The sequence below is a fragment of the Streptomyces sp. NPDC006326 genome, from assembly GCF_040612915.1.
In the GTDB taxonomy this organism is placed as follows: Bacteria; Actinomycetota; Actinomycetes; order Streptomycetales; family Streptomycetaceae; genus Streptomyces.
In genome coordinates this window covers 1-52757 of record NZ_JBEXRC010000049.1, presented here as the reverse complement: position 1 = coordinate 52757, position 52757 = coordinate 1, and the positions used below count along the sequence as shown (strand labels likewise).

Annotated in this window: 47 protein-coding genes, 2 tRNA genes and 1 pseudogene; 8 read left to right on the top strand and 42 right to left on the bottom strand. The window is 72.1% G+C overall.

Translation table 11 applies throughout. From position 1 onward, the window contains the following. The 12 genes from ABZ128_RS29570 to hrcA all read right to left on the bottom strand — a co-directional run. On the bottom strand, nt 1-214 hold a 214-nt coding region (locus tag ABZ128_RS29570; protein WP_356852216.1), incomplete at its 3' end, for a hypothetical protein. Nucleotides 215-352: 138 nt separating this feature from the next. After that, nucleotides 353-706, bottom strand: coding sequence for an MmcQ/YjbR family DNA-binding protein (locus tag ABZ128_RS29565; RefSeq protein ID WP_356852211.1), 354 nt, complete (start codon nt 704-706; stop codon nt 353-355). Further along, nucleotides 703-2007: a hemolysin family protein gene (locus ABZ128_RS29560; protein ID WP_356852210.1), complete on the bottom strand. Its 1305-nt coding sequence runs from the start codon at nt 2005-2007 to the stop codon at nt 703-705. The genes ABZ128_RS29565 and ABZ128_RS29560 overlap by 4 nt, the downstream gene beginning before the upstream one ends. Beyond that, nucleotides 2004-2501, bottom strand: coding sequence for an rRNA maturation RNase YbeY (gene ybeY / locus ABZ128_RS29555; RefSeq protein WP_356852208.1), 498 nt, complete (start codon nt 2499-2501; stop codon nt 2004-2006). The genes ABZ128_RS29560 and ybeY overlap by 4 nt, the downstream gene beginning before the upstream one ends. Before the next feature lie 13 nt (nt 2502-2514). Beyond that, the gene (locus ABZ128_RS29550; RefSeq protein ID WP_356852206.1) at nt 2515-3561 is read right to left on the bottom strand and encodes a PhoH family protein; all 1047 of its coding nucleotides are present in this window, start codon (nt 3559-3561) and stop codon (nt 2515-2517) included. Nucleotides 3562-3794: 233 nt separating this feature from the next. Beyond that, complete coding sequence (locus ABZ128_RS29545) at nt 3795-4892, bottom strand: PfkB family carbohydrate kinase (RefSeq protein WP_356852204.1); 1098 nt, start codon at nt 4890-4892, stop codon at nt 3795-3797. A 146-nt stretch (nt 4893-5038) separates the two neighbouring features. Next, nucleotides 5039-5944: a ribonuclease Z gene (locus ABZ128_RS29540; RefSeq protein ID WP_356852202.1), complete on the bottom strand. Its 906-nt coding sequence runs from the start codon at nt 5942-5944 to the stop codon at nt 5039-5041. Nucleotides 5945-5947: 3 nt separating this feature from the next. Further along, nucleotides 5948-6307, bottom strand: a complete 360-nt coding sequence (locus ABZ128_RS29535) for a histidine triad nucleotide-binding protein (RefSeq protein WP_356852200.1) — start codon at nt 6305-6307, stop codon at nt 5948-5950. A gap of 83 nt (nt 6308-6390) precedes the next feature. Beyond that, nucleotides 6391-7134: a 16S rRNA (uracil(1498)-N(3))-methyltransferase gene (locus ABZ128_RS29530; RefSeq protein WP_356852198.1), complete on the bottom strand. Its 744-nt coding sequence runs from the start codon at nt 7132-7134 to the stop codon at nt 6391-6393. After that, nucleotides 7131-8222 carry a nitronate monooxygenase gene (locus ABZ128_RS29525; RefSeq protein ID WP_356852197.1) on the bottom strand — a complete coding sequence of 364 codons (1092 nt, stop codon included), beginning with the start codon at nt 8220-8222 and terminating at the stop codon, nt 7131-7133. Before ABZ128_RS29525 ends, ABZ128_RS29530 begins: the two co-directional genes overlap by 4 nt. 168 nt (nt 8223-8390) lie before the next feature. Beyond that, complete coding sequence (dnaJ, locus tag ABZ128_RS29520; protein ID WP_356852195.1) at nt 8391-9527, bottom strand: molecular chaperone DnaJ; 1137 nt, start codon at nt 9525-9527, stop codon at nt 8391-8393. After that, nucleotides 9528-10544 carry a heat-inducible transcriptional repressor HrcA gene (gene hrcA / locus ABZ128_RS29515; RefSeq protein ID WP_356852193.1) on the bottom strand — a complete coding sequence of 339 codons (1017 nt, stop codon included), beginning with the start codon at nt 10542-10544 and terminating at the stop codon, nt 9528-9530. It abuts the gene before it with no gap. Nucleotides 10545-10681: 137 nt separating this feature from the next. On the opposite strand from hrcA, the gene ABZ128_RS29510 reads away from it, so the two are divergent. The 3 genes from ABZ128_RS29510 to ABZ128_RS29500 all read left to right on the top strand — a co-directional run bounded on the left by ABZ128_RS29510 (nt 10682) and on the right by ABZ128_RS29500 (nt 12943). Beyond that, the gene (locus ABZ128_RS29510) at nt 10682-11407 is read left to right on the top strand and encodes an MBL fold metallo-hydrolase (protein ID WP_356852191.1); all 726 of its coding nucleotides are present in this window, start codon (nt 10682-10684) and stop codon (nt 11405-11407) included. 28 nt (nt 11408-11435) lie between these two features. After that, nucleotides 11436-12236, top strand: a complete 801-nt coding sequence (locus ABZ128_RS29505; RefSeq protein WP_356852189.1) for a DUF3097 domain-containing protein — start codon at nt 11436-11438, stop codon at nt 12234-12236. Nucleotides 12237-12328: 92 nt separating this feature from the next. Continuing rightward, complete coding sequence (locus tag ABZ128_RS29500) at nt 12329-12943, top strand: ADP-ribosyltransferase (RefSeq protein ID WP_356852187.1); 615 nt, start codon at nt 12329-12331, stop codon at nt 12941-12943. A gap of 25 nt (nt 12944-12968) precedes the next feature. Here the strand turns inward: ABZ128_RS29500 and hemW are convergent, their stop codons facing one another. From hemW to lepA, 3 genes are all read right to left on the bottom strand, one after another. After that, nucleotides 12969-14201: a radical SAM family heme chaperone HemW gene (gene hemW, locus ABZ128_RS29495; RefSeq protein WP_356852186.1), complete on the bottom strand. Its 1233-nt coding sequence runs from the start codon at nt 14199-14201 to the stop codon at nt 12969-12971. Between the two features lie 115 nt (nt 14202-14316). After that, nucleotides 14317-16209, bottom strand: a complete 1893-nt coding sequence (locus ABZ128_RS29490) for a long-chain fatty acid--CoA ligase (protein WP_356852185.1) — start codon at nt 16207-16209, stop codon at nt 14317-14319. A 263-nt stretch (nt 16210-16472) separates the two neighbouring features. Then, entirely contained in the window at nt 16473-18338 is a 1866-nt protein-coding gene (gene lepA, locus ABZ128_RS29485; RefSeq protein WP_356852184.1) for a translation elongation factor 4, read from the bottom strand. 226 nt (nt 18339-18564) lie between these two features. On the opposite strand from lepA, the gene rpsT reads away from it, so the two are divergent. Further along, nucleotides 18565-18831, top strand: coding sequence for a 30S ribosomal protein S20 (rpsT, locus tag ABZ128_RS29480; protein WP_356852183.1), 267 nt, complete (start codon nt 18565-18567; stop codon nt 18829-18831). Between the two features lie 633 nt (nt 18832-19464). Here rpsT and holA read toward each other — a convergent pair. Then, entirely contained in the window at nt 19465-20463 is a 999-nt protein-coding gene (gene holA, locus ABZ128_RS29475) for a DNA polymerase III subunit delta (protein WP_356852181.1), read from the bottom strand. Between the two features lie 76 nt (nt 20464-20539). On the opposite strand from holA, the gene ABZ128_RS29470 reads away from it, so the two are divergent. After that, entirely contained in the window at nt 20540-20782 is a 243-nt protein-coding gene (locus tag ABZ128_RS29470) for a hypothetical protein (RefSeq protein WP_356852179.1), read from the top strand. Between the two features lie 30 nt (nt 20783-20812). Here the strand turns inward: ABZ128_RS29470 and ABZ128_RS29465 are convergent, their stop codons facing one another. The 14 genes and pseudogenes from ABZ128_RS29465 to ABZ128_RS29400 all read right to left on the bottom strand — a co-directional run bounded on the left by ABZ128_RS29465 (nt 20813) and on the right by ABZ128_RS29400 (nt 35227). After that, nucleotides 20813-21694: a YceI family protein gene (locus ABZ128_RS29465; RefSeq protein ID WP_356852178.1), complete on the bottom strand. Its 882-nt coding sequence runs from the start codon at nt 21692-21694 to the stop codon at nt 20813-20815. Between the two features lie 136 nt (nt 21695-21830). Then, nucleotides 21831-24203 (bottom strand): annotated as a pseudogene (locus tag ABZ128_RS29460) (ComEC/Rec2 family competence protein); the annotation flags it as partial. Then, the gene (locus ABZ128_RS29455) at nt 24200-25159 is read right to left on the bottom strand and encodes a ComEA family DNA-binding protein (RefSeq protein ID WP_356852176.1); all 960 of its coding nucleotides are present in this window, start codon (nt 25157-25159) and stop codon (nt 24200-24202) included. The gene ABZ128_RS29455 and the pseudogene ABZ128_RS29460, both read right to left, overlap by 4 nt. A 205-nt stretch (nt 25160-25364) precedes the next feature. Beyond that, on the bottom strand, nt 25365-26210 hold the full coding sequence (locus tag ABZ128_RS29450; protein ID WP_356852175.1) for a DegV family protein: 846 nt from the start codon (nt 26208-26210) through the stop codon (nt 25365-25367). Between the two features lie 376 nt (nt 26211-26586). Beyond that, nucleotides 26587-27330 (bottom strand): hypothetical protein, encoded by a 744-nt coding sequence (locus ABZ128_RS29445; protein ID WP_356852173.1) that lies wholly within the window; start codon nt 27328-27330, stop codon nt 26587-26589. A gap of 129 nt (nt 27331-27459) precedes the next feature. Next, entirely contained in the window at nt 27460-30333 is a 2874-nt protein-coding gene (leuS, locus tag ABZ128_RS29440; protein WP_356852172.1) for a leucine--tRNA ligase, read from the bottom strand. A 248-nt stretch (nt 30334-30581) separates the two neighbouring features. Continuing rightward, a tRNA-Ala gene (locus ABZ128_RS29435) sits at nt 30582-30654 on the bottom strand. A gap of 141 nt (nt 30655-30795) precedes the next feature. Further along, a complete protein-coding gene (locus tag ABZ128_RS29430) occupies nt 30796-31029 on the bottom strand; it encodes a hypothetical protein (RefSeq protein WP_007264019.1) in 234 nt (77 codons plus the stop codon). 150 nt (nt 31030-31179) lie between these two features. Beyond that, nucleotides 31180-31252: transfer RNA gene (locus ABZ128_RS29425), tRNA-Ala, on the bottom strand. Nucleotides 31253-31375: 123 nt separating this feature from the next. Continuing rightward, nucleotides 31376-31996 carry a histidine phosphatase family protein gene (locus tag ABZ128_RS29420; RefSeq protein ID WP_356852215.1) on the bottom strand — a complete coding sequence of 207 codons (621 nt, stop codon included), beginning with the start codon at nt 31994-31996 and terminating at the stop codon, nt 31376-31378. Nucleotides 31997-32064: 68 nt separating this feature from the next. Next, nucleotides 32065-32511, bottom strand: coding sequence for a ribosome silencing factor (gene rsfS / locus ABZ128_RS29415; RefSeq protein WP_356852170.1), 447 nt, complete (start codon nt 32509-32511; stop codon nt 32065-32067). A gap of 108 nt (nt 32512-32619) precedes the next feature. Then, nucleotides 32620-34329, bottom strand: coding sequence for a LytR C-terminal domain-containing protein (locus ABZ128_RS29410; RefSeq protein ID WP_356852168.1), 1710 nt, complete (start codon nt 34327-34329; stop codon nt 32620-32622). A gap of 23 nt (nt 34330-34352) precedes the next feature. Further along, nucleotides 34353-34970 (bottom strand): nicotinate-nucleotide adenylyltransferase, encoded by a 618-nt coding sequence (nadD, locus tag ABZ128_RS29405; RefSeq protein WP_356852167.1) that lies wholly within the window; start codon nt 34968-34970, stop codon nt 34353-34355. Between the two features lie 89 nt (nt 34971-35059). Next, the gene (locus ABZ128_RS29400) at nt 35060-35227 is read right to left on the bottom strand and encodes a hypothetical protein (RefSeq protein WP_356852165.1); all 168 of its coding nucleotides are present in this window, start codon (nt 35225-35227) and stop codon (nt 35060-35062) included. A 141-nt stretch (nt 35228-35368) separates the two neighbouring features. Between ABZ128_RS29400 and ABZ128_RS29395 the strand changes: the two genes are divergently transcribed. Continuing rightward, the gene (locus tag ABZ128_RS29395; protein ID WP_356852163.1) at nt 35369-36463 is read left to right on the top strand and encodes a M48 family metallopeptidase; all 1095 of its coding nucleotides are present in this window, start codon (nt 35369-35371) and stop codon (nt 36461-36463) included. Here ABZ128_RS29395 and ABZ128_RS29390 read toward each other — a convergent pair. From ABZ128_RS29390 to ABZ128_RS29360, 7 genes are all read right to left on the bottom strand, one after another. Beyond that, on the bottom strand, nt 36447-37598 hold the full coding sequence (locus ABZ128_RS29390; RefSeq protein WP_356852161.1) for a hypothetical protein: 1152 nt from the start codon (nt 37596-37598) through the stop codon (nt 36447-36449). The genes ABZ128_RS29395 and ABZ128_RS29390 overlap by 17 nt on opposite strands. Before the next feature lie 70 nt (nt 37599-37668). Next, nucleotides 37669-38217 carry a hypothetical protein gene (locus tag ABZ128_RS29385; RefSeq protein WP_356852159.1) on the bottom strand — a complete coding sequence of 183 codons (549 nt, stop codon included), beginning with the start codon at nt 38215-38217 and terminating at the stop codon, nt 37669-37671. Nucleotides 38218-38293: 76 nt separating this feature from the next. After that, nucleotides 38294-39571, bottom strand: coding sequence for a glutamate-5-semialdehyde dehydrogenase (locus ABZ128_RS29380; RefSeq protein WP_356852157.1), 1278 nt, complete (start codon nt 39569-39571; stop codon nt 38294-38296). A 497-nt stretch (nt 39572-40068) separates the two neighbouring features. Continuing rightward, nucleotides 40069-40464 (bottom strand): hypothetical protein, encoded by a 396-nt coding sequence (locus ABZ128_RS29375; RefSeq protein WP_356852213.1) that lies wholly within the window; start codon nt 40462-40464, stop codon nt 40069-40071. 82 nt (nt 40465-40546) lie between these two features. Then, entirely contained in the window at nt 40547-41674 is a 1128-nt protein-coding gene (gene proB / locus ABZ128_RS29370; protein ID WP_356852155.1) for a glutamate 5-kinase, read from the bottom strand. A gap of 95 nt (nt 41675-41769) precedes the next feature. Continuing rightward, the gene (locus ABZ128_RS29365; RefSeq protein WP_356852153.1) at nt 41770-42201 is read right to left on the bottom strand and encodes a GtrA family protein; all 432 of its coding nucleotides are present in this window, start codon (nt 42199-42201) and stop codon (nt 41770-41772) included. A 3-nt stretch (nt 42202-42204) separates the two neighbouring features. Further along, nucleotides 42205-43233 carry a glycosyltransferase family 2 protein gene (locus ABZ128_RS29360; protein WP_356852151.1) on the bottom strand — a complete coding sequence of 343 codons (1029 nt, stop codon included), beginning with the start codon at nt 43231-43233 and terminating at the stop codon, nt 42205-42207. Nucleotides 43234-43391: 158 nt separating this feature from the next. Here ABZ128_RS29360 and ABZ128_RS29355 point away from each other — a divergent pair, with 158 nt between their 5' ends. Together ABZ128_RS29355 and ABZ128_RS29350 are read left to right on the top strand one after the other, a co-directional pair. After that, nucleotides 43392-46271 (top strand): bifunctional glycosyltransferase family 2 protein/CDP-glycerol:glycerophosphate glycerophosphotransferase, encoded by a 2880-nt coding sequence (locus tag ABZ128_RS29355; protein WP_356852149.1) that lies wholly within the window; start codon nt 43392-43394, stop codon nt 46269-46271. Further along, on the top strand, nt 46268-47461 hold the full coding sequence (locus tag ABZ128_RS29350) for a glycosyltransferase (RefSeq protein WP_356852148.1): 1194 nt from the start codon (nt 46268-46270) through the stop codon (nt 47459-47461). The genes ABZ128_RS29355 and ABZ128_RS29350 overlap by 4 nt, the downstream gene beginning before the upstream one ends. An 85-nt stretch (nt 47462-47546) precedes the next feature. On the opposite strand, the gene galE is transcribed toward ABZ128_RS29350, so the two are convergent. From galE to rplU, 5 genes are all read right to left on the bottom strand, one after another. Then, on the bottom strand, nt 47547-48548 hold the full coding sequence (gene galE / locus ABZ128_RS29345; protein ID WP_356852146.1) for a UDP-glucose 4-epimerase GalE: 1002 nt from the start codon (nt 48546-48548) through the stop codon (nt 47547-47549). Nucleotides 48549-48603: 55 nt separating this feature from the next. Next, nucleotides 48604-50223 (bottom strand): glycosyltransferase family 2 protein, encoded by a 1620-nt coding sequence (locus ABZ128_RS29340; protein WP_356852144.1) that lies wholly within the window; start codon nt 50221-50223, stop codon nt 48604-48606. 76 nt (nt 50224-50299) lie between these two features. After that, a complete protein-coding gene (gene obgE / locus ABZ128_RS29335; protein ID WP_356852142.1) occupies nt 50300-51745 on the bottom strand; it encodes a GTPase ObgE in 1446 nt (481 codons plus the stop codon). Nucleotides 51746-51909: 164 nt separating this feature from the next. Then, nucleotides 51910-52164, bottom strand: coding sequence for a 50S ribosomal protein L27 (rpmA, locus tag ABZ128_RS29330; RefSeq protein WP_030027134.1), 255 nt, complete (start codon nt 52162-52164; stop codon nt 51910-51912). Between the two features lie 13 nt (nt 52165-52177). Beyond that, complete coding sequence (rplU, locus tag ABZ128_RS29325) at nt 52178-52498, bottom strand: 50S ribosomal protein L21 (protein ID WP_045947825.1); 321 nt, start codon at nt 52496-52498, stop codon at nt 52178-52180. Nucleotides 52499-52757: the final 259 nt, after the last annotated feature.

Here is a 52757-nt window from a genome sequence, read left to right as displayed (position 1 = left end):
CCAGCAGGTGCTCGGTGTCGGCCTTCTTGTACTCGTTGTACTTGGGCAGGCCGGCCTTGTACTCGGCCATCCAGGTGGTGGCGCCGACGCGTACGACCTCCTCACCTCCCAGATCAACGACCTGCGCGCCCCCCTCGCCCTCGCCAGGGGGCCGTTGAACGGCCCCGCCGAGGCGCTCTCCCCTCCATCCCCCGTGTCCCCCGGGTCCACGCACTGTGGGGGACTAAACCTACGGCTTACATAAGGAAATCCCGCGCCCGGAAGGTCGCCCGCGCACGTGACCTTCGTCCCACGACAATCCGGGCGGACCTCCGGGCGGGCCTCGCCGGCGGACATGTCGGGCGCAGCCCGCTCACGGCCGGTCGAGCCGCAGCCGCTCCGCCCTCGGCAGACCCGCGACCACCAGGTCGTACGAGTCCTCGACGAGCTCCCGGACCATCGCCTCCGGCAGCCCGCCCACGGTCACCGTGTTCCAGTGCCGCTTGTTCATGTGCCAGCCCGGGACGATCGCCTCGTACTCCGCGCGCAGCCGCACCGCGAGCTCCGGTTCGCACTTCAGGTTCACCTTCAGCGGGACCGCGTCCAGCGCCGACAGGGCGAACATCTTGCCCAGCACCTTGAAGACGGAGGTCTCGGCGTTGAAGGGGAACTCCTCCACCGCCGCGTTGAACCCCAGGCAGAGGGCGCGTAGTTCGGCCGGGGTCACTCCCCCGCCCCGCCCTCTTCCCCGGCCGCGGGGAGCGGCTCCACCAGAACCGTCACGATCTTGTTGCGGCGCCCCGCGGGGGACTCCGCCGTCAGCCGCAGCGGCCGCCCGTCCGGCAGTTCCACGACCGCGGAGGCGCCCGCGATCGGCACCCGCCCCAGGGCCTTGGCGAGCAGGCCGCCGACCGTCTCCACGTCCTCGTCGTCGAAGTCCTCGACCTTGAACAGCTCGCCGAGGTCGGTGATGTCCAGGCGCGCCGTGACCCGGTAGTGGTCCTCGCCCAGGTCCTCGACGGGGGCGAGCTCGCGGTCGTACTCGTCGGTGATCTCGCCGACGATCTCCTCCAGGATGTCCTCGATGGTGACGATGCCCGCCGTACCGCCGTACTCGTCGATGACGACGGCGACGTGGTTGCGCACCTGCTGCATCTCCCGCAGCAGGTCACCGGCGTTCTTGGTGTCCGGCACGAACACCGCGGACCGCATCGCCGTCGAGACCAGGTCGCTCTCCGCGTCCCGGCTGATGTGCGTCTTGCGGACCAGGTCCTTCAAGTACACGATCCCGACGATGTCGTCCTCGTTCTCGCCGGTCACGGGGATCCGGGAGAAGCCGGACCGCAGCGCCAGCGTGGTCGCCTGACGGATCGTCTTGTACCGCTCGATGCAGATCAGGTCCGTCCGCGGCACCATCACCTCGCGCACCAGGGTGTCCCCCAGCTCGAAGACCTGGTGCACCATCCGGCGCTCCTCGTCCTCGATCAGCGACTCCTTCTCCGCGAGGTCGACCAGCGCCCGCAGCTCGGCCTCGGAGGCGAACGGGCCCTTGCGGAAACCCTTCCCGGGAGTGAGCGCGTTGCCGACGAGGATCAGCAGCTGCGGGATCGGCCCCATCACCCGGGCGAGCGGGACGAGGACGTACGCGGCGGCCGTCGCCGTGTTGAGGGGGTGCTGGCGGCCGATGGTGCGCGGGGAGACGCCGACGGCCACGAAGGACACGAGCACCATCACCGCGATCGCGACGAGCAGCGCCTTCCAGTTCTCGCCGAGCTCGTCCAGGCAGACGTACGTGACGAGCACGCCCGCCGCCATCTCGCAGGTGACCCGGACCAGCAGCGCCACGTTCAGGTAGCGGGTCGGGTCGCCTGCGACCTGGGCGAGCTTCTCGCTGCCCCGCCGGCCCTCGCGCACGGCCTGCTCGGCGCGGAAGCTGGACACCCGCGCGATCCCGGCCTCGGCGCACGCCGCGAACCAGGCCACGACGACCAGCAGGACCGCGCCGGTGATCAGCTGGGGGGCGGTCACGAGACGGTCGGGGCCGGGGACGGACCGGTGATGCCGCGCTCGGAGCGCCAGCCGTCGACGATGGCCGCCTGGAGGCCGAACATCTCCGCCTTCTCGTCCGGCTCCTCGTGGTCGTACCCGAGCAGGTGCAGCACTCCGTGGACGGTCAGGAGCTGGAGCTCCTCGTCCATGGAGTGCTGCGTCGGAGCGTCCTGGCCCTGCTTCTTCGCGACCTCGGGGCAGAGCACGATGTCACCGAGGAGCCCCTGCGGGGGCTCCTCGTCGTCCTTCGCCGGCGGACGCAGCTCGTCCATCGGGAAGGACATGACGTCGGTGGGTCCGGGCAGGTCCATCCACTGGATGTGCAGCTGCTCCATCGCCGCCTCGTCGACGACGATGACGGAGAGCTCGGAGAGCGGGTGGATCCGCATCCGGGTGAGCGCGTAGCGGGCGATGTCGAGGATCGCCTGCTCGTCGACTTCGGTTCCGGACTCGTTGTTGACGTCGATCGACATGGTGCGCTGGGTTCTACTTCCGCTGGTAGCCGTTCCGGGACGGGTTGGCGTCCTGGCTGTCGTCGTACTTCTCGTACGCGTCGACGATACGGCCGACCAGCTTGTGCCGGACGACATCCTCGGACGTGAGCCGCGAGAAGTGGATGTCCGGAACGCCTTCCAGGATCGACTGGACCTGGCGCAGACCCGACTTGGTGCCGCCGGGGAGGTCGACCTGGGTGATGTCACCCGTGATGACGATCTTCGAATCGAAGCCGAGCCGGGTCAGGAACATCTTCATCTGCTCCGGGCTCGTGTTCTGCGCCTCGTCGAGGACGACGAAGGCCTCGTTGAGGGTGCGGCCGCGCATGTACGCGAGCGGAGCCACCTCGATGGTCCCGGCGGCCATGAGCCGGGGGATCCGGTCCGGGTCGATCATGTCGTGCAGGGCGTCGTACAGCGGCCGCAGGTACGGGTCGATCTTGTCGAAGAGCGTGCCCGGCAGGAAGCCGAGCCGCTCTCCCGCCTCGACGGCGGGGCGGGTCAGGATGATCCGGCTGACCTGCTTGGACTGCAGGGCCTGGACCGCCTTGGCCATGGCGAGGTAGGTCTTGCCGGTACCGGCGGGGCCGATGCCGAACACGATCGTGTTCTTGTCGATCGCGTCGACGTACCGCTTCTGGTTGAGGGTCTTGGGGCGGATGGTGCGGCCGCGGCTGGAGAGGATGTTCTGGGTGAGCACCTCGGCCGGCGTCTCGTCCGGCCCGTTGCCGTTGTCGCTCGCCTTGAGCATGGCGATCGAGCGTTCCACTGCGTCCTCCGTCATCGGCTGCCCGGTGCGGAGCACCAGCATCATCTCGTCGAACAGGCGCTGGATCAGTGCGACTTCCGCCGCTTCGCCGACCGCGCTGACCTGGTTGCCCCGGACGTGTATGTCGACGTCCGGGAAGGCCCTCTCGATCACGCGCAGCAGGGCGTCACCGGAGCCGAGCACGGCCACCATCGGGTGGCGGGCCGGAACGGTGAAGTGGGCGCGCGCCTGGCCCGGCGCCGGGGTCTGGGCTGTGGGTGTCTGAGTCATGGGCCGGCACTGTGGCCTGCACATACCTCCTGCTCAGGGGCCGCGCCGATCGACGACCTCCGGAGTACCAAGGGTACGTCGCCCCCGCCGCATCCCCGAGGCCTTTTCCGCGCCCCCTCGGGCCCCGCCACCGGGCGCGGCCCCGGTGCCCGCCTGATGCGGAGAGGATCCGCGAGCCGAGACGAACTTCCGCAGTGGCACCGACCCGCCCCGGAACGCTCCGCGACCGCCGGCTAGGCGGTGTGGCGGAAGCCGATCGTGGGGACCGCCCGGCGCCGCGGCGCCGCCTCCGCCCCCGGCGGGATCAGCTCGTCCAGGAAGCGGTAGCGCGCCCGCAGGGGCTCCGGTGCCGTGCGCCACCAGTGGGCCACCTCGGGCCATCCCGGGGCCGACAGGGAGCCCCCGAACTCCTGGACCGAGAGCGCGGCGGTCAGGCCCGCGAAGGCCAGCCGGTCGGCCAGCGGCCAGCCGGCCAGGGTGCCCGTGACGAAGCCCGCCACGTAGACGTCGCCCGCCCCCGTCGGGTCCAGCGCGTCCACCGTGATCCCCGGTACCTCCGCCGTCTCGCCCGTGCGCCCGTCCACCGCGTACGAGCCCTCCGCCCCCATCGTCACCACCGCCACCGGCACCCGCTCGGCCAGCGCCCGCGCCGCCGCTCTCGGGCAGTCGGTCCGGGTGTAGCGCATCGCCTCGCCCGCGTTCGGCAGGAAGGCCTCGCAGTGCTCCAGGTCGGCCAGTGCCCCGAGGTCCCACCGCCCGCTCTCGTCCCAGCCCACGTCCGCGAAGACCCGCGCCCCGCGCCGGGCGGCCTCGCCGATCCAGCCGTCGCGGCGGCCCGGCCCCAGCGAGGCCACCGCCGCCCGCGTGCGCACCGGGCACAGCGGGAACGGCCCGGTGCCGGCGGGGGGCGGGGCCTCGTGGCCGTGCGAGACCATCGTGCGCTCGCCCTCGTACGCCATCGAGACCGTGACCGGGCTGTGCCAGCCGGGGATGGTCCGCGACCTGGAGAGGTCGATGCCCTCGCCCTGCTCCAGGGCGTCCCAGCAGTACTCGCCGTAGTGGTCGTCGCCGAAGGCCGCGGCCAGTGACGTGCGCAGCCCGAGCCGGGCCAGGGCCGTGGCCATGTTGGCCACTCCGCCGGGGCTGGAGCCCATGCCGCGCGCCCAGGATTCCGTACCGCGCACGGGGGCCGAGTCGAGGCCGGTGAAGATGATGTCGAGGAAGACCGTGCCGGTCAGGAAGACGTCGCAGCCGGGTTCCTGCGGGTCGCGCACCGGACCGAGGGGATCCACGGCTGCGTCGCGGCTGGTGAGGCTGTCCCGACTGGTCACGGTGTACTCCCCGTTGGTGCGAAGGCTCGTTTCTGCGAGCGGGCATCGGTGGAAAGCTGCCAGCTCTGCCCGTCCCCGGCAGGACCAAACCCCAGTGTGGCGCACCTCACACCGCCCGCGCCCGCTCCGCGGCCCCCGGTCCGCCCTCAGGACCGCTTCGGCAGGGGAACCCGTACGAGGTCCGCGGCGATGGTGAGCTCGCCCTCGAAACCGGCCTCGCGGGCCCGGCGTTCGAACTCCGAGGGGTCGGAGTAGCGCTGCGAGAAGTGCGTCAGCACGAGGTGGCGTACCCCCGCGTCGCGCGCGACGCGGGCCGCCTGCCCGGCGGTCAGGTGCCCGTGCTCGACGGCCAGCGGCTCGTCCTCGTCGAGGAACGTCGACTCGATGACCAGCATGTCGCAGCCCTCGGCGAGCTCCTCCGCCCCGGAGCACAGCCGGGTGTCCATGACGAAGGCGAAGCTCTGTCCGGGCCGGTGCTCGCTGACCTCGTCGAGCGTGATCCCGTTCAGGCTCCCCTCGCGCTGGATCCGGCCCACGTCGGGTCCTTTGATCCCGTGCCGCGCGAGCAGTCCCGGCACCATCCGGCGTCCGTCGGGCTCGGTGAGCCGGTAGCCGAAGGACTCCACGGGGTGGGAGAGCCTGCGGGCCTCCAGCCGGTACGAGGCCCCTTCGGCCAGCGTCCCGTCCCGGGCCACGGCCTCCTCGCGCAGCTGCACGGTCTCCCGGTAGGCGGTGGCGTACCGCAGCCGGTCGAAGAACTCCTGCCCGGAGGCCGGGTAGTGCGCGGTGACGGGGTGCGGGACCCGGTCGAGGTTGATCCGCTGGATCACACCGGCGAGTCCGAGGCTGTGGTCACCGTGGAAGTGGGTGACGCAGATCCGGTGGATGTCGTGCGCGGCCACCCCGGCCCGGAGCATCTGGCGCTGGGTGCCCTCGCCCGGGTCGAAGAGGATGCCCTCGCCGTCCCAGCGCAGGAGGTAGCCGTTGTGGTTGCGGTGGCGGGTGGGCACCTGGCTGGCGGTGCCCAGCACCACGAACTCGCGTACGGACACGGCTTATCCCGGGGGCCACTGGAGGCCGCGGCCGCCGAGGAGGTGCGCATGCGTGTGGAACACCGTCTGGCCGGCTCCGACACCCGTGTTGAACACGATCCGGTAGCCGTGGTCGTCGATCTTCTCCTCGGCGGCGATCTCACCGGCCACCCGCAGCAGGTCGGCGGTGATCACCGGCTCCGCGGCGGCGAGCGCGGCGGCGTCCGCGTAGTGCACGCGGGGGATGACCAGCACGTGGGTGGGTGCCTGCGGGTTGATGTCGCGGAAGGCGACGGTCGTCTCGGTCTCCTTGACGAGGGTCGCCGGGACCTTCCCCGCGACGATCTTGCAGAACAGGCAGTCCGCCTGCGGTTCCCCGGCCATTGCTTCGCCTTCCGTGACGGTGACGCGTGAAAGTTGATCAGCTCGGGCATCGTATCCGGCGGCGCCCGCGCCCTCACGGTGTTTCAGGACCAGCGCCCCGAGCGGGCCAGCAGCACCGCCGCCGCCGCCGTGCCCGCGGTGGAGGTGCGCAGCACCGAGCGGCCCAGCCGGTACGGGTGCGCGCCGACCGCCGCGAAGGCCGCCAGCTCCTCCGGGGAGACGCCTCCCTCGGGGCCGACGACCAGGACCACGGAGCCCTCGGCCGGGAGCTCGGCCGCGGCCAGGGCCTGCGAGGGCGCGTCACGGTCCTCGTGCAGGACCATCGCCAGGTCCGCCTCCGCCAGCAGCGCCGCGACCTGCTTGGTGGACAGGGGCTGCGCCACCTCGGGGAAGCGGACCCGGCGGGACTGCTTGCCGGCCTCCCGGGCGGTGGCCCGCCACTTGGCCAGGGACTTGGCCCCGCGGTCGCCGCGCCACTGGGTGATGCAGCGCGAGGCCTGCCAGGGGACGATCGCGTCCACGCCGGTCTCGGTCATCGTCTCGACCGCCACCTCGCCCCGGTCCCCCTTGGGCAGGGCCTGGACGACGGTGATGCGCAGGGCCGGCTCCGCCTCCCGGCCCGTGGCGGACACCGAGACGACGAGCCGGTCCTTGCCCTCGGCCGCCTTGACGACGCCCTCCGCCCAGCCGCCGCGGCCGTCCGTGAGGACCACCGCCTCGCCCGGGCCCAGCCGCTTCACCGACACCGCGTGCCGGCCCTCCGGGCCGTCCAGCACGCACTCCGGCCCCGCGGGGACCTCCTCGACCACGAACACGGGGGCGGTCATGACGTACTCCTCTTCTGCATGTCGTTCAATGCGCTCTGGGCCTCGGCCAGTTCCGCCGCCAGCACCTCCACCAGCTCCCCGGCCGGCAGCGCCCGGGCCAGCCGGTGGCCCTGGCCCGCCCACAGCGCCATCCCCTGGGGGTCGCCGGCGTCGGCGGCCGCCTTGCGCAGCCCTGCCGTCATGTGGTGGATCTGCGGGTACGCCGCCGGGGCGTACGGCCCGTGCTCGCGCATGAAGCGGTTCACCAGGCCGCGGGCCGGCCGTCCGGAGAAGGCCCGGGTGAGCTCGGTGTGGGCGAACAGGGGGTCGGTGAGCGCCTTCTTGTGCAGCGGGTGCGCCCCGGACTCGGGGCACACCAGGAACGCCGTGCCGAGCTGCGCCGCGTCGGCGCCCGCCGCCAGCAGCGCCGCGATCTGCGAGCCGCGCATCAGACCGCCCGCCGCGATGATCGGCAGGGCGACGGCCTCCCGTACCTGCGCCACCAGCGCGAGCAGTCCCACGCCCGCCGTGCCGTCGGCCTGCGGGTCGTCGCGGTGGGTGCCCTGGTGACCGCCCGCCTCGATGCCCTGGACGCACAGGGCGTCGGCGCCGGCGGCCTGCGCGGCGCGCGCCTCGTCGACCGAGGTCACGGTGACGACGGTGTACGTGCCGGCCTTGCGCAGGGAGGCGAAGACCGCGGGGGTGGGGCAGCCGAGGGTGAAGGAGACCACGGGGACCGGGTCTTCGAGGAGGATCGCCAGTTTGGCGTCGTAGCCGTCGTCACTGGTGCCGATGATGTCCTCGGCCGCGAGGGAGACGCCGTACCAGTTGGCCTCGCCGGCCAGCTGCCCGCGGTAGGCCTCCACGGCGGCCGGGTCGACGTAGCCGGTCTGGGGCATGAGGAGGTTCACGCCGAACGGCCGCCGGGTGAGGGCGCGCAGCCGTTTGATCTCCTGGTACATGCCGTCGGCGGTCTTGTAGCCGCCGGCCAGGAAGCCCAGCGCGCCCGCCTCGCACACGGCGGCGGCGAGCGGCGGGCAGGAGGCGCCGCCCGCCATGGGAGCCTGCACGATCGGGTATGCGGAGAGACCGTTCGGTGCGGAGGACATGGACTGCATCGTGCCATGTCCCGCTCATGGGGCCGAATCATGGCATTCGCCTGGCATAGTCCGCTTCCCGCGGCTCGCCGCGCGGCCGCCCGGCGCATGCGCCGAGCCCGGTCCGGGGCGTCCCCGGACCGGGCTCGTACCTGCTCTGGCGCGTGGCGCAGCAGCCGGTCAGCGGCCGTTGAAGGCGTCCTTCAGGCGGCTGAACAGGCCCTGCTGGCCCGGCGCGAACTGGCCCATCGGCCGCTCCTCGCCGCGCAGCTTCGCGAGCTGGCGCAGCAGCTCCTCCTGCTGGGCGTCCAGCTTGCCCGGAGTCGTGACCTCGACGTGGACGATCAGGTCGCCGCGCCCGCCGCCGCGCAGGTGGGTGACCCCGCGACCGTGCAGCGGGATCGACTGGCCGGACTGGGTGCCGGGCCGGATGTCGATCTCCTCCATGCCGTCCAGGGTCTCCAGCGGACACTTCGTGCCCAGGGCCGCGGCCGTCATCGGGATCGTCACCGTGCAGTGCAGGTCGTCGCCGCGCCGCTGGAAGACCGGGTGCGGGAGCTCGTGGATCTCCACGTACAGGTCGCCGGCGGGACCGCCGCCGGGGCCGACCTCGCCCTCGCCCGCGAGCTGGATCCGGGTGCCGTTCTCGACGCCGGCCGGGATCTTGACCGTGAGGCTGCGGCGGGAGCGGACCCGGCCGTCGCCCGCGCACTCGGGGCACGGGGTCGGGACCACGGTGCCGAAGCCCTGGCACTGGGGGCAGGGGCGCGAGGTCATGACCTGGCCCAGGAAGGACCGGGTGACCTGCGACACCTCACCGCGACCACGGCACATGTCACACGTCTGCGCCGAGGTGCCGGGGGCCGCGCCCTCGCCGGAGCAGGTGGTGCACACGACGGCCGTGTCGACCTGGATGTCCTTGGTCGTGCCGAAGGCGGCCTCGTCCAGCTCCAGGTCGAGGCGGATCATGGCGTCCTGGCCGCGACGGGTCCGCGAGCGCGGGCCGCGCTGCGAGGCCTGGCCGAAGAAGGCGTCCATGATGTCGGAGAAGTTGCCGAAGCCTCCGGCGCCGAAGCCGCCCGCGCCGGCGCCGCCCGAGGAGGACAGCGGGTCGCCGCCGAGGTCGTAGACCTGCTTCTTCTGCGGGTCCGAGAGGACCTCGTAGGCCGCGTTGATCTCCTTGAAGCGCTCCTGCGTCTTCGGGTCCGGATTCACGTCCGGGTGGAGTTCGCGGGCAAGACGGCGGAAGGCCTTCTTGATCTCGTCCTGGGATGCGTCGCGGCGCACGCCGAGAACGGCGTAATAGTCCGTGGCCACTTACGACTCCGCCAGGATCTGTCCGACGTAACGTGCCACTGCGCGTACCGCTCCCATCGTTCCGGGGTAGTCCATGCGGGTCGGTCCGACCACGCCCATTTTGGCGACAGTCTCGCCGCCCGAACCGTAGCCGACGGAGACGACGGACGTGGAGTTCAGCCCCTCGTAGGCGTTCTCGTGCCCGATCCGTACGGCCATCCCCGACTCGTTGGCCTCGCCCAGCAGCTTGAGGAGCACGACCTGCTCCTCCAGCGCTTCGAGCACCGGCCTGATCGTCAGGGGAAAATCATGTCCGAAGCGGGTGAGATTGGCGGTCCCGCCGATCATCAGCCGCTCCTCGGCCTCCTCGACCAGGGTCTCCAGCAGGGTCGCGAGCACCGTCGAGACCGTGCCGCGGTCCTCGGGTTCGAACGACTCGGGGAGGTCCTGTACGAGCTGCGGCACGTCGGTGAACCGGCGGCCGACGACCCGGCTGTTCAGCCGCGCGCGCAGGTCCGCGAGCGAGGTCTCGCCGAAGGGGGCCTGGCAGTCGACGAGCCGCTGCTCGACCCGGCCGGTGTCCGTGATCAGCACCAGCATCAGCCGGGCCGGTGCCAGCGAGAGCAGTTCCACGTGCCGCACGGTGGACCGGGTCAGGCTGGGGTACTGGACGATGGCGACCTGCCGCGTGAGCTGCGCGAGCAGCCGTACGGTGCGCCCCACGACGTCGTCGAGGTCGACGGCCCCGTCGAGGAAGTTCTGGATGGCCCGGCGCTCCGGCGTCGACAGCGGCTTGACCCCCGCCAGCTTGTCGACGAAGAGGCGGTAGCCCTTGTCGGTGGGGATCCGTCCGGCGCTGGTGTGGGGCTGCGCGATGTAGCCCTCGTCCTCCAGCACGGCCATGTCGTTGCGCACGGTGGCGGGCGAGACGCCCAGCCGGTGCCGCTCGGTGAGCGCCTTGGAGCCGACCGGCTCCTCCGTCCCGACGTAGTCCTGGACGATGGCGCGCAGCACCTCAAGTCTGCGTTCGCTGAGCATGGCGCACACCTCCAGTGGTCGTCGTCGCTGCTGCCCGGTTGGCACTCGCATCGTTCGAGTGCCAGCGATCCCCCGGCCAGTGTACGGCCGGGCGGTACACCCCCGGCAAGGGCGGCCCGCCAGGGTAGCGTCGCGGCATGGAACTGCGATGGGAAGAGGCCGGCTGGGAGCGCTTGACCGGACGGACCGGGCGGCGGCGGCTTCCGGTGTGGGACTGCACGGCGGGGCTGGTGGTGGGCGACCAATCCGTGCTCCTGATCGACCCCGGTTCCTCCGTGCGCGAGGGCGCGCAGCTGCGGGCCGAGGCGGAGCGGCTGACGGGCCGGCGCGTGACCCATATCGCATTCACCCACGGACATTTCGATCACGTCCTGGGCGCCTCCTCCTTCGCCGGGGCCGAGGTCTACGGGGCCGTCGGGCTGGACTCCGCGCTGGCGACGGGCCGCGCGGAGCTGCGGGAGGACGCGGTCCGGCACGGGCTGGCGGAGGCCGACGCGACCGAGGCGGTGGACGTGCTGGTGCTGCCGAAGCACCTGGTGTCGGGCGAGTGGACGCTGGAACTGGGCGGCCTGCAGGTGCTGCTGGCCAACGTGGGGCCGGGTCACACCCGGTACGACCTGGCGGTGTGCGTGCCGGGCGAGCGCGAAGTGGTCTTCTGCGGGGACCTGGTCGAGGAGTCGGGCGCCCCGCAGGCGGGCCGCGACGCGGTGCCCGCGCAGTGGCCGGCGGCGATCGACCGGCTGCTGTCGCTGGGCGGGGAGGACGCACTGTACGTGCCGGGTCACGGAGCGGTGGTCTGCGCCGGCTTCGTCCGTGAGCAACGCGACACTCTCCGGGGGCTGTTCGGCGTGTCGGGCGGCTGAGCGCGAGGGTTCTTCTACTGTCGGCCGGATGCGTGAGTACTCCCCCGACCTGACCCCGCAGTGGAAGCGCGCCAAGCCCGTGCCCGAGGTGCCGGCCGAGCCCGGTCTGGTGGTCGAGCCGGCGGACACGGACTTCTGCGGCGCGGTGGTGGCCTGCGAGGCCGGCACGGTGACCCTGGAGGACCGCTTCGGCAAGCGGCGGGTGTTCCCGCTGGCGCCCCGCGGGTTCCTGCTGGAGGGCGCGGTGGTGACGCTGACCCGCCCGGTGCGGGCGCCGCAGGGCCCCGGGCGGACCGCCTCGGGGTCGGTGGCCGTGCCGGGGGCGCGGGCACGGGTGGCCCGGGCGGGGCGGATCTACGTGGAGGGGCGGCACGACGCCGAGCTCGTGGAGCGGGTCTGGGGCGACGACCTGCGGATCGAGGGCGTGGTGGTGGAGTACCTGGAGGGCGTCGACGACCTTCCCGCGGTCGTGGCGGAGTTCGGCCCGGCCCCCGACGCCCGCCTGGGCGTCCTGGTCGACCACCTGGTGCCGGGCTCGAAGGAGTCCCGTATCGCGGCGTCGCTCACCTCGCCCGACGTGCTGGTGGTCGGACACCCGTACGTGGACGTCTGGCAGGCCGTGAAACCGTCCGCGCTGGGCATCGCGGCCTGGCCGGTGGTCCCGCCGGGGCAGGACTGGAAGAAGGGCGTCTGCCGGGCCCTGGGCTGGCCGGAGAACACCGGCGCCGCCTGGCAGCACGTCCTGTCGCGCGTGCGCTCGTACAAGGATCTGGAACCGGCGCTGCTCGGCCGCGTCGAAGAGCTGATCGACTTCGTGACGGCGCCCTGACCGGCGGCCCTCTCGGGGCGCGCTCGACAGGACACGCCACCTTCGGGTGACAGTGCGTGTGCGGGGCACGACGGAGGGCAAGGCTGCCCTCCATGATCACCTTTGCCCTGCGGCAGCGCGCGGTGCTCGCCGTGACCCTGCTCGCCGCCGCCCTGCTCCCGCCCGCCTCCGCCTCGGCCACGGCCCCGGCGCACGCCGCTCCGGCGAACTCCTGTCCCCGGGTGGGCGACCACCTCTTCGCCGCCGCCGACAAGCGGGCCGACGTGAACCGCATCACGCCGTCCCCGGCCTGGCGGATCAACTGCAAGCAGCTGTACCGCTCCGACAGCCGTCCGCCGTCGGTGGTCTTCGAGGAGGGCTTCCTCCCCAGGGCCACGGTCGACGGGCAGTACGACATCGAGCAGTACGTGCTGGTCAACCAGCCTTCCCCGTACGTCTCGACCACCTACGACCACGACCTGTACAAGACGTGGTGGAAGAGCGGCTGGAACTACTACATCGACGCCCCCGGCGGGGTGGACGTCAACCTGACCATCGGCGACACCCACAAGTACGCCTCCCAGGTGGAGGTCGCCTTCCCCGGCGGCATCGAGCGGTCCTTCATCGTCGCGGTCTGCCCCGTCGACAAGGCCACGAAGACCGAGATCATGAACGAGTGCCAGGACAACCCGCACTACAAGCCGTGGCGCAGCATCTGGCCCGACTGACCCGCCCGGACCGTGCGGGGCCCGGTCAGTCGACCAGGTCCCGCACCACCGCATCGGCCAGCAGCCGCCCGCGCAGGGTCAGGACCGCGCGCCCGTCCTCGTACGGGCCGGGCTCCAGCAGTCCGTCGGCCAGCGCCTTCCCGGCCGCCCCGAGTCCCGCCGGGGCCAGCAGGGACAGCGGGACGCCGTCCACCAGCCGCAGCTCCAGCAGGATCCGCTCGACGCGGCGGTCCTCCTCCGTCAGGAGTTCGCGGCCCGCCCCGGGGGAGCGCCCTTCCGCCAGCGCGGCGGCATAGGCGCCGGGGTGCTTCACGTTCCACCAGCGCACGCCGCCGACGTGGCTGTGGGCGCCGGGACCGGCGCCCCACCAGTCGGCGCCGCGCCAGTACAGCTCGTTGTGCAGGCACCGGGCGGCCTGCGAGGTGGCCCAGTTCGAGACCTCGTACCAGGAGTACCCGGCCTCGGCCATGACCTGGTCGGCGATCAGGTACCGGTCGGCGTGCACGTCGTCGTCCGTCATCGGGACCTCGCCCCGGCGGATCCGCCGCGCCAGCTGCGTGCCCTCCTCGACGATCAGCGCGTACGCCGAGACGTGGTCCGGCCCGGCCGCGAGAGCGGCCTCCAGGGAGTCACGCCAGTCCTGGTCCGACTCCCCGGGCGTGCCGTAGATGAGGTCCAGGTTGACGTGCTCGAAGCCCGCCGCACGGGCCTCGGCCACGCAGGCCTGCGGGCGTCCGGGGGTGTGGGTGCGGTCCAGCACCTTCAGGACGTGCTGCTTGGCGCTCTGCATGCCGAAGGAGACCCGGTTGAAGCCGCCGGCCCGCAGCTCCGCGAGGTACGCCGGATCGACCGACTCCGGATTGGCCTCGGTGGTGATCTCGGCGTCCTCCGCGAGGCCGAACTCCTCGCGGATCGCCGCCAGCATCCGCACGAGGTCCCCGGCGGGCAGCAGCGTCGGCGTGCCGCCGCCCACGAACACCGTCCGCACGGCCCTCGGGTCGTCCCCGAGGACCTTCCGCGCGAGGCGGACCTCCTGGATCAGGGTGTCGGCGTAGTTCTCCCGGGAGGCGAGCACGCCGCCGGTGCCGCGCAGCTCGGAGGCGGTGTACGTGTTGAAGTCGCAGTACCCGCAGCGCGTGGCGCAGTACGGGACGTGCAGGTAGAACCCGAGCGGCCGGTCCCCGGCTCCCGCCAGGGCATGCGGCGGCAGCGAGCCGTCTTCGGGCACGGGGTCACCGTCGGGCAGGGCGGAAGGCATGCCCCCATTGTCCCGCACACCCGACCTGGCCCCGGACGCCCGCCCGGGGCCGGCCGGCCCGGCGGGGCGGGCGCGGAGCCGTCCGCGGCCCCGCCCTGCCCGGCCGCGGCAGGGGCTACGCCTCGCGCGAGCCCTCGTACATCTCCTCGATCAGGTGCTTGAACTCACGCTCGACCACGGGCCGCTTCAGCTTGAGGCTGGGGGTCAGGTCGCCGTGCTCCACGTCCAGGTCGCGGGGCAGGATCCGGAACTTCTTCACGGTCTGCCAGCGCTGCAGGCCCTCGTTCAGGGTCTGTACGTAGGTCTCCACCAGCCGGTTGGTCTCGGGCGCGGCCAGTACCTGTCCGTACGTCTTGCCCTCCAGCCCGTTCTCGGCGGCCCAGCCCAGGATGGCCGGCTCGTCGAGGGCGATCAGGGCGGTGCAGAAGTTCCGGTCGGCGCCGTGCACGACGATGCTCGACACGTAGGGGCAGATGGCCTTGAACTGGCCCTCGATCTCGGCCGGAGCGACGTACTTGCCGCCCGAGGTCTTGATCAGGTCCTTCTTGCGGTCGGTGATGCGCAGGTAGCCGTCGGGCGAGAGCTCGCCGATGTCGCCCGTGTGCAGCCAGCCGTCCTCCTCCAGCACCTCGGCGGTCTTCTCGGGCTGGCCGTGGTAGCCCTGCATGATGCCGGGGCCGCGCAGCAGGATCTCGCCGTCGTCGGCGATGCGGACCTCGGTGCCGGGGAGCGGCTTGCCGACGGTGCCCGTGCGGTAGGCCTCGCCCGGGTTGACGAAGGAGGCGGCGCTGGACTCGGTGAGCCCGTAGCCCTCCAGGATGTTGATGCCGGCGCCGGAGAAGAAGTAGCCGATCTCGGGGGCGAGGGCGGAGGCGCCGGAGACCGCGGCGCGCAGCCGGCCGCCGAAGGCCTCGCGCAGCTTGGAGTAGACGAGCGCGTCGGCGATCTTGTGCTTGGTGGCGAGGGCGAAGGGGACGGTGGCGTTGCCGGTGCGGCGGTGGTTGTCCTGCCTGGTCTTGGCGTACTCGCGGGCGACGCCGACCGACCACTGGAAGATCTTGTACTTGGCGCCGCCGCCGGCCCGGGCCTTGGCCGCGACCCCGTTGTAGACCTTTTCGAAGATGCGCGGGACGGCCGCCATGTACGTCGGCTGGACCACCGGGAGGTTCTCGATGATCTTGTCGATCCGGCCGTCGACGGCGGTGACGTGCCCGACCTCGATCTGCCCGGAGGTGAGCACCTTGCCGAAGACGTGGGCGAGCGGCAGCCACAGGTACTGGACGTCGTCGCTGGAGATCATGCCGGTGGCCACGGTCGCCTTGGCCATGTAGGACCAGTTGTCGTGGGGCAGCCGGACGCCCTTGGGGCGGCCGGTGGTGCCGGAGGTGTAGATGAGGGTGGCGAGCTGGTCGGCGGTGATGGCCGCGATCCGCTTCTCGACCGCGCCGGGGTGCTGGGCCAGGTACTCCCTGCCGCGCGCCTCCAGGTCCGCGAGGGAGAGCACCCAGCCCTCCGGGTCGCCCTCGGCCGGCACCGCGTCGGCGGCCTCCACGACCACGACGTGGGCGAGCGCGGGCAGGTCGGCGCGCCGCTCGCGGGCCTTGGCCAGCTGGGCGGCGTCTTCGGCGATCAGCACGTGGCTGTCCGAGTCGGCCAGGATGAACGCCGACTCCTCGGCGTTCGTGCTCGGGTAGATCGTCGTGACGGCGCCGCCGGCGCACATCACGCCGAGGTCGGCGAGGATCCACTCGACGCGGGTGTTGGAGGCGAGCGCGACCCGCTCCTCGGGCTGGAGGCCGAGGTCGATCAGGCCGGCGGCGATGGCGAAGACCCGCTCGGCCGCCTGGCCCCAGCTCAGCGACTTCCAGTCGTCGGGGCCGCCGTGGCCGTCCGCCGCAGGCACCGGGTACCGGTAGGCCTCGGCGTTCGGCGTGGCACCGACACGCTCAAGGAAGAGGGCCGCCACGGTGGGCGGGCGGTTCTCGATCAGGGTCTGTGTGTCGCTCACGGACGTCCTCCGGACCACGCGGCAGGGCCTGTCATTCAAGGCGGTGAATGAAGGCTTCCAACAGGGCTTGCAACAGGGCTGCGACCAAGGCTGCGACCAGGGTGTGCGGCCTCGGCTTGTAACTGGCGAGTAACCAACGGGTGTGATCAGACTAGGGGCCCTCCGCCTGGCGCGTAAGGGCCCCTGAGCCGCCGATTCATAACGAAACAGGCCCCTGCGGCAGCGCGCGGAGGCCTGTTTCGTTTGCCATGGGGCGGGTGGGGCTACTTCTTCTTGCCACCCGACTCGTCGCTGGAGAGGACGGCGATGAAGGCCTCCTGGGGGACCTCCACGGAGCCGACCATCTTCATGCGCTTCTTGCCTTCCTTCTGCTTCTCCAGCAGCTTCCGCTTACGGGAGATGTCACCGCCGTAGCACTTGGCGAGGACGTCCTTGCGGATGGCGCGGATGGTCTCGCGGGCGATGACGCGGGAGCCGATCGCGGCCTGCACGGGCACCTCGAAGGCCTGCCGCGGGATGAGCTCGCGCAGCTTGGCGACGAGGCGCACGCCGTAGGCGTAGGCGGCGTCCTTGTGGCAGACGGCGGAGAAGGCGTCGACCTTGTCGCCGTGCAGCAGGATGTCGACCTTGACCAGGCTGGAGGCCTGCTCGCCGGTGGGCTCGTAGTCGAGGGAGGCGTAACCGCGCGTCTTGGACTTCAGCTGGTCGAAGAAGTCGAAGACGATCTCCGCGAGCGGGAGCGTGTAGCGGATCTCGACCCGGTCCTCGGAGAGGTAGTCCATGCCGAGCAGGGTGCCGCGGCGCTGCTGGCAGAGCTCCATGATCGCGCCGATGAACTCGGTCGGCGCGAGCACGGTGGCCCGGACGACCGGCTCGTACACGTCCTTGATCTTGCCCTCGGGGAACTCGCTCGGGTTGGTGACGGTGACTTCCTTGCCGTCCTCCAGCACCACCCGGTAGACCACGTTGGGCGCGGTCGCGATCAGGTCGAGGCCGAACTCGCGCTCCAGGCGCTCGCGGACCACGTCGAGGTGGAGCAGGCCGAGGAAGCCGACGCGGAAGCCGAAGCCGAGCGCCGCCGAGGTCTCCGGCTCGTAGACGAGCGCGGCGTCGTTGAGCTGGAGCTTGTCCAGGGCCTCGCGCAGGTCGGGGTAGTCCGAGCCGTCGAGCGGGTACAGGCCCGAGAAGACCATCGGCTTCGGGTCCTTGTAGCCGCCGAGGGCCTCGGTCGCGCCGTTGTTCAGGCTGGTGATGGTGTCACCGACCTTGGACTGGCGGACGTCCTTCACGCCGGTGATGATGTAGCCCACCTCGCCGACGCCGATGCCGTCGGCCGGGGTCATCTCGGGGGACGAGACGCCGATCTCCAGCAGCTCGTGGGTGGCGCCGGTGGACATCATCCTGATGCGCTCGCGCTTGTTGAGCTGGCCGTCTACCACACGGACGTACGTCACGACGCCGCGGTACGAGTCGTAGACCGAGTCGAAGATCATCGCGCGGGCGGGGGCGTCCTTGACGCCGACCGGGGCCGGGACGGTGGCGACGACCTTGTCCAGCAGGGCGTCGACGCCGAGACCGGTCTTGGCGGAGACCCGCAGGACGTCCTCGGGCTGGCAGCCGACCAGGTTCGCGAGCTCCTCGGCGAACTTCTCCGGCTGCGCGGCCGGCAGGTCGATCTTGTTCAGGACGGGCACGATCGCCAGGTCGTTCTCCATCGCCAGGTACAGGTTGGCGAGGGTCTGCGCCTCGATGCCCTGAGCGGCGTCGACCAGGAGGATCGTGCCCTCGCACGCCGCGAGGGAGCGCGAGACCTCGTAGGTGAAGTCGACGTGCCCGGGGGTGTCGATCATGTTCAGGATGTGCGTCTTGCCCTGGTCGTCGCCCGTGGTGGGCGCCCAGGGCAGTCGGACCGCCTGGGACTTGATCGTGATGCCGCGCTCACGCTCGATGTCCATCCGGTCGAGGTACTGGGCGCGCATCTGCCGCTGGTCGACGACACCGGTGAGCTGGAGCATCCGGTCGGCAAGGGTCGACTTGCCGTGGTCGATGTGCGCGATGATGCAGAAATTGCGGATCAGCGCCGGGTCGGTACGGCTCGGCTCGGGCACGTGGCTGGGGATCGCGGGCACGCAGTGTCCTGATTCTCGGGTCGCAGTCGGAAGCGTTGTCTGAGCGTCTGTCTCCGCGACAGTTCGGGTCTGTACGCAGGTTCCCATGGTCCCATGAACGAGGCAGTGCGCTCGGTTTGGGCCGGTCGGAGCGCGCCTGGTAGCCTGGGCAGCTGTGTCTCGTATGCCCTCTCAGCTGTCGGGACACAATCCGAAGATCAAACTCTGAACCTGAAAAGGCTCTTTCGTGGCGAACATCAAGTCCCAGATCAAGCGGAACAAGACGAACGAGAAGGCCCGCCTTCGCAACAAGTCCGTCAAGTCCGAGCTCAAGACCTTCATCCGCAAGGCCACCGAGGCCGTTGCCGCCGGTGACGTCGAGAAGGCCACCGCGGCCGTTCGCGTTGCCTCGCGGAAGCTGGACAAGGCCGTCTCGAAGGGTGTCATCCACAAGAACGCCGCCGCCAACAAGAAGTCGGCGCTGGCCTCCAAGGTTGGCTCCCTCCAGGGCTGAGCTACCTGATGTGAAAGCCGGGCAGGGACCCAGCGGGCCCTCTCTTCCGCTCCCGACCGGCACTCCGCGCCGCACGCGGCCTGCGTTCGCCACGCGGGTGCGGCGCACACCAGCAGTAACCGAAGGCCCCGTTCCCCACCCTTCCCCAGGGCGGAGACCGGGGCCTTCGGCATGCGGCCGTACGCACGCCGCCGCACCCTGGGCATATGGGCGCACGTCATCGGCTGCGATGGCTGTGGTGGCTGCTCAGCGCTGTCGGCGTCACCGTCGCGGTCACTTTGGGGGTGCTGCTGCTGGTCCGGCCGGAGCCGGGGAGCTCGGCCAAGGTGTTCCAGCAGTCGGCTGCGGCTACTGGGCCGGACCCGTTCACCGCAAGCACTTCCGTGACGCCGGGCTGCACCGGCGCCTTCGCGATCAGTCCAGCCCAAACCGCCCCTGAGGACGTCAGTACCCAAGAAGCGCCGGATCAGGGGCCTCGGCCGGGCGGTGCGTCGGGGGGCGCCTCCACCGATCAGATGGCCGCCGCAGCCGCTCTGGTGGGGGCCGGGGTGGGCGTCAGCGGGCAGGTGCTGCTGTGGCGCGACCGACGGGGCCGCCGCAAGCGCCCCCGGGTCCTGGCGCCCGGTGCGGGGCTCAGTATGCGGAGCGGCGGGGGCGGGCGGCGCGGGCCACGGCCACGACCGCCTTCTCCAGCGCGTACTCGGGGTCGTCGCCCCCGCCCTTGACGCCCGCGTCGGCGTCCGCGACGGCGCGCAGGGCGTCCGCGACGCCGTCCGCCGACCAGCCGCGCATCTGCTGGCGCACCCGGTCGATCTTCCAGGGCGGCATGCCGAGGTCCCGGGCGAGATCGCCGGGCCGGGCCCCGCGCGGCGCCGAGGCCAGCTTTCCGATCGCCCGGACCGCCTGCGCCAGGGCGCTGGTGATCAGGACCGGCGCCACTCCCGTGGCCAGCGACCACCGCAGGGCTTCGAGCGCCTCCGCCGCCCGCCCCTCGACCGCCCGGTCGGCGACAGTGAAGCTGGAGGCCTCCGCCCGGCCGGTGTAGTAGCGGCCGACGACGGACTCGTCGATGGTCCCCTCGACGTCCGCGCACAGCTGCGCCACCGCGCTCGCCAGCTCCCGCAGGTCGCTGCCGATCGCGTCGACCAGCGTCTGGCAGGCCTCCGGGGTCGCCGACCGCCCCAGCGTGCGGAACTCGCCCCGCACGAAGGACAGCCGGTCCGCCGCCTTCGTCATCTTCGGGCAGGCGATCTCCCGTGCTCCCGCCTTGCGCGCCGCGTCGAGCAGGCCCTTGCCCTTGACGCCGCCCGCGTGGAGGAGCACGAGGATGATCTCCTCGAACGGCGCAGCCAGGTACGCCTTCACCTCCTTGACCGTGTCGGCGGACAGGTCCTGCGCATTGCGCACGACCAGCACCTTGCGCTCGGAGAAGAGCGAAGGGCTGGTCAGCTCGGCGAGCGTGCCGGGCTGGAGCTGCTCGGAGGCGAGATCGCGCACGTCCGTGTCGGCGTCGGCGGCACGGGCTGCCGCCACCACCTCCCGCACGGCGCGGTCGAGCAGCAGGTCCTCCTGCCCCACGGCGAGGGTGAGCGGGGCGAGCGGATCGTCGGTGGGGTTCTTCCTGGTGGCCATCGCGTCCAGCATCCCACGCCGCACTGACAGCCCCCCGCGCCGCGGCCCCTCTCACCGCATACTTGAGAATGGTCGCGTGAACGTGCGACATGTGCTGGTGCTGCCCGACCGCGACGCCGCCGAGGAGGTGGCCCAGGAGGTGGCCGACCGCTTCGGCCTCCCGGAGGAACCGCAGTTGGTGCGCGACGCCCTGGCCGGTGAGGACGACGCCGAGGACGCCCAGTGGCTGGTGGTCGTCGAGGACCCGCAGGAGCGGCTCGACGCGGCCCTCCTGGACGGCCTCGCCGCCGGCTACGAGGGCTGGCTGGAGGCCCCGTAGGCCCACCGCCGGAGCTCCCCCGGACCGCCCCTACGCCTTGTGGACGATCTGGACGTCCAACGCCACGTCCACGCTCGAACCGATCGCCGCGATCCCGTGGGCCAGCACCGACTGCCAGTTCAGGGCGAAGTCCTCGCGGTGCAGCTCGGCGGTGGCCCGGCAGGCGGCGCGCGGTTCGCCCTCCAGGCCCGTGCCGAGCCCGAGGTACTCGGTGTCCAGGGTCACGGAGCGGCTGACCCCGTGGAGGGTCAGGGCGCCGGCGACGGCCCAGCGGCTGCCGCTGCGGTGGATGAAGCGCTCGCTGTAGAACTCCACCGTCGGGTACCGGGCCGCGTCCAGGAAGTCGGCGGAGCGCAGGTGGTCGTCCCGCATCCGCAGACCCGTGTCGATGCTCGCCGCGTCGATGATCACGTGCATGGAGGAGTCCTCCATGCGGTCGGCGATCCGCACCGCGCCCGCGAAGGTGTTGAACCTCCCGCGGATCCGGGCGAAGCCGATGTGCCGGGCCGTGAACGCGACGCACGAGTGCGCCGGGTCGAGCTCCCAGTGGCCCGGCTGCGGCAGCAGCGGCGGTTCCACCGCGTCCAGGATGATCTCCGCGGTGCCCGCCTGCGCCGGGTCCCCGACGAGCGTCGCCCCGTGGAACGGCGCATAGCCCTCGGCGCTGACGGAGAGCCGGTACTCCCCCTCCGGCACGGCCGCCGTGAACCCGCCGTACGGGTCGGTCTCGCCGCTGACGATGCGCCGGCCTATCGGATCGGTGACCTCGAACCTCGCCTGCCGGACCGGCTGGTGGACCGTGTCGAGCACGCGGCAGCTGAGAAGGCGTGCCGCATGAGGCAGCGTCAGTGTGGCAGTGGAATTCGGGCCGGCACTTCCGGCCGTCTCCAACCCCCGTCGGCGACCGAACATGGTTGATGCACCCCCGTGCTGTGTGGACTTGTACCGCTCTGGCGAAAACGCATTCGATCATGCTGTCGGGTCGGGGGCAAACAGAACGGGGCCGCCCCCTCCGCCCGTGTCGCCTGCGCCGCCGGCCGGACGGGAACGCCCGCAGGGACGGGCCGCTCCCGCTCACCGCGATCGAGCCGTCGGTGTCCGTGCGCAGGACCGTCGCCCCCTTCGACCGCAGCCGTGCGAGCGTGCCCGCCGCGGGATGTCTGTAGCGGTTGCCCTCACCGACCGGGACGAGCGCCAGCCGGGGCCGGATCCGATCCTGCAGGCCCGGATCCTGGTGGGCGGAGCCGTGGTGGGCGACCTTCAGGACATCGACCGGCCCCAGGTCCGGACGACCCATCAACAGCGCCTGCTGCGAGGGGGGTTCGAGGTCACCGAGCAGCAGCAGGGTGAGGCCGGCGCTGCGCACCAGCAGGGCCACGCTCGCGTCGTTGGGCCCCTCGGGCGGCGGGCCTTCCGGCGGTGGCCACAGCACCTCCCACTCCAGGGCGGCGATCCTGCGCCGCTCGCCCGCCTTCGCCGGTACGACGGGCACCCGGGCGGCGGCCGCGGTCCGGCGGACGAACCCGGCCTGCCCGGCGGGTTCTTCCAGTGTGGTGGTCTGGATCACCCCCACCACCCTGCCCCGCAGCACCCCGGCCAGGCCGCCGACGTGATCGGCGTGGAAGTGCGTCAGCAACAGCAGCGGCACCCGGTGCACCCCCAGGGCGCGCAGGCACCCGTCCACCAGGCCCGGTTCCGGACCGGTGTCCACCACGACGGCCGCGCCCGCCCCCGCGGCGAGCACGGCGGCGTCCCCCTGGCCCACCGCGCACTGCACGTAACTCCAGTCGGGCGGGGGCCAGCCGGTGAGCGTACGGGTCAGCTGCGGCGGCCGCAGCAGGGCGAGGAGCAGCAGCACCGCCAGGCCCGAGCACACCCACGGCCGACGCACCAGGCGGGCCCCCAGCACCACGACGGCCAGGGTGGCCCCGGCCAGCAGCAGCCCCCCGGCCACACCGCCGGGCCAGGCGAACTCGGCTCCGGGCAGCCGGGCCCCGGTCCGGGCGACGCCCGCGATCCAGCCGGCGGGCACCCCCGCGCACCGCGCGAGCAGCTCGGCGGCGGGCATGCACAGCGGAGCGGCGGCCAGTGCCGCGAAGCCGAGCACGGTCGCGGGCCCCGCTGCGAGCTCGGCCAGCAGGTTGCATGGCACCGCCACGAGGCTCACCCGCGCCGACAGCACGACGACCACCGGTGCACACACCGCCTGCGCCGCGGCGGCGGCCCCCAGCGCCTCCGCGAAGCGCGGCCGCATCCCCCGCCGCCGCAGGGCTCCGCTCCACCGCGGACCGAGCGTCAGCAGGGCCCCCGTGGCCAGGACCGAGAGCAGGAAGCCGGGACTGCGGGCCATCCACGGGTCCCAGAGCACCAGCAGCAGCACGGCCGCGGCCAGGGCGGGCACCAGGGATCTACGCCGCCCGGTGGCGAGGGCCAGCAGGGTCACCGTCCCGCAGGCCGCGGCCCGCAGCACGCTCGGCTCCGCCCGGCACACCACCACGAACCCCAGCGTCAGCGCCGTCCCGCACAGGGCGGTCCCCCGCAGCGAGAGCCCGAGGCGGGGCGCGAGCCCGCTCCGCTCGGCCCGCTGGGCACGGGCCGGCGGGCCGATCAGCAGGAACAGGACCACCGTCAGGTTGGACCCGGACACCGCCAGCAGATGCAGCAGGTCGGTGGCCCGGAACGCCTCGTCCAGGTCGGGCGGCACCCGCGAGGTGTCCCCCACCACCAGCCCGGGCAGCAGGGCCCTGGCATCGGGCGCGAGTCCCCCGGTGGCTTCGCGCAGTCCGGCCCGCAGCCTCCCGGCGGCGCGCTGGAGGGCGTCGGGCCCGCCGGTCACCCGCGGCGGGGTGTCCGCGGCGGGGCGCAGCAGCGCCACGGCCCGCTCCCCCGCCCGGCCTGGAGCCAGCCGGCCGACCACCTCCACCCGCGTCGAGGGCAGCAGCCGAGCCCACTGCGGATGCCCGGCCACGACCCGTACGGGGGTCTCGACGCGGCTCTGCCGGCCGTCGGGCCCGGTCACCCGGGTCAGCACGGCGTCCAGCACCACCGCGGGCGGCCCGCTCCCGCTCCGGGCGGTCCGCGGATCGGAGCCGACGGTGAGCTCGGCCAGCACCCTGGCCCGCTCCCCGGCCAGCCCCACGACCGGCCCGGCCCGGGCCCCGGCCTGCTGGAGGGCCGCCACCCCGGCCCCGGCCGAGGCGGCGAGGAGGGCCAGGGCCGCGGCCGTACCGAGCCTCCACAGCCGCTCCGGGCGCCGGCACCCGGCCAGCACCAGCAGTCCGGCGCCGATGAGGCCGAGCCCCGCCCCGATGGCGGTCCGGCCGACCGGCGCACCGAGCGCGAGGGCGGCCCCCGCCCACGCGGCCAGCGCCGGCAGCGCGAGCCGCAGATCCACCGGGCCCGGCCCCTCGGGGCGGTTCACGGCCGCACCAGCTTGCGCAGGTCGGAGAACCGCCGCTCCCCGATGCCGTCCACCTGGCGGAGCTCCTCCACCGACCGGAAGCCGCCGCGGGCGGTCCGGAAGTCGACGATGTGCTGCGCCAGCACCGGCCCGACCCCGGGCAGGCCGTCCAACTGTTCGACGGTGGCCGTGCCCAGGCTCAGCGGGCCGGGAGCCGGGCCCGCAGCGGCCCCGCCCGGGAGGGGCTGCGCGGTGGCTCCCACCAGCACCTGTTCGCCGTCCACCAGCACCCGGGCCCGGTTGAGCCCGGTGGTGTCGGTGCCCGGCCGCACGCCCCCGGCGGCGGCCAGGGCGTCCTCCACCCGCGAACCGGCGGGCAGCCTGCGCACCCCTGGGTCACGCACCTTGCCGCTGACATCCACCACCACGCCCGCGCCCCCGGCACCGCCCGGCGGTCCCGCAGAACCCTCGGGTCCTGCCGCCGGGGCCGGCCCCGCCGCCGGCGCGACCACCGCCGGGGCGGTCACCGGCTCCGGCCGGCCCGACCAGTACTGCTGGACCCCGAACGCGACCGCGGCGGCCAGCACCACCGCCACCGCCGCCACGGCACGCGGCTCCACCCCGCACCGGGCCTGCACCCACATCGGCAGCCGCTCGCGCACGGCGAGCCATCGCAAGGCCGCCCCGGACCCCCCTCGCGGCGGCTCCGGCCCGGGCCCGGCCACCCTCTCCGGCTCGGGATCCGCCGCGACCGGGGCCGGGACCGGATCGGGCGGGGGCGCAGGCACGGGCACCTGCGGCGGGCCGCTGCCCCCGAGGAGGGCCTCCGCCCGGCGGCGTAGCGCCGCGGCCCCCGGGTCGTGGGGCGGGACCGGCCGACGACCACGGCGGTGTCGGAGCCGGCCGTCGGAGAGACGGGGGCGACCGGGGCCACTGGTGGCGCCGGAGGGATGCGAACGTCGTGTGCGAAGAGTCATGCCACGAAGGTAGGGGCCCCCTCCCCACCCCGCTCGGACCCCCTAATTCCGGTGGACAACCCCGCCGTTGTGGACAACTCCGCCACCCGTTCCGGTGCACGGGAACGGGAAGGGACGGGCACGGGCACCGGCACGGGCACGGGCACGGGCACGGGAAGAAACGGGGACAGAGACAGGAACGGGCACGGGACGGGAACGGGCGAACTCAGTGCGGCGAGACGACCGCCGCCAGCAGCCCCGGGCCGGTGTGCGCGCCGATCACCGCGCCGACCTCGCTGACGTGCAGTTCGACCAGGCCGGGAATGCGCTCGCGCAGCCGCTCGGCGAGCTTCTCGGCCCGCTCCGGCGCCGCCAGGTGGTGCACGGCCACGTCGACGCTGCCCGTTCCGGCCCGTTCGACCGCCAGCTCTTCCAGCCTCGCGATGGCCTTGGAGGCCGTACGCACCTTCTCCAGCATCTCGATGCGCCCGCCGTCCAGCGTGAGCAGCGGCTTGACCGCGAGGGCGGAGCCGAGGAGCGCCTGCGCGGCGCCGATGCGGCCGCCCCGGCGCAGGTAGTCCAGGGTGTCGACGTAGAAGTAGGCCGACATGTCGGCGGCCCGCTTCTCGGCGGCGGCCACGGCCTCGTCCAGGGTCCCCCCGGCGTCGGCCGTCTCCGCGGCGGCGAGGGCGCAGAAGCCGAGGGCCATCGCGACCATGCCGGTGTCGACCACGCGGACGGGGACCCGCGCGGTCTTGGCGGCGAGCACCGCGGCGTCGTAGGTGCCGGAGAACTCGGCGGACAGGTGCAGGCTGACGATCCCGGTCGCACCGGCCTCCGCGGCCGCCTCGTAGGCCCGGGCGAACTCCTCGGGGCTGGGCCGCGACGTCGTGACCGAGCGACGCTTCTGGAGCGCCTGGGCGAGGCTTCGGGCCGAGATTTCGGTGCCCTCTTCGAGGGCCTCCCCGCCGAGGACCACGGTCAGCGGGACGGAGGTGATTCCGTGCCGCGCCAGGGCCTGTGGGGGCAGGTAGGCCGTGGAATCGGTGACGATCGCGACATGGCGGGACATGAGCCGGAGGTTACCGCCAGTGGGGGCGGGACGGCACCCTGTGCCCGAGACCCGGAACATGCCTCACCGGCCCGCACCATCGGGACGGCGCCCCAACTCGGCGCGCCCACACGGCGACCCGGCCACCGCCACGGCCCGGCGGCCCGTTCCCCACAACCGAATCCAGCGGCCGATCCCGCACCCCGAACCCCGGCGGCCCGTTCCCCACAACCGAATCCAGCGGCCGATCCCGCACCGCGCCCCCGCCGACCGCCCACGCACCCCGACCCCGCCGACCGCCCGCGCGCACCCCGCGCACCCCGATCCCGACCCCGCCCGCCGACCGCGGCGGCCGGACCGGCACCGCCGACGCACCGGGCAAGAGGTCGGCAGCGGCTCAGGTCGTCGATTCCGGGCGCGGGGCCTTCTGCCACGGGTGGCGTGCGGGCGGCGCCGCGGGGTCCAGGGCCTGGGGCCGGTTCCCCGGGGCGGCCTGTCCCTGCCCCTCGGACGGCTGCCGGCCGCCCTGCCCCGGCGCCTGCGTCGCGTCCCAGGCCGCTGCTGCCGCCGCCAGGTCGTCCACCGGCTCACGGGACCAGTCCCGCAGTGCGCCGGACTCCATCTTGATCTGCTCCGACAGCGCCGACAGGTCGTCCTCCGCGAAACGGCGGGCGCGGTCCCTGGCGGCCCACCGCAGCGAGTCCGCCGCCTGCGTGATCTTCCCCACCCGTTCCCGCAGGTCAGGCAGGGCTTCGGCGGTGCGCTTGCGGTCCGGCTCCTGCTCCAGCCGCTTCAGCTCGTCGTCCAGCTCCTGCCCGTGCGCACTGAGCCGCTCGAACAGCCCGATCGACTCCTTAAGCGAGGCATCCGTCCGCACCCCCTGGTGCAAGGCCTGCTGCGTGGCCCGCATCGACGTCCGCAGGTCCAGCCGCAGCTGGGCCAGGGCGCCCGCGACGCCGACCTGGCCGAGGCTCCTCGCCTTCAAGGTGGTGTCCTCCACCGTCCGCCGGGCCTGGTGGATCGTGCGGTCCACGCCCCGCTTCGCCGCGCCGACCACCTTCACGGTGGCCCACACTCCCAGGCCCAGGAAGGCGAACAGCACCAACAGGGCCATGATGATGACCAACGCGCCCGCCTCCATGAGGTTCCCTTCCCCTGCTGCTTGCCGTCCCCTCCACCGTAAACGCCACGGGCAGGCCGGGGGTTCCAAACGAACCCCCAACCTGCCCGTACGGGAAGACCCCTAGCCCGGCCCGACCGGTCGGGCGCTTCAGACGACGATGTTCACCAGCTTCGGCGCCCGCACGATCACCTTGCGGATCTCTGCGCCGCCCAGCGCCGCCACGACCGCCTCGTCGGTCAGCGCCAGCTGCTCCAGGTCACCCTCGGAGATCGCCGGCGGAACCTCCAGCCGGGCCTTGACCTTGCCCTTGATCTGGACCACGCAGGTCACGCTCTCGTCCACGACGTACGCCGGGTCGGCGACCGGGAAGTCCTGGTGAACGACCGACTCGGTGTGCCCCAGGCGGTGCCACAGCTCCTCCGCGATGTGCGGGGCCAGCGGGGCGATCAGCAGGACCAGGCGCTCGGCGACCGAGCGCTCCAGCGGGCGCCCCGCCTTGGTCAGGAAGTTGTTCAGCTCGGTGATCTTGGCGATGGCGGTGTTGAACCGCAGGCCCGCCATGTCCGAGCCGGCTCCGTCGATCGCCTTGTGCAGCGCGCGCAGCGTCTCCTCGCCCGGCTCGGCGTCGACGACGGTGACCTGGCCGGTCTCCTCGTCGACGACGTTGCGCCACAGGCGCTGCAGCAGCCGGTACTGGCCCACCACGGCCCGGGTGTCCCACGGACGCGAGACGTCCAGCGGACCCATCGCCATCTCGTACAGGCGCAGGGTGTCCGCGCCGTACTCCTCGCAGATCTCGTCCGGCGTGACGGCGTTCTTCAGGGACTTGCCCATCTTGCCGTGCTCGCGCTTGACCGGCTTGTCCTGGTGGAAGTAGCCGCCGTCGCGCTCCTCGACCTCGGCCGCCGGGACGTACACACCGCGCTCGTCGGTGTAGGCGTACGCCTGGATCATGCCCTGGTTGAACAGCTTGTGGAACGGCTCGGCCGAGGAGACGTGGCCGAGGTCGAACAGCACCTTCGACCAGAAGCGCGCGTACAGCAGGTGCAGCACCGCGTGCTCGGCGCCGCCGACGTACAGGTCGACGCCGCCGTGCGGGGCGCCGTCCCGCGGCCCCATCCAGTACTGCTCGATCTGCGGGTCCACCAGCGCCGAGGAGTTGTTCGGGTCCAGGTAGCGCAGCTCGTACCAGCAGGAACCGGCCCAGTTCGGCATGGTGTTGGTCTCGCGGCGGTACGGGCGCACGCCGCGGCCGTCGCCCAGGTCCAGCTCGACGTTGACCCAGTCGGACTTCCGCGACAGCGGGGTCTCCGGCTGCGAGGTCGCGTCGTCCGGCTCGAAGGTGCGCGGCGAGTAGTCCTCGACCTCCGGCAGCTCCAGGGGCAGCATCGACTCGGGCAGCGGGTGGGCGACGCCGTCCTCGTCGTAGACGATCGGGAAGGGCTCGCCCCAGTACCGCTGGCGGCTGAACAGCCAGTCGCGCAGGCGGAAGTTGACGGTGCCCTCGCCGATGCCCCGCTCGGCCAGCCACGCCGTGATGGCGGACTTGGCCTCGACGACGCCCAGTCCGTCCAGGGAGATGCCCTCGCCGGTCGAGTTCACGATGGTGCCGTCGTAGGAGGTGAACGCGTCGTCCCACTCCGCCGGGTCGGCGTCGCGGTCGTCGGAGGGCTCCACGACGCAGCGCATCGGCAGCTCGAAGGCCTGCGCGAAGGCGAAGTCGCGGGAGTCGTGCGCCGGGACGGCCATGATCGCGCCGGTGCCGTAACCCATCAGCACGTAGTCGGCGATGAAGACCGGGACCAGGTCGCCGCTGACCGGGTTGGTGGCGTAGGCGCCGGTGAAGACACCGGTCTTGTCCTTGGCCTCGGCCTGGCGCTCCACGTCCGACTTCTGGGCGGCCTGCTTGCGGTACGCGTCCACGGCCTCGCCCGGGGTCGCGGCGCCGCCGGTCCACACCTGGTGCGTGCCCTCGGGCCACTCGGCCGGGACGATCTTCTCGACGAGCTCGTGCTCGGGCGCCAGCACCATGTACGTGGCGCCGAACAGGGTGTCGGGGCGGGTGGTGAAGACGGTGATCGCACCGGCGTCGCCGACCTGGAAGTCGACGCGGGCGCCCTCGCTGCGGCCGATCCAGTTGCGCTGCTGCAGCTTGATGGCCTCGGGCCAGTCCAGTGCGTCCAGGTCGTCCAGCAGGCGGTCGGCGTAGGCGGTGATCCGCATGTTCCACTGGCTCAGCTTGGCCTTGAAGACCGGGAAGTTGCCGCGCTCGGAGCGGCCGTCCGCGGTGACCTCCTCGTTGGCCAGGACCGTGCCCAGCCCGGGGCACCAGTTCACCGGCGCGTCCGAGGCGTACGCCAGCCGGTGCTCGTTCAGTACGTCGGCCCGCTCGCCCGCGGTCAGCTCGGCCCACGCGCGCCCGCCCGGCAGCTCGCGGGAGCCGTTCTCGAAGGCGGTGACCAGCTCGGCGATGGGACGGGCCTTGCGCGCGTCGGCGTCGTACCAGGAGTTGTAGATCTGCAGGAAGATCCACTGGGTCCACTTGTAGTAGTCCGGGTCGATCGTCGCGAACGACCGGCGCTTGTCGTGGCCCAGGCCCAGCCGGCGCAGCTGGACCTTCATGTTCTCGATGTTCGCCTCGGTGGAGACGCGCGGGTGCGTGCCGGTCTGGACGGCGTACTGCTCGGCCGGCAGGCCGAAGGCGTCGAAGCCCAGGGTGTGCAGGACGTTGTGGCCGGTCATCCGCTGGTGGCGGGCGAAGACGTCCGTGGCGATGTAGCCGAGCGGGTGGCCGACGTGCAGGCCCGCACCCGAGGGGTACGGGAACATGTCCATGATGAACTTCTTGGGGCGGGCGACGACCGCCGGGTCCCCGGCCAGGTCACCGGTCGGGTTCGGGGCCTCGTAGGTGCCCTGCGCGTCCCATACGTCCTGCCAGCGTGCCTCGATGTCGGCGGCCAGGGCAGCCGTGTAACGGTGCGCCTCGGCCGCCTCGGGGGCCGGGGTGTTCGTCTCGCTCATGATTCCTGAAGCTCCATCGATCGTCTCTGCCGTCTCTGCCTGCCCAAACGAAAAAACCCCTCGCACAGGAGGGGGCGCCGCGCCGATGCCGACCGTCTCGAAGGGTCGGCACTGATCAGCGCGGCTCGGTAAGCAGAAGGCGTACGGCACGCATGGCGTCAGGGTACCGCAGCGGTCCCCGCGGCTGCTCGACCGTTCCGCACAACGAGAAGCGGACCACCCGATCCGGGTGGCCCGCTTCTTCACTGTGGAGCTAAGGAGAATTGAACTCCTGACCTCCTGCATGCCATGCAGGCGCTCTACCAACTGAGCTATAGCCCCTTGCTTCTCTGCCGCCGGACTCCTGCTCGGTTTCCCTTGCCGGTTCCCCCTGGCGACATCGAGAACATTACACGGTCATGGCCCAGGTCCAAAAATCGGTTTCCGGTCGAGAGGTTTTGCCCGATTCGCCCCGGTTGCGGCCTAGGCCCTGGCGAACTGGTAGAACCGCTTGAGCGTGCAGTGCTCGTCGAGCAGCCGGCCGTAGATCGGCTCGCCCTCCAGCTCGCGGTACGTCTCGATGGGGTCGCCTTTTATGATCAACGCCCGTGCGCATTCCTCGCACCAGTACTGGTAGTCGGGGTTGACCGGTTCCATGTCCCGCACGATCGGCGTGCCGTTGTTGCACCAGTCGCACCGCCGCCGGTGTGCACCCATCCGTCAGCGACTCCCTCCCACGTCGGGCCGTCGACTCCCCCTTCGGCCGTCCGATTCTGCCACGCGGGCGCGGGGCAGGTCAGCAAGCGCGGAGGACAGAAGGGACAAAGGGAAGGATCCCGCCCCCTGTTGGGGACGGGATCCTGATTGTGGAGCTAAGGAGAATTGAACTCCTGACCTCCTGCATGCCATGCAGGCGCTCTACCAACTGAGCTATAGCCCCGCTCTCCGCCGCGCTCCCCCCGTTTCCGGTGTTCCGCGCTGCGAACAAGAAGAACTCTAGCCTGTGACCAGCCGGAAAGTGAAATCCGGGTGGAAGCCGCCCCCGGACGCGCGTCGGCGTCCGTCAGTCGTCGTCGCCGAGCACCGGTTCCGGCAGCGTGCCGGCGTTGTGCTCCAGCAGGCGCCAGCCGCGCGCGCCCTCGCCGAGGACGGACCAGCAGCAGTTGGAGAGCCCGCCCAGGCCCTCCCAGTAGTGCGCCTCCAGGCCGAGCAGCCGCCCGATGGTCGTGCGGATGGTGCCGCCGTGGCTGACCACGACGAGCGTGCCGCCCTGCGGCAGCCGGTCGGCGTGCTCCAGCACCACCGGAGCCGCCCGGTCGGCGACCTCGGTCTCCAGCTCGCCGCCGCCCCGGCGGACGGGCTCGCCGCGCTTCCACGCCGCGTACTGCTCGCCGTACTTCCCGAGGATCTCCTCGTGCGTCAGGCCCTGCCACTCACCGGCGTACGTCTCGCGCAGCGCCGCGTCGTGCGCCACGGGCAGGCCCGTGACCGAGGCCAGCTCGGCCGCCGTGGCCGAGGCCCGCCGGAGGTCGGAGGCCACGATGGCGTCCGGCTTCAGCGAGGCGAGCAGCCGGGCGGCCCGGCGCGCCTGCGCGCGGCCCGTCTCGGTCAGCTCGATGTCCGTGGAGCCCTGGAAGCGGCGCTCCAGGTTCCACGCCGTCTGGCCGTGCCGCCACAGGACGATCTTGCGGCCGGTCTTAGAACCGCCGGCCGTACTGCCCGCGGCGCTCGTGCTGGTCGTGCCGGTCGTGCTCAGAACAGATCACCGTCCAGTTCGTCGCCGCCCGCCGCCTCCCGCAGCTTGGCGTGCTCCTCCGCCTTGCCCTTGGTCAGCTTGGCGTCCTCGGGCAGCTCGATCTCGGGGCAGTCCTTCCACAGGCGCTCCAGCGCGTAGAAGACGCGCTCCTCGCTGTGCTGCACGTGGACGACGATGTCGACGTAGTCGAGCAGGATCCAGCGGGCGTCGCGGTCGCCCTCCCGGCGCACCGGCTTGGCACCGAGCTCCTTCTGCAGGCGCTCCTCGATCTCGTCGACGATCGACTTGACCTGGCGGTCGTTGGGCGCCGAGGCGAGCAGGAAGGCGTCGGTGATCGACAGCACGTCGCTGACGTCGTACGCGATGATGTCGTGCGCGAGCCGGTCGGCCGCGGCCTGGGCGGCGGTCGTGATGAGCTCGATGGAGCGGTCCGTGGCGGTCACTGGCCATGCTTTCGGGTTGGCGGGCAGATCCCTACAAGGGTCTCATGTACCGCCGACACCGCCCGCGCGCAGCGTTCTGCGCGGGCGGCGGCACGGCCGGGAGCCGGCTCAGGACGGTTTGTAGTCCTTGCCCAGGGTGACCACGACGTCCGCGTTCACGGCGTTCTCGGCCTTCTTCACGACCGACTCCGGCAGGCCCAGCGTCTTGGCCACGTCGACCGCCCGGGCCCGCTGCGCGTCGTCCTGGTACGTGATCTGCGTGGTGGACTGCGTCTTGTCGGCCCTGCCGCCGTCCACGAAGGTGTAGCCGCCGTTCAGCAGGGCCGCCTTCGCCGCGATCTGCGTCTTCTCGTCGCCGGTGGCGTCCTTGAGTCCGACGCGGGGGGCGGTGCCCGCCTGGGCGGCCGTGAAGCTGCCGCCGAGCACCTCCTTGACGACGTTCTTGCTGCTGTCGTCGGTGAGCGTGCCGTCCGGCTTCACCGCGAGGACGTCGGTGCGGTACGCGCCCTCCTTGGCGTGCTCGCCGAGTTTGGCGAGCAGGGCGCCGAGGGTCTGGGCGTTCAGGGCCGGGTCGAGGATCTGGCCCATGCTCTCGACGGTGACCGTGGCCGACTTCGGGTCGCCGGGGACCTTGCGCAGCACGCCGTAGAGCACCTTGCCCAGCCGGTCCAGCTGCTTGGCCTCCGGCTCGGCCTGCGCGCGGTACGTGGCGTACGCGACGGCCATGGCCCCGCTGAGGTGCTGCTTCTGGCCCTGGGCGACGGCCGGGGCCTTGGCGGCCTCGTCGGCCGGGAGCGCGGTGTCGGTGTCGACCTCGATGCCGCCGACCAGCTCGACCAGGTTCTCCAGGAAGGGGGTGTCCAGGCGCCAGGTGCCGCCGATGTGGGTGCCGAGGACCGAGTCGAGGGACTCGCGCACGCCGAGACCGCCGTCCTCGACGGCCTTGCCGAGGGCCGTGCCCGTGCCGTCGTCCCTGGGGACGTTCAGGGTGTTCGGCACCAGGACGGTGGCGCCCTTCTGCGTGGTCACGTTGTCGACGAGCAGCGCCGTGGAGGTGCCGCCCTTCTTGGTGTTGTGCAGGTGGACGACGATCATGTCGCGCTTCTGCGGCCCGGAGGCGGCCGCGGGGTCCTTCTTCTGACCGGGGCCGTCGAGGAACGGCAGCTTGCCGTCGTACCAGAGGTAGCCGACACCGCCGACCAGCAGCAGGGCGAGGACGACGATCAGCGCGACGACCCGCTTGCGCCCGCGGCGGCGGGCCTCCTCGCGGCGCTCGGTGCGGCTCTCGGTGAACTTGAGCCAGTCGATGACGTCCTCGGAGTCCTCGTCCGGCTGGTCGATGAAGGCGAACTGCTCGGTGCGGTAGTCCGGGGCGTCCGGCGCGGAGTCGGCGCGGCGCGGCTCGGGGACCTGGGCCCGGCGCGGCCGGGGCTCCGGTTCCGCCAGGGGGCCGGGGGGCTCCGGGGCGCTCTGCTGCGGGATCCACTGCTGGGCCTGGCGGGTGTCGTAGCCGTAGGAGGGGGCCTGCCCGGCCTGGGCCTGCTGCGGCTCCTGGGCCCGGGGGTACTCCTGCTGCCCGTAGTCCGCTGCGGGCTGCTGGGGGTAGTACTGCTGCCCGTCGTAGCCCTGGTAGTCGTAGCCGTACTGCTGCTGGTCCTGCTGCTGTCCGTAGTGCTGCCCGTACTGGGGGTCAGGCGGGGCGGGCTGCGCGGGCACCTGGCCGTACACCGGCCGTCCGTACGCGTCGTAGCCGAGGAGCTGCTGTTCCTGGGCTGTGCGCGGATCGTACCGGTCGTACGAATCCTGTCGGTCGTTCACCGAGGGCCCCTCTCTCCGGAAGCTCAGGCTCCCCGGTACAGCTCACGCTTGTCGATGTAGCGCACCACACCGTCGGGCACCAGGTACCAGACCGGGTCCCCCTTGGCGACCCGTGCACGGCAGTCCGTGGACGAGATGGCCAGCGCGGGCACCTCGACCAGGGAGACCCCGCCCTCGGGCAGTCCGTCGTCGGTGAGGACGTGGCCCGGCCGGGTCACTCCGATGAAATGGGCGAGCGAGAACAGCTCTTCGGCGTTGCGCCAGGTCAGGATCTGGGCGAGGGCGTCGGCGCCGGTGATGAAGAACAGGTCGGCGTCCTGGTTGAGCGCGCTCAGGTCCCGCAGGGTGTCGATCGTGTACGTCGGCCCGCCGCGGTCGATGTCGATGCGGCTGACCGAGAACTGGGGGTTCGAGGCCGTCGCGATGACCGTCATGAGGTAGCGGTCCTCGGCCGGGGACACGGCCCGCTGCGACTTCTGCCACGGCTGGCCCGTCGGCACGAACACCACCTCGTCGAGGTGGAAAAGGGCGGCCACCTCACTGGCGGCCACCAGGTGTCCGTGGTGGATCGGGTCGAACGTCCCGCCCATCACGCCGAGCCGGCGCTTGACCGGGCCGGTAGGCATCTCCTGCTCTCCCATGAGCGCAGAGCCTACTGGCCCGGTGGAGCGAGCCGGACCGGCATCCTGGCTTGTGCGCGGCACGCGGGCGCGAGGGCGTCGGCCGGGCTCTAGCGGTCGCGGTTCAGGCGCGTGGTCACCCAGAGCATCAGCAGCAGGATGAACAGCGCGCCGCCGCCGGTCAGGTACGGGTTCAGGCTTTCGTGGTTGCCGCCGTGCTGCTCGGCACCCTCCGAGGCGAGAACGACCAGATTGTGGGCGGTGGAGGAGAGGCTCATCAGGCAGGTACCTATCGAGTCGGGGAGCGAGCGGAGACTTCGCTCACATCGTATGCGGGGGCCTGGGGCACGCTCACGCCGACTCAGGCGTTGGAGAGGATAGACGCACGTGCAGACTGGCCGATCGAGGGGGAGGGCGTCATGAGCGGGACGGTTTTCGAGAAGGCACCGGCACGGGACCGCAGGAGGTTCCCGGGGATTTCCTCACGGGCGTACGAGCACCCGGCGGACCGCTCGGCGCTGGTCGCGCTGCGCAGGCTGAGCGGGTTCGACACCGTCTTCAAGGCCCTGAGCGGGCTGCTTCCGGAGCGCAGCCTGCGGCTGCTGTTCCTCTCGGACTCGGTGCGGGTGGGCGAGACCCAGTTCCCGCACCTGTACGCGATGCTCCGCGACGCCTGCTACATCCTGGACCTGGAGAAGGTCCCGCAGATGTACGTGCAGCAGGACCCGAAGCCGAATGCCATGTGCATCGGACTGGACGAGCCGATCATCGTGGTGACCACGGCCCTGGTGGAGCTGCTGGACGAGGAGGAGATGCGGGCGGTGGTGGGCCACGAGGTGGGCCACGCGCTGTCGGGGCACTCCGTGTACCGCACCGTGCTGCTGTTCCTGACGGGCCTCGCGCTGAAGGTGGCGTGGATCCCGCTGGGCAATGTGGCGATCATGGCGATCGTGACGGCGCTGCGGGAGTGGTTCCGCAAGTCGGAGCTGTCCGCGGACCGGGCGGGGCTGCTCGTGGGCCAGGACGTGAACGCCTCGATGCGGGGCCTGATGAAGCTGGCGGGCGGCCACCACCTCCACGAGATGAATGTGGACGCCTTCCTGGCCCAGGCCGAGGAGTACGAGGAGAGCGGCGATCTGCGCGACTCCGTGCTGAAGATCCTCAATGTGCTGCCGCGGACGCATCCCTTCACGACCGTGCGGGCGGCGGAGCTGAAGAAGTGGTCGCAGAGCCGGGACCACCAGCGGATCATGGACGGGCACTACCCGCGGCGGGAGGAGGACCCGGACACCTCGGTGACGGACTCCTTCCGGGAGTCCGCCGCGCACTACGCCGACTCGGTGCGCACCAGCAAGGATCCGCTGATGAAGCTCGTGGGCGACATCGCCGGCGGCGCTGGCGACCTGGGCGGCCGGCTGCGCGACAGGTTCACGGGAGCCACCGGTGCGGGCGGCTCCCGTGCGTCCGGTCCGGACGCGGACGGCCAGGGCAAGGGGACTACGGGGCAGGGCTGACGGGCTGCGTCGGAGGCGCGCTCGCCGTCGGCGCCAGTACGCCGCAGAGCCCGGCGGTGCGGCGGGGGTGCCCGCTGGCGTACGGGTCGCTCGCGGGCGGGCCGACCGTGGTCGGGGCGGCTCCGGCCAGCAGCGGGCGGAAGCCTGCGGCGGGGTCGGTGGCGCAGTCGTGCGGCCCGGCCATCACGTAGGCGGTCACCAGCTCCGCCCGCCGGGCCGCGAGGTCTTCCCGGTCGAAGCGCAGCCGCAGCTCGCGCCGGACCGTGAAGAGCGAGGCTCCGTCGGCGGCGGCCGGGGCCCCGGTGGCGGGGCGCACCGCGTACACGAAGGTGTGGTCGGTGAACACCTCCAGCACGTCCGGGGACACCTCGTCGAAGGCGAGGGTGCCGCTCACCCGGACCCGGGAGTCGGCGAGGACGGCGGTGCCGGGGTCGAAGCGGACCAGCCAGCCGGTGGCCGCGTGGCGCCCGTCGCCGGACGGCGAGGTCAGGCTGCGGTCCAACTGGGCCACCTGGTCCGGGTCGAGCAGGACCCGTACGGGCCGGGAAGTGGCGCCGGCCAGCACGTCCGGGTCCATGGACGACTGCACCAGGTAGTCCTTGGCGACGGACAGCGCGGTGACGACCTGGGCGTCGCTGAAGTGGGGGGTGTGGCGTACGGCGGGCAGGGTGATCCCGGCCGCTCCGACCCGGTAGTCGGCCGCCGGGCCGGCCGCGTACAGGTCGATGGGGCGTCCGCCGGGCACGGGGGTGGTGGGTGCGAGGGGCACGACCGTGCTGGAGAGCGGCTCGGTACGGGCCTCGCCCTGCGGCACGGCCGGGTTGCGCAGGCCCATGTAGACGGCGGCGGCGAAGGCCACCGCGATCAGCAGCACGAGCAGCATGCCCTGCCGCGCCCCGCGGCCCGGGGTGCCCGTCCGGGACCGGGAGGGGCCGGCGCCCGACCAGATGGAGCGGCTGCGCACGGCCCGGGCGTGCTCGCCCATGCGTTCCTCGGCGGAGTACTCCTGGAGCCGCGCAGCGCGGACGAAGTCCTCGTCGAACACCACCGACCGGTACTCGTCCGACCGGAACTCCTCGTCGCCCCCGCCGATGCCCTCGGGGGTGCCGTCGGGTGGATCTCCTGGCACGGCCATTGCTTCTCCCCGCTGTCCCCGCTTCAGAGAAGCCCCCGGCTCCGCCGAGAAGAGGAGCGGGGTCGTATCTTCAGGGTTGGCGGCCGACGGGGTACATAAACGCTCCGGCGCCGGTGACTTCCGTCCGCGGGGTGCTGGCGGGCGCGGGGGCGGGCTCAGCCTCGCCCGAGGCGCTGCGGTAGACGGCGCTGAAGGCGAGGGCGACCATGCCCAGGCCCATCACGACGGCGAGGACCCAGGCGACGGGCCGGAGCCAGGGTGAGCGGCCGCGGTAGGGCCGCAGGCTGCCGCCGTAGGCCCCGTACGGTCCTTCTCCCCAGGCGCGGCCGTGCTCCCAGCCGTCGGGCTCGTCGAGGCCGTACCCGTCGGCGTGGCCGTAGCCGTACCGGTCGTGGTCCTCGTCGGTCGTCCAGCCGCCTGCCACGGCGCGGGCGGCTTCCGCCTCGGCGCGCGCCAGGTCGGCGGCGCGCTGGCGCTCCGCGGCACTCGGTTCATGGATCTCGGCGCTCCGGACGAAGTCCTCGTCGAACACCACGGAGGCGAAGTCCTGATCCGCGCCTCCGCGGTCGTCGTCGGGCTCCCCGTCGTCCGGGAATTTGCCCCCCACGTCGTCCGGCACAGCATCAGCGTAGACCCGGGGGGCTGCTTTGGGCAGGGCATGCGCGAAATCCGGCCACCCGGTGTGCGGGGCCCGGTTACCGGACGTGACCGTCGCCGGTGACGATGTACTTGGTGGAGGTCAGTTCCGGAAGGCCCATCGGGCCGCGGGCGTGCAGCTTCTGGGTGGAGATCCCGATTTCGGCGCCGAAGCCGAACTGTCCGCCGTCCGTGAACCGGGTGGAGGCGTTGACGGCCACGGTGGTCGAGTCGACCAGCTGGGTGAAGCGGCGCGCGGCGGCCTGCGAGGTGGTGACGATCGCCTCGGTGTGCCCGGAGGTCCAGCGCCGGATGTGGCCGACGGCGTCGTCGAGGGAGTCCACGACGGCGGCGGCGATGTCGTAGGAGAGGTACTCGGCGGCCCAGTCCTCGTCGGTGGCGGGCAGCGCGGTGGCCTTGGAGTCCTCGGCGGCCGCGAGCACGCGGGCGTCGCCGTGGACGGTGACTCCGGCCTCGGCGAGGGCGTCGAGGGCCCGCGGCAGGAAGGCGTCCGCGATGTCGCGGTGGACGAGGAGGGTCTCGGCGGAGTTGCAGACGGAGGGCCGCTGCGCCTTGGAGTTGACGAGGATGTCCACGGCCATGTCGAGGTCGGCCTGGGCGTCCACGTAGACGTGGCAGTTGCCGGTACCGGTCTCGATGACCGGAACGGTGGACTCCTCGACGACGGTCTTGATGAGGGAGGCGCCGCCGCGCGGGATGAGGACGTCGACGAGGCCGCGGGCCCGCATCAGCTCGCGGACGGAGTCGCGGGACTCGCCGGGCACGAGCTGGATCGCGTCGGCGGGGATGCCGGTGCTCTCGACGGCGTCGCGCAGGATCGCGACGAGCGCGGTGTTGGAGGCGTAGGCGGAGGAGCTGCCGCGCAGGAGGACCGCGTTGCCGGACTTCAGGCACAGGGCTGCCGCGTCGACGGTGACGTTGGGCCGGGCCTCGTAGATGATGCCGACCACGCCGAGGGGGACGCGGATCTGGCGCAGGTCGATGCCGTTGGGGAGGGTCGAGCCGCGGACGACCTCGCCGACGGGGTCGGGGAGCGCGACGACGTCGCGGACGTCGGAGGCGATGGCCGCGACGCGGTCGGGGGTGAGGGTGAGGCGGTCGATGACGGTCTCGCTGGTGCCGGCCGCGCGGGCCTTGGCGATGTCCTCGGCGTTGGCCTCGACGATCTCGGCCGTACGGGCCTCCAGCGCGTCCGCGATGGCCAGCAGGGCGGTGTCCTTGGCGGACCGCGGGAGCGGGGCGATGGCCGCGGCGGCGGTGCGGGCGCGGTGAGCGGTCGCGAGGACGGGGGAGGCGGTGGCGTCGAGCGAGGTCATGCGGCCAGGGTAGTCCCCGCGGCCGTGTGCCCCGCCGGGCTTTCCACCCCCCGAGACAGGCTCCCGCCGCGGGCGTGGCCCACCGCCCGGGCATGGCCCGCCGCGGGCGTACCGCGCCGGGCATGGCCTGCCACCGCCGCCCGGCGGGCCGCGGCCTCGTCGGCCGGGCGGGGCGGTGGCCCGGCCGCTGCGCGGCAGAGGTCCCCTACCCGCCCTTCCACCGTTCCCCGGGCTCTGCCCGGACCCCGCGCCTCAAACGCCGGCGGGGCCGGAGGCCCGGCCGGGCTGCGCCCGAACCCCCTGGGGCTCCGCCCCGGACCCCGGTCCTCAAACGCCGGACGGGCTGTGAGCGCGCGTGGCGAAGGCGCGGCTCCCGCCCCGCCCTCGCCGGACGGGGTCCGGCGCAGCGGACCGAAGCCGCTGAGGCCGCCCGCGGCCGAGGCGCGCGAGGGACGCGTCGAGGAGGCCAGCAACGCGTCGAGGAGGCCAGGGACGCATCAATAAGGGTGCACGCCTACCGGGTGGGCCGGGGGCGGGCCGTAGCCTTCGGCCACGCGGAGGTGGTAGGTGGCGCGGTCGATGACCTCCAGGCCGACGATCTCCCACGGCGGAAGCTGCGCCGAGGAGCGGTGTTCGCCCCAGAGCCGCAGCGCGACGGCCGCCGCGTCGTGGAGGTCGCGGGCCTCCTCCCAGTAGCGGATCTCCGCATGGTCGTCGGCGTACCGGCTCGTCAGCAGGAAGGGATGGTCGTGTGCCAGTTGCTCCAGCCCGCGGCGCACCTCCGACAGCGGCGCCGGCTTGCCGGAGACGCTCAGGGTGACGTGCCAGAGGCGGGAGGCTTCGTCCTGCTCGTCCCCGCCGCCACTGATGCTGGTCAGCGCTCGTCTCACCAGCCGCCTCCTGTCTGCGCCCACGCGTGTCCGCCCCTCACAGTTGACCAGTCCCCGGCCCTCCGCGCGGCGGTTTTGCCGAACCTCAGCCCTGCAGCAGGACCAGATCGTCCCGGTGGACGACCTCCCGTTCGTACTCGGGTCCGAGTTCCTGCGCCAGCTCGCGCGTGGAGCGCCCCAGCAGCTGCGGGAGTTCCCGGGCGTCGAAGTTGACGAGTCCGCGGGCGACGGCCCGGCCGTCGGGGGCGCGCAGTTCCACGGGGTCGCCGGCGGTGAACTCGCCCTCGACGGCCGCGATCCCGGCGGGCAGCAGCGAGCTGCCGCGCTCGGTGACCGCGCGGACGGCGCCCTCGTCGAGGACCAGGTGCCCCTGCGGGGTCGAGGCGTGCTGGAGCCACAGCAGGCGGTCCGCCGAGCGGCGGCCGGTGGCGTGGAAGAGGGTGCCCGTCGCACGGCCGGACAGCGCGTCGGCCGCCTGGCTGGCGGAGGTCAGGACGACGGGGATCCCGGCCGCCGCGGCGATCCGCGCCGCCTCGACCTTGGTGACCATGCCGCCGGTGCCGACCCCCGCTTTGCCGGCGCTGCCGATCGAGACGTGCGCGATGTCCTCGGGACCGCGCACCTCCTCGATACGGGTGGTGCCGGGCAGCGAGGGGTCGCCGTCGTAAAGGCCGTCGACGTCGGAGAGCAGGACGAGGAGGTCGGCGCGGACCAGGTGGGCGACGAGGGCGGCGAGCCGGTCGTTGTCGCCGAAGCGGATCTCGTCCGTGGCGACGGTGTCGTTCTCGTTGACGACCGGCAGTGCGCCCATGGCGAGGAGCTGGTCCAGCGTCCGGTACGCGTTGCGGTAGTGGGCGCGCCGGCTGGTGTCGTCGGTGGTCAGCAGGACCTGGCCGACGCGGACGCCGTAGCGGGCGAAGGAGGCGGTGTACCGGGCGACGAGCAGGCCCTGGCCGACGCTGGCGGCGGCCTGCTGCCGGGCCAGGTCCTTGGGACGGCGGCGCAGCCCGAGCGGGGAGAGTCCGGCGGCGATGGCTCCGCTGGAGACGAGGACGATCTCCTTCTCGCCGCCGCTGCGGGCCTTGGCCAGGACGTCGACCAGCGCGTCCACCCGGTCCGCGTCGAGCCCGCCGGCCGCGGTGGTCAGGGAGGAGGAGCCGACCTTGACCACGATCCTGCGGGCGTCCACGACACCCTGCCTAGCCGCTGACACGTCTGTCCCCTTGCCCCTTGCCGGTACGCCTTGCCGGTCCGTCTACGTCTGCCACCTCAATCTACGGGGTGGGCGCGGGCGCCTGCGCGGGGGTTTCAGACCGTGGACCGGGCCGACGGCGAGGGCTCCGGCTCCTCCGTCCGGGCGGCCCGGCCGGCCCCCGGCACCAGGATCCTTCGGGACAGCAGGTAGGTGAACGGGATGGCGACGACGGCCGCGACCAGCGGCGCGATCCGGGTGTCCATCCCGGCCCAGGTCACGAGCGCGTACAGGCCGGCGGACTGGATGACGTAGTTGGTGACGTTCGTCAGCGGGAAGAGCAGGAACTTCTTCCACGTCGGCTTCGTCCGGTAGGTGAAGTAGGTGTTCATGAAGAACGAGCCCACCATCGCCAGCAGGAAGGCCAGGGTGTAGGCGAGGAAGTACGGCATCCAGGGGTGCAGGAGCAGGTAGATGCCGAAGAAGGTGCCGGTGTTGACGCCTCCGACGAGGCCGAAGCGGAAGATCTGGCCGAGCTGTTCCCTCATCGTTCAGCGCCCGTCGCGCTCGGCGGTGACGGCCGGCCGGGCGGTCGCCAGACCGCCCCGTTCGCGTTCGGCCGCGGCCGGGTCGGGGGCGGTCCGGGTGCGGGGGTCCGCGCCGTGTGCCTCCTTGACCAGGAAGTGCGGGCGGCGCTTGGTCTCGTAGTAGATGCGTCCGATGTACTCGCCGATCAGACCCAGCATGATCATCTGAACGCCGCCGATGCCGACGATGATCGCGACGAGGGTGACGTAGCCGGGGGCGTCGACCCCGTGGGTCATGGCCATGACGGCGATCCACACCGCGTACAGGGCGGCCAGCCCCACCAGCGACACGCCCGCCCAGATGCCGATGCGCAGCGGTCGGTTGTTGAAGGAGATCAGCCCGTCCATGGCGTAGTTCAGCAGGGAGCCGAACTTCCACTTCGTCTCGCCGGCCTCGCGCTGGGCGTTGCGGTAGTCGAAGTGGACGGTGTCGAAACCGATCCAGGAGAAGAGTCCCTTGGAGAAGCGGTTGTACTCCGGCAGCGAGAGCAGGGCGTCGACGGCGGGCCGGGACAGCATGCGGAAGTCGCCGACCCCGTCGGTGAGTTCGACGTCGACCCAGCGGTTGACCCCGCGGTAGTAGAGGCTGCTGAGCGCCGAGCGGACCTTCTTGTCACCCTCGCGGGTGCGCCGGGCGATGATCTGGTCGTGGCCCTGCCGGTAGTAGTCGAGCATGGTCGCGATGAGCTCCGGCGGGTGCTGGAGGTCGGCGTCCATGATCACGACGGCGTCGCCGGTGGCCTCGCGCAGGCCGGCGAGCATGCCGGCCTCCTTGCCGAAATTGCGGCTGAAGGACACGTAGCGGGTACGGTCGCCGTGCTCGGCGGCGATCTTCCGGAGTTTGGCGAGGGTGGCGTCGCGGCTGCCGTCGTCGACGTAGCAGACCTCGTACTCGACGGGGAGGGAGTCCAGGACCCTGCGGATCTCGACGTCGAAGCTGTCGATGACGGCTTCTTCGTTGTAGCAAGGGACGACTACGGACAGCTTCGTCATGAACACTTCCTGCTGGGTCCGAACGGGTGATTGTCGGCGACCGGACCCGGCACTCACCTCTTCCTTAGAAGTATGCACGCCGAGGGTCGGCCTGCCCGAGGCGACTGCGGCACACGGTAGCTTTGACGGGATAAGCGGAATGGAACAAAGGGATCGAGGTGCACGTGCCTGACGTCTCCGTGGTCGTCATCGTCTACAACGACGCAGAGCGTCTGCCGACAGCCGTCCAGTCGGTTTTGGACCAGACCCTGCACGGGGTCGAAGTCGTGATCGTCGACGACTGCAGCAAGGACCGGTCATACTCGGTCGCCCAGGAGCTCGAAGCCGCCCACCCCGGCAGGGTGCGGGCCTTCCGGCTGCCGGAGAACAGCGGCGGCTGCGGGGCGCCCCGCAACCACGGCATCCAGCAGGCGACCGGCACGTACGTCATGTTCCTGGACAGCGACGACGTGCTGGAACGAAACGCCTGCCGCAACATGCTGGCGGCTGCCGAGCGGACCGGCTCCGACCTGGTCTCGGGCATGTGCGTGCGCGTGCACCTCGACAACCGGTGGGGCAAGACCACCGAGTGGTACCCGTGGATCTACTCCCGCACCCGCACGCTGGAGTCGATCACCGAGGACCCCGACCTGCTGGTCTACGACACCCTCTCCACGAACAAGTGCTACCGGCGCGCGTTCCTGCTGGAGCAGGGCCTGGAGTTCCCGGTCGGCATCCACTACGAGGACCTGCTCTTCTCCGCCCAGGCGTACGTGGCCGCCCGCCGCATCACCCTGATCCCGAACCACGTCTACTACTGGAACGTGGTCGAGAAGGCCGCGGCGAAGTCGATCAGCAACCGCCGCCACGAGATCGCGAACTTCGCGCACCGGATGGAGATCCACCGCCGCGTCGACGAGCTGCTGGCCGCCAAGGGCCACACCGGGATCCGGACCGCGAAGGACGCCAAGTTCCTCAAGCACGACCTGGTGCTGCACCTGCGCGACCTGCCCCTGCTGGGTGACGCCTACCGCCAGGAGTTCGCCCGCCTCGCCAACGGCTACCTGGCCGGCATCGACCCGGCCGCGTACGAGAACGTCACGTACCTCCAGGCGATCTGCGCCTACCTGCTGGGCAAGGAGGACTGGGACAACCTGCTCCCGGCCGCCGACGCGATGACCAACAAGGGCCGGCTCTCCTCGCCGCTCGCCGAGCGCGACGGGCGGATCTACTGGTGCGCGGAGCACGTCGACGACCCGGCCGACACCGAGGCCCGCCGGATACTGGACGTGACCGAGCAGGGCTTCCACACCGCCCCGCTCACCTCCCTGTGCCTCGGCAACCGCCTGACCTCCTACGAGGACGACGGGCGCGGCACCGTCACCCTGTCCGGCGCGGTCGTGAACCCGCTGGGCCGGATCGCCCCGGAAACGGAACTCAAGGCATCGCTGGAGTTCCGGGCCCGCAGGCAGATCGGCGTCCGCTCCTTCAGCTTCCCGGTGGCAACCGTGCGCCACGCCGGTGACACGATCGAGTGGACCGCCACCGCGGACATCGGCAGCACCGTCCGCCCCCTCGGCATCATCGACGCCGTCTGGGACGTCCGGCTGAAGCTGACGGCCGGCGAGGACCGCCTGACCACCCGCGTCTCGGTCGGCGGGGTGGACCTGGAGTCGGCGGCCCGGCTGCGCGTGCGGCCGCGGCTGACCCGGCTGGTCTCCGACCGCTTCGAGCCCGAGGTCACCAAGAAGGGCAACCTCTCCTACGTCCTGACCGCCGAGAACGCCGCCGCCGTACGCACCCAGACGCTGATCGGCAGCGCCATGCACGGGCGGACCGCGGGCCTGGTCAAGCGGAGCCTGCGCAGGGCCCTGCGGGCCCGCCGCAACCTCGGCTCGGGCGAGCAGAAGGTGAAGGTCTACCACGAGGTCTTCTCGAAGCTGCCGGTCAAGAAGGGCACGGTCGTCTTCGAGAGCCACATGGGCAAGCAGTACAGCGACAGCCCCAAGGCGATCTACGAGGAGATGGTCCGCCAGGGCGTCCCCTTCGAGGCGGTCTGGTCCTACGCCGGCGCCAAGCCCACCGGCTTCCCCAAGGACGCCACCCTGGTCAAGCGCTGGAGCTGGGCGTACCTGCGGGCGCTGGCGCAGGCCGAGTTCTGGGTCGACAACCAGGGCTTCCCGCTGGCGCTGGCCAAGCGCCCCGGCACCACGTACATCCAGACCTGGCACGGCTCCGCGCTCAAGCGGATGGGCTTCCACGAGCCCCGCACCAAGGCGCAGGGCAAGGCCGGCCAGGATCGCTTCCAGGCGGCCGTCGACCGCTTCGACCACTTCCTGATCCGCTCCGAGCACGACGCCCGCACCCTTGCGAAGGGCTTCCGGCTGCGCGACGAGGTGCTGCTGCGCACGGGCTACCCGCGCAACGACGCCCTGGTCGAGGCGCACCGCGCCGAGTCGCAGAGCGGGGAGCGGGTGCGCGGTCCGCTCGCCGCCGAGCTGGGCATCGACCCGGACAAGAAGGTGCTGCTGTACGCGCCGACCTTCCGGGCGGGCGCGGACGGCGCGGTGGAGGGCTTCGAGTTCCCCTTCGACGTGGAGGAGTTCGCGGACCGGCTCGGCGACCGCTTCACGCTGCTGGTGCGCACCCACTACCTCAACAGCGTCTCGCTGCCGCCGTCGGTCGCGGGCCGGGTCATCGACGTCTCCGGCCACCACGACATCACCCCGCTGCTGGCGCTCGCCGACGGGCTGATCACCGACTACTCCTCCGTGATGTTCGACTACGCGGTCCTGGACCGGCCGATGCTGTTCTTCGCGTACGACTACGAGGTGTACGCGAACGACATCCGCGGCACGTACTTCGACCTGAAGGAGAAGGCCCCGGGGCCCGTGGTGGCCACGGCGGACGAACTCCTCCAGGCCGTCGCCGCCTTCGAGGAGGCGGACGCCAAGTACGCGGAGGCCCGCCAGCGTTTCCTCGCCGAGTTCGGCGAGTACGACCGCGGGGACGCCGCCCGCCAGATCGTCGAGAAGTTCTTCACCGGGAGCGGCAAGTGAGCCAGCAGACCGCCACGTCCGCAGTGGCCGCCGAGCACCCCGGCGGCCGTGACATCTTCATCGTCTCCAACAGCGTCGACGAGCTCGGCGGCGTGACCACCTGGTCCCACCAGATGGCCCGGCTGTTCACCGACCGCGGACACCGGGTGCACCTCGTCGGCATCGCGCCCGTCGCCGAGGAGATCCGGCAGAAGCTGCCGGCGTACCTGCCGTACGAGATGACCACCCTGTACGACAGCCACCCGCCGAAGGCGCGCCGCCTGCGCGGCATCAAGGGCCGACTGAACGCCCCCGAGCGGCGCCGCCAGGCAGCCCGGCGGGCGCTGATGCGCACCAAGGCGGAGCAGCTGAGCGAGCTGCTGCGCCAGGCCCGCCCGGGCGGGGTGGTCATCGTCACACAGGTGTGGGCGATGGAGTGGGTGGCGCTGGCCGACACCAAGGGGCTCAGCGTCATCGGCATGAGCCACGAGTCCTTCGAGGCCAGTCAGAAGTCCACCCGCGGTGAGCGGGTGCGCCGCTTCTACCCCGAGGTCGACCGGCTGCTGGTGCTGACGCCCGAGGACGCGGACCTGTGGATCCGGGCGGGCATGGAGAACGTGGCCAGCATGCCGAACCCGCTGCCGTTCATGCCGGACTCCCCCGCGCCCCGCACCGGGAAGGTCGTCGCGAGCGTCGGCCGCCTCGCCTTCGAGAAGGGCGTGGACCTGCTGCTGGACGCCTGGGCGGACGCGGCCCCGCACCATCCCGACTGGGTCCTGCGGATCTACGGGGCGGGCGTCGAGGAGCAGGCGCTGCGGGCGCACTGCACCGCGCTCGGGCTGGACGACTCCGTGGAGTGGATGGGCAGCACGGACGACGTGCTGGGCGCCCTGCGCGATGCGTCGGTGTTCGCGCAGGCCTCCCGGGCCGAGGGCTTCCCGATCACGCTGCTGGAGGCGATGGCCGCGGGTGTGCCGGCGGCCGCGTTCGACTGCGCGCCCGGCGTACGGGAGATCGTGCGCGACGGCGAGGACGGGCTGCTGGCCCGGCTCGGCAACACGATGGAGCTGGCCGGGCACCTGCGCACCCTGATGGCCGACCGCGCGCTGCGCGACCGGCTCGGCGACAACGCCTTCCGGGCGGTGCAGCGCTATTCCAGCGCCGAGATCACCGACCGGTGGGAAGAGCTGTTCGCGTTCCTGGAGCGCTGAGCCTGCGGACCGCCGCAGAGCACAGACCGAAGCCGCCCACCCCGGACAGACCGGGGCGGGCGGCTTCGTACAGGCGACAGGGGTCTCAGCGCTCGGCGTGGTGCAGGGCGCCCTTGCGGTTGGCCTCCCAGCCCGCCCAGGCCGAGGTGATCATCTCGCGCACGTCGTGCTTGGCCTTCCAGCCCAGCTCGGCGGCGATCTTGTCGGCCGAGGCCACGACCTTCGCCGGGTCGCCGGGGCGGCGCGGGACGACCACCGGCTCGTGGGTGTGCCCGGTGCCCTCGTTCAGCAGCTGGGCCATCTCCCGTACGGAGACGCCTTCGCCGCGGCCGATGTTGACGGTGAGGTCGCGGTAGTCGCCGGTCGCCCCCCACTCGACGAGCTTGCGGGCCGCGACCACGTGGGCTTCGGCGAGGTCCTCGACGTGGATGTAGTCGCGGATGCAGGTGCCGTCCGGGGTCGGGTAGTCGTCGCCGAAGATCCGGGCGCCCTCGCCCTTGTCGAAGCGCTCGAAGACCATCGGGACCAGGTTGTAGACCCCGGTGTCCGCGAGCTCGGGGGTGGCGGCGCCCGCCACGTTGAAGTAGCGCAGGCAGGCGGTGGAGATGCCGTGCGCCTTGCCGGCCGCGCGCACCAGCCATTCACCGGCCAGCTTCGTCTCGCCGTACGGGCTCAGCGGCGCGCAGGGGGTCTCCTCGGTGACCAGGTCCACGTCGGGCATGCCGTACACCGAGGCGGAGGAGGAGAACAGGAAGTTGCGCACGCCCGCTGCCGCGACCGCGCCCAGCAGGACCTGAAGGCCCTCGACGTTCTCGTGGTAGTAGTACAGCGGCTTCTCGACGGACTCGCCGACCTGCTTCTTGCCCGCCAGGTGCACCACACCGGTGATCTTGTGCTCGGCCATCGCCTCGTCCAGGACCAGCCGGTCCAGGACCGAGCCGATCACCAGCGGGACGCCCTCCGGGACGCGGTCCTCGTTGCCCGTGGACAGGTCGTCGAGGACGACGACCTTCTCCCCTGCCAGCAGCATCGCGCGGACGACGTGCGAGCCGATGTAGCCGGCGCCACCGGTGATCAGAAAGGTCATGCGTACTCCCGAGTCATGTCTTGATCCTCGGCGATCGTGGCGATCACCGGCTTTCCTACTGCGCCCCGCGGCCGGCCTTGGCCCGGTGAAGGCGGCTGCGTACGAGGCTCAGCGCGCCCGCGGCACCCGGCGCGAGCCGCAGGGCCAGGGACCCTCCGCCCGTACGGAACGGCTGCGCCAGCAGAACACCGTACCTGCTGCTGGGCAGGGCCCGGCGGTGAAGCAGTCCCGGCAGGGGGCGCGGGGAGGTCACCAGGGAGCTCCCGTCGCGGCACTCCACGCCGATCTGCACGCCCCAGGCCTGCATCCCGCGGCGGCCCTGGCGCCGCCCGGCCGCGGCCACGGCGGTGAGGTGGAACGGCAGTTCGGCCGTCCACCCCTCGCCGTCCGCGGCCGGCCGCAGCTCCACGGGCCGACCGAGTACGGGCTCACCGCCCGACCGGGGCACGAAGCTCAGGCGGGCGGTCTGCGGACCGGCCGCGGCGAGGCGCCCGTACAGATCGCGTACGCGGATCCGCAGCGCGGCCGCACCGGCCGGCTCGGCGTCGATGGTGACGGGCAGTTCGTCCACCGCCAGCTCGGCCAGCCGGTCCAGGCCGACGGGGAGCTCCTCGCTCCACACGGGCCCGCCGTCGGGGCCGGTCGCGTACGGGGGCAGCAGGCGGGGCGGCTCGGCGGCGAAGCGGGTCAGCCGCTCGACGTCGGCGGGCGGGGCCTCGGTGGCCAGCAGCACCCTGACGATCCAGCGGGCGTGCGCGCCGGCGGCCTCGATGACGGCCTCGTCGAAACCGGCCAGGTACTCCCGGGTCAGGGCCCACCAGGCGGCCTGGTAGCCGGGGTCGCCGCCGAGCTCGCGCAGGTACATGCGCAGGTCGTACTCCAGGAACTTCACCTGGCAGGCGCGGCCCAGCTCCGGGGAGGACTCGGCGATGATCCGGGCGGCGGTGCGGTGGGCCTCGATGCGGGAGCGCCAGTTGCCCACGTCCTTGCGGTCCAGGGAGATCGACACCTGGGCGGCGCTGCGGCGCACGTGCCACACGTAGACGAGTTCGCCGATGACGGCGATGCGCGGCTCGGCGGCCAGGACGCGCGCGGTGAAGACGAAGTCCTCGTAGACGAACCGGCCGTCGGGAAAGCGGATCGCATGCTTTTCCAGGAAGGACCGGTCGTACAGCTTGTTGACGCAGAGGGTGTCGCGGACCAGCTCGGGCCGGTCCGCGGGCCGCTCGATCACGTCCCCCGGGGTGTAGAGGCCCGGCACCCACGGCACGTCGTGGTACTGCGGCAGCTCACGGCGTACGCACGCACCGACCGTGACGGGCGCGCGGTGCTCCTGCGCGGCGCGCACCAGCGCGTCGACCGCCCCCGGCGGCAGGACGTCGTCGCTGTCGAGGAACAGGACGTACGGGGAGGTGGCGACCGCGATCCCGTCGTTGCGCGGGGTGCCGCAGCCGCCGCTGTTCTCCGCGCGGTGCACCACCTTGAGGCGGGGATGGACGGCCGCCAGCTCGTCCAGCACCCGCCCGGTGCCGTCGGCCGAGGCGTCGTTGACGGCGATCACCTCGGCGACGGCCGGGCCCTGGGCGAGAGCCGAGGCAATGGCCTCGCCCACGAGCACGGCGTCGTTGTACGCGATCACCACGACGGAAACGCTGGGAGGAATGGTGCTGCTCACCCGTGGATCCTAGGCGACCGGGGTAAACATCACTTCAACACCGCCTCCTGCACCGCAAGAACGCCAGAATCGCAGGTCAGAAGGGCCGGAATTCGTCGTACTCCTGCTGCGCGACGTCCCCGCGGCGCGCTTCCTTCTCCTTGCGGCGCTGGGTGGCCGGGCGCGGGGCCTCCATGCGGTGGTCCTCGCCGCGGCGGCCCAGCATCTCGGCGCCGGCCATCATGGTCGGCTCCCAGTCGAAGACGACCGCGTTCTCCTCGGAGCCGATGGCGACGCCGTCGCCCGCGCGGGCACCGGCCTTCTTCAGCGCGTCCTCGACGCCGAGGCGGTTGAGGCGGTCGGCCAGGTAGCCCACGGCCTCGTCGTTGTTGAAGTCGGTCTGGCGCACCCAGCGCTCCGGCTTCTCGCCGCGCACGCGGTAGACCTCCTCGGCCTCGTCGTAGGTGACGGTGAAGCCGGCGTCGTCCACGGCCTTCGGCCGGATGACGATGCGGGTCGCCTCCTGCTTGGGCTTGCGGGCGCGCGCCTTGGCGACGACCTCGGCGAGGAAGTAGGAGAGCTCCTTCAGGCCGGTACGGGCCACGGCCGAGACCTCGAAGACCTTGTAGCCGCGGGCCTCCAGGTCGGGGCGGATCATGTCGGCCAGGTCCTGCCCGTCCGGGATGTCCACCTTGTTGAGGACCACCAGGCGCGGGCGGTTCTCCAGGCCCCCGCCGTACTGCTTGAGCTCCTCCTCGATGACGTCGAGGTCGGAGACGGGGTCGCGGTCGGACTCCAGGGTCGCGGTGTCCAGGACGTGTACCAGGACCGAGCAGCGCTCGACGTGGCGCAGGAACTCCAGGCCGAGGCCCTTGCCCTGGCTGGCGCCCGGGATCAGGCCGGGGACGTCGGCGATCGTGTAGACGGTCGAACCGGCGGTGACCACACCGAGGTTGGGGACCAGGGTGGTGAACGGGTAGTCCGCGATCTTCGGCTTGGCGGCGGAGAGCACCGAGATCAGCGAGGACTTGCCGGCGCTCGGGAAGCCCACGAGGGCCACGTCGGCGACGGTCTTGAGCTCCAGGACGATGTCGCCGGCGGTACCGGGGACGCCGAGCAGCGCGAAACCGGGGGCCTTGCGGCGGGCGGAGGCCAGCGCCGCGTTGCCGAGACCGCCGCGGCCGCCCTCGGCGGCGACGTAGGTGGTGCCCTGGCCGACGAGGTCGGCGAGGACGTTGCCCTGCTTGTCGAGGACGACGGTGCCGTCCGGCACGGGCAGGACCAGGTCCTGGCCGTCCTTGCCGGAGCGGTTGCCGCCCTCGCCGGGCTTGCCGTTGGTGGCCTTGCGGTGCGGGCTGTGGTGGTAGTCCAGCAGGGTGGTCACGGACTGCTCGACCACCAGGATCACGTCACCGCCACGGCCGCCGTTGCCGCCGTCGGGGCCGCCGAGCGGCTTGAACTTCTCCCGGTGTACGGAGGCGCAGCCGTGGCCTCCGTTACCCGCGGCGACATGCAGCTCGACGCGGTCCACGAAGGTGGTCATGGTTGTTCCTCCAGATACATGCGGGAATGTCCCGGGGCAGACCTTGCTGCCCTCATTGAACGTGTGTACGTGCAAACGCGCCGAGGGCGGACCTCTCTTCCCGGCTTGCGCCGGGAAGAGACGGGATCCGCCCTCGAAAAGTTACGAACGCCCAGATCGGAAGATCAGGCGGCCGGAACGATGTTCACGACCTTGCGGCCACGGTGCGTGCCGAACTGCACGGCACCGGCCTGCAGCGCGAACAGCGTGTCGTCGCCACCACGGCCGACACCCGAACCCGGGTGGAAGTGGGTGCCGCGCTGGCGGACGAGGATCTCGCCGGCGGAGACGACCTGACCGCCGAAGCGCTTCACGCCGAGCCGCTGGGCATTGGAGTCGCGCCCGTTCCGGGTGGACGATGCGCCCTTCTTGTGTGCCATGTCTCAGTCCCTCTTACTTCGCAGCCGTGGGGATACCGGTGACCTTGATCGCCGTGTACTGCTGACGGTGACCCTGGCGACGGCGGTAGCCGGTCTTGTTCTTGTAGCGCAGGATGTCGATCTTGGCGCCCTTGTGGTGGTCCACGACCTCGGCCTGGACCTTGATGCCGGCCAGGACCCACGGGTCGGAGGTCACGGCGTCGCCGTCGACAACGAGCAGGGTCGAGAGCTCGACCGTGTCGCCAACCTTGGCAGTGGAAATCTTGTCAACCTCAACGATGTCGCCGACAGCAACCTTGTGCTGGCGACCACCGCTGCGCACGATGGCGTACACGCGGATCTCTCTCTCACTCGGGACGGATGCTCCTGAAGCCAGCCGCTCAGGCAGGGCCGGGGGCCCGCACTGATCCGGATTGGACGAGCGGCCTCTCCCGCAGGTGGTGCTCAGCGGGAGGAAGGTGCTCAGGAGCGCGACGCGCACTAGACGTAACCATCTAGGACATGCCGACGGTCTAGGTTACGGGGCCGGTTCCGGAGGGTCAAACCGGGCCCCCGGGGCCCCGTGCGGCCGTGGGCCCGCCCCTCGGCGGGCC

Bases quoted from the DNA above. Each gene is read 5' to 3' on its own strand.
- ABZ128_RS29530 (WP_356852198.1), bottom strand. From the start codon at position 7,134: ATGACCGCCCCCGTGTTCGTGGTCGAGGAGGTCCCCGCGGGGCCGGAG.
- hrcA (WP_356852193.1), bottom strand. From the start codon at position 10,544: ATGCTCAGCGAACGCAGACTTGAGGTGCTGCGCGCCATCGTCCAGGAC.
- ABZ128_RS29465 (WP_356852178.1), bottom strand. From the start codon at position 21,694: ATGTTCGGTCGCCGACGGGGGTTGGAGACGGCCGGAAGTGCCGGCCCG.
- ABZ128_RS29365 (WP_356852153.1), bottom strand. From the start codon at position 42,201: ATGAGGGAACAGCTCGGCCAGATCTTCCGCTTCGGCCTCGTCGGAGGC.
- ABZ128_RS29445 (WP_356852173.1), bottom strand. From the start codon at position 27,330: ATGGAGGCGGGCGCGTTGGTCATCATCATGGCCCTGTTGGTGCTGTTC.
- ABZ128_RS29455 (WP_356852176.1), bottom strand. From the start codon at position 25,159: ATGACTCTTCGCACACGACGTTCGCATCCCTCCGGCGCCACCAGTGGC.
- ABZ128_RS29430 (WP_007264019.1), bottom strand. From the start codon at position 31,029: ATGGGTGCACACCGGCGGCGGTGCGACTGGTGCAACAACGGCACGCCG.
- ABZ128_RS29525 (WP_356852197.1), bottom strand. From the start codon at position 8,222: ATGTCCTCCGCACCGAACGGTCTCTCCGCATACCCGATCGTGCAGGCT.
- ABZ128_RS29510 (WP_356852191.1), top strand. From the start codon at position 10,682: ATGGAACTGCGATGGGAAGAGGCCGGCTGGGAGCGCTTGACCGGACGG.
- ABZ128_RS29505 (WP_356852189.1), top strand. From the start codon at position 11,436: ATGCGTGAGTACTCCCCCGACCTGACCCCGCAGTGGAAGCGCGCCAAG.
- obgE (WP_356852142.1), bottom strand. From the start codon at position 51,745: ATGACCACCTTCGTGGACCGCGTCGAGCTGCATGTCGCCGCGGGTAAC.
- ybeY (WP_356852208.1), bottom strand. From the start codon at position 2,501: ATGTCGATCGACGTCAACAACGAGTCCGGAACCGAAGTCGACGAGCAG.
- nadD (WP_356852167.1), bottom strand. From the start codon at position 34,970: ATGGGAGAGCAGGAGATGCCTACCGGCCCGGTCAAGCGCCGGCTCGGC.
- rpmA (WP_030027134.1), bottom strand. From the start codon at position 52,164: ATGGCACACAAGAAGGGCGCATCGTCCACCCGGAACGGGCGCGACTCC.
- ABZ128_RS29400 (WP_356852165.1), bottom strand. From the start codon at position 35,227: ATGAGCCTCTCCTCCACCGCCCACAATCTGGTCGTTCTCGCCTCGGAG.
- hemW (WP_356852186.1), bottom strand. From the start codon at position 14,201: ATGCCTTCCGCCCTGCCCGACGGTGACCCCGTGCCCGAAGACGGCTCG.
- ABZ128_RS29535 (WP_356852200.1), bottom strand. From the start codon at position 6,307: ATGGCCGGGGAACCGCAGGCGGACTGCCTGTTCTGCAAGATCGTCGCG.
- leuS (WP_356852172.1), bottom strand. From the start codon at position 30,333: ATGAGCGAGACGAACACCCCGGCCCCCGAGGCGGCCGAGGCGCACCGT.
- ABZ128_RS29380 (WP_356852157.1), bottom strand. From the start codon at position 39,571: ATGACCTCGCTCGACGCCACCGCCTCCCCCGTCCTCGCGACCGCTCAC.
- ABZ128_RS29450 (WP_356852175.1), bottom strand. From the start codon at position 26,210: ATGTCCCGCCATGTCGCGATCGTCACCGATTCCACGGCCTACCTGCCC.
- holA (WP_356852181.1), bottom strand. From the start codon at position 20,463: ATGGCCACCAGGAAGAACCCCACCGACGATCCGCTCGCCCCGCTCACC.
- ABZ128_RS29395 (WP_356852163.1), top strand. From the start codon at position 35,369: ATGAGCGGGACGGTTTTCGAGAAGGCACCGGCACGGGACCGCAGGAGG.
- ABZ128_RS29390 (WP_356852161.1), bottom strand. From the start codon at position 37,598: ATGGCCGTGCCAGGAGATCCACCCGACGGCACCCCCGAGGGCATCGGC.
- galE (WP_356852146.1), bottom strand. From the start codon at position 48,548: ATGACCTTTCTGATCACCGGTGGCGCCGGCTACATCGGCTCGCACGTC.
- ABZ128_RS29550 (WP_356852206.1), bottom strand. From the start codon at position 3,561: ATGACTCAGACACCCACAGCCCAGACCCCGGCGCCGGGCCAGGCGCGC.
- ABZ128_RS29360 (WP_356852151.1), bottom strand. From the start codon at position 43,233: ATGACGAAGCTGTCCGTAGTCGTCCCTTGCTACAACGAAGAAGCCGTC.
- ABZ128_RS29500 (WP_356852187.1), top strand. From the start codon at position 12,329: ATGATCACCTTTGCCCTGCGGCAGCGCGCGGTGCTCGCCGTGACCCTG.